This is a genomic window from Pelagimonas varians (genome assembly GCF_003208435.1).
GTDB lineage: Bacteria > Pseudomonadota > Alphaproteobacteria > Rhodobacterales > Rhodobacteraceae > Pelagimonas > Pelagimonas varians.
Genome location: NZ_QKMF01000020.1, coordinates 57,672 through 102,611 on the forward strand (window position 1 = coordinate 57,672; position 44,940 = coordinate 102,611).

Annotated in this window: 40 protein-coding genes and 4 pseudogenes (1 of these 44 cut by a window edge); 18 read left to right on the forward strand and 26 right to left on the reverse strand. The window is 53.8% G+C overall.

The window, feature by feature from the left end; all coding sequences use genetic code 11:
• Positions 1 to 400 carry the 3' portion of a MarR family winged helix-turn-helix transcriptional regulator gene (locus tag C8N36_RS20290; protein WP_097806547.1) on the forward strand. It extends 38 nt beyond the left edge of the window, so 400 of the gene's 438 nt are visible here — the last part of the coding sequence; its start codon lies off the left edge, out of view; it ends in the stop codon at positions 398 to 400.
• 490 nt (positions 401 to 890) lie between these two features.
• Here the strand turns inward: C8N36_RS20290 and C8N36_RS20295 are convergent, their stop codons facing one another.
• The 3 genes from C8N36_RS20295 to C8N36_RS20305 form a co-directional block, all read right to left on the reverse strand.
• Positions 891 to 1,394: an NAD-dependent epimerase/dehydratase family protein gene (locus C8N36_RS20295; protein ID WP_306456927.1), complete on the reverse strand. Its 504-nt coding sequence runs from the start codon at positions 1,392 to 1,394 to the stop codon at positions 891 to 893.
• A 219-nt stretch (positions 1,395 to 1,613) separates the two neighbouring features.
• Positions 1,614 to 1,865 carry a DUF6552 family protein gene (locus tag C8N36_RS20300; RefSeq protein ID WP_097806548.1) on the reverse strand — a complete coding sequence of 84 codons (252 nt, stop codon included), beginning with the start codon at positions 1,863 to 1,865 and terminating at the stop codon, positions 1,614 to 1,616.
• A complete protein-coding gene (locus tag C8N36_RS20305; RefSeq protein ID WP_097806586.1) occupies positions 1,855 to 2,559 on the reverse strand; it encodes an SDR family oxidoreductase in 705 nt (234 codons plus the stop codon). The genes C8N36_RS20300 and C8N36_RS20305 overlap by 11 nt, the downstream gene beginning before the upstream one ends.
• 97 nt (positions 2,560 to 2,656) lie before the next feature.
• Between C8N36_RS20305 and C8N36_RS20310 the strand changes: the two genes are divergently transcribed.
• The gene (locus tag C8N36_RS20310) at positions 2,657 to 3,529 is read left to right on the forward strand and encodes a LysR substrate-binding domain-containing protein (RefSeq protein ID WP_097806549.1); all 873 of its coding nucleotides are present in this window, start codon (positions 2,657 to 2,659) and stop codon (positions 3,527 to 3,529) included.
• 155 nt (positions 3,530 to 3,684) lie between these two features.
• Here C8N36_RS20310 and C8N36_RS20315 read toward each other — a convergent pair whose 3' ends face one another.
• Genes C8N36_RS20315 through C8N36_RS20325 form a run of 3 tightly spaced genes read right to left on the reverse strand, consistent with a single transcriptional unit; the run spans position 3,685 to position 6,010 of the window.
• Complete coding sequence (locus tag C8N36_RS20315; protein WP_097806550.1) at positions 3,685 to 4,983, reverse strand: S41 family peptidase; 1,299 nt, start codon at positions 4,981 to 4,983, stop codon at positions 3,685 to 3,687.
• 37 nt (positions 4,984 to 5,020) lie between these two features.
• Complete coding sequence (locus tag C8N36_RS20320) at positions 5,021 to 5,671, reverse strand: CatB-related O-acetyltransferase (RefSeq protein ID WP_097806551.1); 651 nt, start codon at positions 5,669 to 5,671, stop codon at positions 5,021 to 5,023.
• An 18-nt stretch (positions 5,672 to 5,689) separates the two neighbouring features.
• On the reverse strand, positions 5,690 to 6,010 hold the full coding sequence (locus tag C8N36_RS20325; RefSeq protein ID WP_097806587.1) for a DnaJ family domain-containing protein: 321 nt from the start codon (positions 6,008 to 6,010) through the stop codon (positions 5,690 to 5,692).
• Between the two features lie 118 nt (positions 6,011 to 6,128).
• On the opposite strand from C8N36_RS20325, the gene C8N36_RS20330 reads away from it, so the two are divergent.
• On the forward strand, positions 6,129 to 6,581 hold the full coding sequence (locus C8N36_RS20330; RefSeq protein ID WP_170125941.1) for a MarR family winged helix-turn-helix transcriptional regulator: 453 nt from the start codon (positions 6,129 to 6,131) through the stop codon (positions 6,579 to 6,581).
• An 84-nt stretch (positions 6,582 to 6,665) separates the two neighbouring features.
• Here C8N36_RS20330 and C8N36_RS20335 read toward each other — a convergent pair whose 3' ends face one another.
• The 5 genes and pseudogenes from C8N36_RS20335 to C8N36_RS24710 form a co-directional block, all read right to left on the reverse strand.
• A complete protein-coding gene (locus tag C8N36_RS20335) occupies positions 6,666 to 7,703 on the reverse strand; it encodes an NAD(P)-dependent alcohol dehydrogenase (RefSeq protein WP_097806553.1) in 1,038 nt (345 codons plus the stop codon).
• A gap of 1,421 nt (positions 7,704 to 9,124) precedes the next feature.
• Positions 9,125 to 13,132 (reverse strand): beta strand repeat-containing protein, encoded by a 4,008-nt coding sequence (locus C8N36_RS24705; protein ID WP_097806555.1) that lies wholly within the window; start codon positions 13,130 to 13,132, stop codon positions 9,125 to 9,127.
• Between the two features lie 14 nt (positions 13,133 to 13,146).
• The gene (locus tag C8N36_RS20355; RefSeq protein WP_097806556.1) at positions 13,147 to 13,428 is read right to left on the reverse strand and encodes a hypothetical protein; all 282 of its coding nucleotides are present in this window, start codon (positions 13,426 to 13,428) and stop codon (positions 13,147 to 13,149) included.
• Between the two features lie 603 nt (positions 13,429 to 14,031).
• Positions 14,032 to 14,702: pseudogene (locus tag C8N36_RS20360) on the reverse strand (IS91 family transposase); the annotation flags it as partial.
• 64 nt (positions 14,703 to 14,766) lie between these two features.
• A pseudogene (locus tag C8N36_RS24710) lies at positions 14,767 to 15,650 on the reverse strand (tyrosine-type recombinase/integrase); the annotation flags it as partial.
• Positions 15,651 to 15,811: 161 nt separating this feature from the next.
• On the opposite strand from C8N36_RS24710, the pseudogene C8N36_RS20370 reads away from it, so the two are divergent.
• Positions 15,812 to 16,189, forward strand: a pseudogene (locus C8N36_RS20370) (IS3 family transposase); the annotation flags it as partial.
• Positions 16,190 to 17,028: 839 nt separating this feature from the next.
• Here C8N36_RS20370 and C8N36_RS20375 read toward each other — a convergent pair.
• From C8N36_RS20375 to hemP, 8 genes and pseudogenes are all read right to left on the reverse strand, one after another.
• Positions 17,029 to 18,111, reverse strand: coding sequence for a DUF1513 domain-containing protein (locus C8N36_RS20375; protein ID WP_097806588.1), 1,083 nt, complete (start codon positions 18,109 to 18,111; stop codon positions 17,029 to 17,031).
• 1 nt (position 18,112) lies between these two features.
• Positions 18,113 to 19,129 carry an imelysin family protein gene (locus C8N36_RS20380; RefSeq protein WP_097806557.1) on the reverse strand — a complete coding sequence of 339 codons (1,017 nt, stop codon included), beginning with the start codon at positions 19,127 to 19,129 and terminating at the stop codon, positions 18,113 to 18,115.
• Positions 19,126 to 20,628, reverse strand: a complete 1,503-nt coding sequence (locus C8N36_RS20385) for a di-heme oxidoreductase family protein (RefSeq protein ID WP_245911005.1) — start codon at positions 20,626 to 20,628, stop codon at positions 19,126 to 19,128. Before C8N36_RS20385 ends, C8N36_RS20380 begins: the two co-directional genes overlap by 4 nt.
• 25 nt (positions 20,629 to 20,653) lie before the next feature.
• Positions 20,654 to 21,135 (reverse strand): annotated as a pseudogene (gene bfr / locus C8N36_RS20390) (bacterioferritin); the annotation flags it as partial.
• Positions 21,101 to 21,376, reverse strand: a complete 276-nt coding sequence (locus C8N36_RS20395) for a (2Fe-2S)-binding protein (RefSeq protein WP_097806559.1) — start codon at positions 21,374 to 21,376, stop codon at positions 21,101 to 21,103. The gene C8N36_RS20395 and the pseudogene bfr, both read right to left, overlap by 35 nt.
• 21 nt (positions 21,377 to 21,397) lie before the next feature.
• Positions 21,398 to 22,660 (reverse strand): imelysin family protein, encoded by a 1,263-nt coding sequence (locus tag C8N36_RS20400; RefSeq protein ID WP_097806560.1) that lies wholly within the window; start codon positions 22,658 to 22,660, stop codon positions 21,398 to 21,400.
• Between the two features lie 11 nt (positions 22,661 to 22,671).
• Complete coding sequence (locus C8N36_RS20405) at positions 22,672 to 23,163, reverse strand: hypothetical protein (RefSeq protein ID WP_097806561.1); 492 nt, start codon at positions 23,161 to 23,163, stop codon at positions 22,672 to 22,674.
• Positions 23,160 to 23,327: a hemin uptake protein HemP gene (gene hemP / locus C8N36_RS20410; RefSeq protein WP_097806562.1), complete on the reverse strand. Its 168-nt coding sequence runs from the start codon at positions 23,325 to 23,327 to the stop codon at positions 23,160 to 23,162. Before hemP ends, C8N36_RS20405 begins: the two co-directional genes overlap by 4 nt.
• Before the next feature lie 1,734 nt (positions 23,328 to 25,061).
• Here hemP and C8N36_RS20420 point away from each other — a divergent pair.
• Complete coding sequence (locus C8N36_RS20420; RefSeq protein WP_097806564.1) at positions 25,062 to 25,316, forward strand: hypothetical protein; 255 nt, start codon at positions 25,062 to 25,064, stop codon at positions 25,314 to 25,316.
• A gap of 721 nt (positions 25,317 to 26,037) precedes the next feature.
• On the opposite strand, the gene C8N36_RS20430 is transcribed toward C8N36_RS20420, so the two are convergent.
• The 5 genes from C8N36_RS20430 to C8N36_RS20450 form a co-directional block, all read right to left on the reverse strand.
• A complete protein-coding gene (locus C8N36_RS20430) occupies positions 26,038 to 26,292 on the reverse strand; it encodes a hemerythrin domain-containing protein (RefSeq protein ID WP_255253628.1) in 255 nt (84 codons plus the stop codon).
• A 56-nt stretch (positions 26,293 to 26,348) separates the two neighbouring features.
• Positions 26,349 to 27,878: a glutamate synthase-related protein gene (locus C8N36_RS20435; protein WP_097806567.1), complete on the reverse strand. Its 1,530-nt coding sequence runs from the start codon at positions 27,876 to 27,878 to the stop codon at positions 26,349 to 26,351.
• Between the two features lie 85 nt (positions 27,879 to 27,963).
• Entirely contained in the window at positions 27,964 to 28,683 is a 720-nt protein-coding gene (locus tag C8N36_RS20440; RefSeq protein WP_370739170.1) for a glutathione S-transferase family protein, read from the reverse strand.
• Between the two features lie 341 nt (positions 28,684 to 29,024).
• Positions 29,025 to 29,252, reverse strand: coding sequence for a hypothetical protein (locus C8N36_RS20445; RefSeq protein WP_097806568.1), 228 nt, complete (start codon positions 29,250 to 29,252; stop codon positions 29,025 to 29,027).
• Positions 29,253 to 29,273: 21 nt separating this feature from the next.
• The gene (locus C8N36_RS20450) at positions 29,274 to 29,498 is read right to left on the reverse strand and encodes a hypothetical protein (RefSeq protein ID WP_097806569.1); all 225 of its coding nucleotides are present in this window, start codon (positions 29,496 to 29,498) and stop codon (positions 29,274 to 29,276) included.
• A 450-nt stretch (positions 29,499 to 29,948) separates the two neighbouring features.
• Here C8N36_RS20450 and C8N36_RS20455 point away from each other — a divergent pair, with 450 nt between their 5' ends.
• From C8N36_RS20455 to C8N36_RS20465, 3 genes are all read left to right on the forward strand, one after another.
• On the forward strand, positions 29,949 to 30,149 hold the full coding sequence (locus C8N36_RS20455) for a LysR family transcriptional regulator (protein WP_097806570.1): 201 nt from the start codon (positions 29,949 to 29,951) through the stop codon (positions 30,147 to 30,149).
• A 12-nt stretch (positions 30,150 to 30,161) separates the two neighbouring features.
• A complete protein-coding gene (locus C8N36_RS20460; RefSeq protein ID WP_097806571.1) occupies positions 30,162 to 30,722 on the forward strand; it encodes a substrate binding domain-containing protein in 561 nt (186 codons plus the stop codon).
• Positions 30,723 to 30,989: 267 nt separating this feature from the next.
• Entirely contained in the window at positions 30,990 to 32,009 is a 1,020-nt protein-coding gene (locus tag C8N36_RS20465) for an IS110 family RNA-guided transposase (RefSeq protein WP_097806572.1), read from the forward strand.
• A gap of 545 nt (positions 32,010 to 32,554) precedes the next feature.
• Here C8N36_RS20465 and C8N36_RS20475 read toward each other — a convergent pair.
• A complete protein-coding gene (locus C8N36_RS20475; protein WP_097806573.1) occupies positions 32,555 to 32,974 on the reverse strand; it encodes a DUF4345 domain-containing protein in 420 nt (139 codons plus the stop codon).
• 125 nt (positions 32,975 to 33,099) lie between these two features.
• On the opposite strand from C8N36_RS20475, the gene C8N36_RS20480 reads away from it, so the two are divergent.
• The gene (locus C8N36_RS20480; protein WP_097806574.1) at positions 33,100 to 33,696 is read left to right on the forward strand and encodes a TetR/AcrR family transcriptional regulator; all 597 of its coding nucleotides are present in this window, start codon (positions 33,100 to 33,102) and stop codon (positions 33,694 to 33,696) included.
• Between the two features lie 278 nt (positions 33,697 to 33,974).
• Here C8N36_RS20480 and C8N36_RS20485 read toward each other — a convergent pair whose 3' ends face one another.
• Complete coding sequence (locus C8N36_RS20485; protein ID WP_211318267.1) at positions 33,975 to 34,823, reverse strand: helix-turn-helix domain-containing protein; 849 nt, start codon at positions 34,821 to 34,823, stop codon at positions 33,975 to 33,977.
• Between the two features lie 246 nt (positions 34,824 to 35,069).
• Here C8N36_RS20485 and C8N36_RS20490 point away from each other — a divergent pair, with 246 nt between their 5' ends.
• From C8N36_RS20490 to C8N36_RS20530, 9 genes are all read left to right on the forward strand, one after another.
• Positions 35,070 to 36,539 carry an NAD-dependent succinate-semialdehyde dehydrogenase gene (locus C8N36_RS20490; protein ID WP_097806576.1) on the forward strand — a complete coding sequence of 490 codons (1,470 nt, stop codon included), beginning with the start codon at positions 35,070 to 35,072 and terminating at the stop codon, positions 36,537 to 36,539.
• Positions 36,536 to 36,853, forward strand: coding sequence for an NIPSNAP family protein (locus tag C8N36_RS20495; RefSeq protein ID WP_097806577.1), 318 nt, complete (start codon positions 36,536 to 36,538; stop codon positions 36,851 to 36,853). The genes C8N36_RS20490 and C8N36_RS20495 overlap by 4 nt, the downstream gene beginning before the upstream one ends.
• A 20-nt stretch (positions 36,854 to 36,873) precedes the next feature.
• Positions 36,874 to 37,503, forward strand: coding sequence for a hypothetical protein (locus tag C8N36_RS20500; protein WP_097806578.1), 630 nt, complete (start codon positions 36,874 to 36,876; stop codon positions 37,501 to 37,503).
• On the forward strand, positions 37,500 to 39,194 hold the full coding sequence (locus tag C8N36_RS20505; protein ID WP_245911006.1) for a thiamine pyrophosphate-binding protein: 1,695 nt from the start codon (positions 37,500 to 37,502) through the stop codon (positions 39,192 to 39,194). Before C8N36_RS20500 ends, C8N36_RS20505 begins: the two co-directional genes overlap by 4 nt.
• Before the next feature lie 32 nt (positions 39,195 to 39,226).
• On the forward strand, positions 39,227 to 39,979 hold the full coding sequence (locus C8N36_RS20510; RefSeq protein ID WP_097806579.1) for an SDR family NAD(P)-dependent oxidoreductase: 753 nt from the start codon (positions 39,227 to 39,229) through the stop codon (positions 39,977 to 39,979).
• Between the two features lie 33 nt (positions 39,980 to 40,012).
• A complete protein-coding gene (locus C8N36_RS20515; protein ID WP_097806580.1) occupies positions 40,013 to 40,999 on the forward strand; it encodes a TRAP transporter substrate-binding protein in 987 nt (328 codons plus the stop codon).
• Between the two features lie 63 nt (positions 41,000 to 41,062).
• The gene (locus C8N36_RS20520) at positions 41,063 to 41,614 is read left to right on the forward strand and encodes a TRAP transporter small permease (protein WP_097806581.1); all 552 of its coding nucleotides are present in this window, start codon (positions 41,063 to 41,065) and stop codon (positions 41,612 to 41,614) included.
• Positions 41,611 to 42,867: a TRAP transporter large permease gene (locus C8N36_RS20525; protein WP_097806582.1), complete on the forward strand. Its 1,257-nt coding sequence runs from the start codon at positions 41,611 to 41,613 to the stop codon at positions 42,865 to 42,867. The genes C8N36_RS20520 and C8N36_RS20525 overlap by 4 nt, the downstream gene beginning before the upstream one ends.
• 48 nt (positions 42,868 to 42,915) lie before the next feature.
• The gene (locus C8N36_RS20530) at positions 42,916 to 44,418 is read left to right on the forward strand and encodes an aldehyde dehydrogenase (NADP(+)) (protein ID WP_097806583.1); all 1,503 of its coding nucleotides are present in this window, start codon (positions 42,916 to 42,918) and stop codon (positions 44,416 to 44,418) included.
• The last annotated feature ends 522 nt before the right edge of the window (positions 44,419 to 44,940 follow it).

Consider the following 44,940-nt stretch of genomic DNA (forward strand, 5'->3'; position numbering starts at 1 on the left):
TTTGATACGACGTCTTCAACAGCAGTCAGTGTCTGTCTTCACGGAGCGTACCAAAGCTGCGGGGTTTGACCTCACCTCAGTTCAATTTGCGGCGCTGGACACCTTGGAAAAAGCGCCGGGGATTGATCAGGCTTCTTTGGCAAAACGGATTGCCTATGACCGCGCAACAATTGGCAGCGTGATCAAACGACTAGAGAAAAACGGGCTGGTATCACGGCTGCCCGATGATAAAGACCGCCGGGCCTTTCAAGTCAGCCTGACACCGCAAGGGCACTGCCTTCTCGAAAAAATCAGGCCTATCGTTCTGGAATTGCAGAATGATATCCTGCCTGATTTGACGGAAACCGAACGCACCACCCTGCTGGGCCTTATAGAGAAGGCCCTGAAGCCTGCTGGATAGGCACCCGTTGTCTCTATCTGTGGTTCCATAAGTTGACCCCAAAATCCGTCATGTTCAAAATTCCCAAATCTGTTTCCGGGCGTTCACGTCAAACATTGCCAGGTTGAAACCAACCAATCCCTAGTAGCGAGCCTCAGAAAAGGGCCTCTTGGCACCCACTGCACCAAGGGTTGAGTGGGTGCCAAGCAAGTGTTGACCAGACCAGTCGAGCCAGAACATTACCTGACCGAACAGCACGTTTGAATTTTTTCTTGCGCTCTTAGGTCACGGGTTTTGACACCACCTATTGCCGCCACGAATATTTCGAATGAAAGCCGACCATAATCTGGGCCTTCTTGTTGGAAAAGAACGTTTCATCCGGCTCTATCTCACTGCGAATTTCCACCCCTTGATAGAACTGATTTATCACCTCAGATGAAGTGATCCCGACAGACATATCGTCATTCGGCACATTAAAAACTTCGTATCCAAGACCATCTTTTTTCAAACATCAATCAACCATATGCCCCAAATCAAGGGCATCGATATAGGCGAAAATCTTGCGCCGGCGCAGAGCCGGGTTCTCTAGAAAAGCCGGAAACATCTCAGAGTTTTCGTCGGGCTCGACAACATTGTTGATCCGCAAACCATAGATGTCCGAACCAGTCCGCACCTGAAACGATTTGGCTGTTAGTTCGTTACAGACCTTCGACATTGCGAAACTATCATGGGGCACGGTCGGGTGGGTTTCATCAATAGGCACAAAGTCCGGTTTCGGCTCCCCATCCGCGACACACACTGCATAAATTGTCTCAGAGCTGGCAAGTATTGCCTTCGCGATGCCGAGTTTAGCTGCAGCCTCAATCAAATTGTAGGTGGTCTGGGTAATTTGGCGAAAACACTCTGCATCCGTCCCAATCGGAACGCGCGGGATGGCGGCGAAATGCACAACTGCATCCGAAGTCGGAACACCAGCGCCCTCGTCCAGCTCCGTGAACTCGGTGAACTGCGACATCGCCCCTACCCGCTACACGAATTAACAGTGCAGAGCGTGGTTCTCCAAACCAATTTTGCACACCGACAGTTTTGAGTGAGCTGGCCATTTTGAAAAGGGCAAGGGCGCAATGGATCTCGTCCAAACTATACGCCACAGTTTGTGCAAAAGCAGCGAAGGTTAGGGAAGAGCCATTGCACCCAAGTGCTGTGTTCTGCTCGGATACTCTCTTTGCGAAAACTAAGCGCTCGCCATTCCGGCAAGCATCGCCCCGAGAGCAACAATATGGACCAGCATCAAGGCTTTATCATTCCACATCGCGCCCACAGCAAACCATCCAAGCACGCCAATTAAAAACAGATACAGATTCCACGGCGTCCACCCAAAGCCAGTGGCCGTGTAGCCCATGATCTGAATGATTGACGCGCCCCATTTAACCACGAAAACAATGCGATCAGACTGCGGTTTCTTTAAGTCCGCGTCAGACGGCACGGGTCAGCCCCCCGTCGATACGCAAGTTCTGACCTGTCATGTAGCCGCAACGGTCCGACGCCAGCAGCGAAATCATCGACGACACTTCTTGTGCGCGTCCATAGCGATTCATCGGAACGCGCGCTTTGCGGTCTTCCGTTTCTGGCAGGCTATCGATGAAACCCGGCAAGACATTGTTCATACGAATATTATCAGCGGCATATTTGTCGGAATACAGCTTAGTGAAGGCTGCCAGACCTGCCCGGAACACGCCCGAAGTCGGGAAAAGCGGATCAGGTTCAAAAGCCGCAAAAGTGGAAATATTGATAATCGAGCCACCGCCTTGCGCCTGCATAACCGGTGTTACCAACCGCGTCGGGCGAATTGCATTCATGAGGTACACCTCCATGCCAGTGTGCCAATCATCATTCGAAATTTCCAAAATCGGCCCTTTGGGACCATGGCCCGCAGAATTGATCAGTGTGTCGATGCGGCCCCAACGTTCCATAGCGCCGTGAACCAGCGCAGTCAGATCATCGGAGTTAGTGTTCGAACCGGTTACGCCAAAGCCACCCAATTCATTTGCCAGCGCTTCGCCTTTACCTGACGAAGACAAGATGCCCACCTTGAATCCATCCGAAGCCAACTGGCGTGCGGCGTCCGCGCCCATGCCACTTCCGCCTGCAGTGATGAGTGCGACTTTTGCATCTGACATTTTACTCTCCATCCATGACTTGAGGCTTTGTAGATTAAAAACCCAACTATCTGCCTTGAGAATTGATGTTTCGTGACTGTAGGAATACTACTGCCATATGACTCAGCTCCCTCCTCTCAACGGATTGCGTGCATTTGAAGTGGCTGGCCGCCATTTGAATTTCCGCGCCGCTGCGGATGAACTCCGCGTGACCCAAGGAGCGGTCGCTCAACAAGTACGTCAGCTTGAGGCGCATTTGGGTATGCAGTTGTTTGAGCGATTGCCCAAGGGACTGGCCTTTACGTCGTCAGGCCGGAGCTATCATCTGAATGTAGCTGCTGCCTTTGAAACACTGCGGCGTGCGACCAATGATCTTAAGCCAGAACCTGGAAAAATCCTTGTTAGCGTCACACCAACATTCGCGGCAAAATGGCTGATCCCGAACTTGCCGGATTTTTCAGCCAAACATCCCGAAATCGATCTTCGGATTCTGGCAACAGAAAAGGTCTCGAGTTTTCATGGTGACGGGATTGATCTAGCCATCCGGCAAGGAGAACCGCCATTTGGCGCAGCCTTGGATGCATATCGTCTGTTTCCCCAGGAGGTCATTGCAGTAGCAGCGCCAAGCCTTGTTGAAGAGCAGGCCTTTCCTCTTGACGCTGATGCAATATCGCAGCTGCCCAAACTTCACGATGCTCATGATCTTTGGCCTGATTTCCTCGGATTACTGAATGTCGAGGATAAGGGGGGCCATGGATTGCGCATGAGTCAGACGGCTTTGGCCGTGGACGCGGCACTTTCAGGTCAAGGAGTGGCTTTGGTCAGCCGCTTCCTCGTGGAAGCAGAGATTGCAGCCAATCGATTGTTTCAGGTGACACCAGAAACCATGTCCGGCAAGCAGGATTTCTACCTTCTGGTTGCGCGCAAATCCACGCACATCAACGCGATTGACGCCGCCGTAAAGTGGTTTTTGGCGCAAGCACAAAAGTAACCCCGCATCGTGCAACGCCCCTCCCTGAGGGTCGTGTATCCCATGCTGCGTCTAAGGCCGCCGCTATCAAAGCAAGGCCCGCATAAATTGAGCCTCCAATAACGCATGCGGATACGATCAGACCCACAAAGATTAGTATTGCACCGAAGTCCAAGTCATCTCTCCTTTAGATATTGAATTGCACCATCAAGTGCCTCATCGGTGCCTTCAGAAGCGAACCCGATGTCCGGCGGAATGCCTTTGCCTTCAAAGGCTTTTCCATCCGCAGATGTGTATTTTTGTGCGGACATTCCGATCCGCCATCCGTTAGGGAGCGTGAACTCCAAGACATCGGACAGCCCGCCCGCAGTTGACGTTCCCATCGTCGTGACATTCGGAAACTCCCGCATCGCGAGCGTGAACACTTCGGCGGCACTTCCCGTCAAACTACCGGTCAAAAGTACAACTGGCGGAGTAAGCCTAACCTCATTGTTCGGCTTTATTGATGCCACAAATGGCGATGAGAATGCGCCAGCATCCCAAAGCCACTTTGTGAACAAAGTGCGAGGTTGATCGGCAAAAACCGAAGCAAGCGCGAGCGCAACACTGTCGGACCCGCCCGGATTATACCGAACATCAACAATGATGCCTTTTGCGCTGTTCAAAGCCTCAGCAACAGGAGCAAAGGCGGACAGGGCTGTGTCGCCCGATGTTTTCCCCCACTGCTTTTGAACTTCCATTTCCTTGATGGCGATATAGCCAATGTGGTCTGGACGAAGGCCATATTGAATGGAAATGTCCTGCGTCTTGGACACGGGTATGTTCGCGGAAGAAATTGCTGTGTCCCACAATGCAGCAGAGGTCACGCCCTGCTCTAGCCACGTAGGACGCACCGAAGGCGAGTATGTTCCTTGCTCGGCCATGTGAAGGATGACATGCCCGTCATCCAACCCTGCGATTGTGTGCTTGAGTATTGCCGAGAGTTCCGCATCAGACACATCGTCCGACTTAGGGGCCATGTCTTTTCGCACCATCCAATCAACGTTGTGCACCTCAAAGAACGGATAGCGTTCGTGGAACGCGGTCCAGAAAACATCGAATGTGTGCCGAGGGCCAGCGTCAAAGTGGGTGGGGTTCTGACATCTCTCAGGTAACGCTGAGCGGGTGTAGGAAATCGGTTCCACTGCTCCGTCCACGAATATATTCAAACCCGTCTCGCTCGCTTCCATCGAAACGCCCGCCAGTTCTCGGATTAGGTCAAGCTGTGCAAGGAAACCTCTCTCCCTAAAGCAGCTGATCGAAGTCATGCTATAGGCTTGGATCCGAAACGCAGAGATTGACAGGATCTGTCCGTAGGGGGCGGAAACCCAGACACCTCGCAGATCTCGATCAGGCACTCCAGCGACAAAAACTCCAGTCAGGCCAATCGCTGCCGCGCCCAATGCAACGATTGAAAAGATGCCAAAAGTGTTCATGGGTCAGTGGCTGGGTGTATGGTTTCGGGCTTGTCGCTCATCTCAATATTTCCAACGCATGAAGGTCACCGGCCTTTAGGGCGGGAATGGCTCTTTCAATCTTTTCTTGGTCCCAGTCCCACCATGCAACCGCTTTCAAGCGCTCAATCGTCTCGTCGTCAAAACGCATTCGCTTAACCTGTGCGGGATTTCCCGCGACAATTGCGTAGTCAGGAATAGTCCTTGTGACGACAGCACGGGTCTCGACAATGAAGCCATTTCCCAACACCGCGCCGGGCATGATGATGGCCTCTCGACCGATCCAGCAGTCATTGCCAATTACAACCTCCTTCGGCGCAGGAACCTGCGTTGCATAGTCCCCCCAGCGCCCGTCGAACATCGCAAACGGGTAAGTGGACATGCTCTTCATTGGATGGTTCGCCAGCGTCGTAACCATTTGCAATCCCTGCGCAATCTGACAGATATTTCCAATCATTGCGCGTGTTGACTCCCCCGGCCGAAGGAATGGCGCAAGCGTGCTGCCGTAGTTTTCTGGCATGGATTGATCATTGTAGTAAGACCAATCCCCGATGTCGAAGTTGGGATGATCAATGACGTTCTTCAAATACACCGTGGACTTTTTCAAGTCGCCGGTCGGCGTGACCAGGGGGGTGGAAATGGCGGCGTCAGGCAGGGCGTGCGCGTTCATGCCTTGGATCCCTCCTGATTAGGCGGTTCGATAAAATTTTTGTCTGGCTTCTTGCTCGATGGACAAACGCATTTGCAACTCGGCGAGCTTTCGCATTTCTGTTTTTCGTGCGGCAGGATCAGTGGTTTTTTTCAATACCTTTTGCTGCGCTGCGACGTCTTTCTTCAAGACAATCTCTTTGGGAAGAACGCCGGCGTCGGCCATGATGCCAAGTCCGGCAGAAACGATGTCTCCCCCCTGACGAGAAGGCAACGGTTTGCCCTCTCCTTTCAGACCCTCCAACTGACCTTGGGCTTTTGCTTTGTTGATTTGGTTTTCAACAAGTGTGCGCCATTTCATCGCCGAATCTCCAATTGTCATCTTGAAACACCGGTATGCTTGCCTGCGCACCTTGTCAACTCAGTTGACAATTTAGACATGGCACCGCCATATGGTACAAAGACAAATGGAGGTGAAAATGGTGGACCAGACGAAATTAACGACCGTGCAAAAGCTCTATGTTGGAGTGCAGCTGATAAATCCCCTGCTGCGCAGCATCACCCTACGTGTAGAAGCTGATTTACATGGCACCGGAATAAGTGTGGGACAGCGTGCCATATTGGATGTGTTGTTGACTAAGAAAAAGGCCACAGCACCAGAGATCACTCGCATTTTGCAATTGAAGCGGCAGTTTGTAGGGCGGGAACTGAAGGAATTAATCCAAAATGAAATGGTTCAATCAGAACCCAACCCTGAGCACAAAAGAGCACATTTTCACAGTCTCACAAAAAAATCGGAGGCCGTCATTCGAGAGATCCGAGCACGTGAGATGGAGGAATTTACAGCCTTCGCAAATCGGTTCACGCCAGAAGAGATCGACGCATTTTACCGTATTCAAAAGACCTTAAATGAAGAAATGATGCCGAGCTGAAACCGCCTTTGATTTCCAGACAAGGGTTGCGTATTGCGTTGCCCGTTGTGAATGCCGCTGATAATGCACTGAAATCTGATAATGTCAGGCTCGTGCTGTTTTCCTTGATTGACAGTTTTCGTCATCGAACCGCAGGGATTTGCTGTTTGGATTGACGGATACGACGACGTTCCCTTTTTTGCGTCCGGTATCGACGTGCGCATGCGCAGCAATCATCTGGGAAAAGTCAAAGCTTTGATCGATGACGGGACAAAAGTTACCACTTGCAGCGAGGTCTACGACTTTCCGCAATATATCGACGTCTTCCGAGGAGACGCCTGCGATCAGATACTTGCCGCGAAGCCGTGCTTTTAACCCGCCGAAAATCATATCGGAAGTACTTCCAGAGATCATCAACATGCGGCCGTTCGGAACCAATGCATGCCGCGTCCGGCCCCACGGCGCAGTGCCGACCGTGTCCACGACCATATCGTACAATGCGCCCTCTTTTACAAAGTCGTCGGTCTTGTAATCGATAACCCGGTCAGCTCCGATATTGCGAACCAAATCAGCATTCGACGCACTGCAAACGCCCGTCACTTCGGCCCCGAAGTGTTTGGCGATCTGTACGCAAGCCGAACCAACAGATCCAGACGCCCCATTGACCAGAACCCGTTCACCCGTGCGCAGTTTCCCTTTGTTGATCAGGAAATCATATGCTGCGGTTGCCCCAAATGGGATGGCGGCCGCCTCCTCAAATGTCAGGTTTTCCGGTTTGCGAACGACGTTTCCATCTGCGGGCATCGTGATGAATTCGGCATGCGCACCAAATCCCGCACCGGGAAACCCAATGACGGCATCACCGGGTTCGAATGTCGACACATCAGCGCCTACGCTTTCAATGATCCCCGATAAATCCGTCCCAAGAACGGGTTTACGCGGGTGGTTGAAACCAAAGACAAGTCGCGCAATCAGGCCCATACCTGCAGGAACGATAAGGCTGCGTGCCCGCCAATCCCCTGCACTGACGGTGGTGGCATTCACACGGATCAAAACCTCGTTTGCTTTGGGTGTAGGAGTGGGAATTTCGGCGTATTTCAAAACGTCTGGGCTGCCGTATTCGGTGTAAGTATAGGCATACATATTGCTGGTTCTTTCTGGTGTGAGATGTGCTGGCTCTGGTTTACGGCACCCTTGGGCTCATGCGAATTGACCAAATCTTGTCGATTGATATGCGAATTTGCATGGATTGATGGTCGGACATATTCGACTAGAACAAGGCTCTGGGCGTTCCTGAACAGGGTTGCGAAAGGTTTTTGTCTGCCGCCGCCCTTGGCATGACTATCCCTAGGTCGGTCGCAATCCTTGAAGCCGACGAACTGCATCACCGCGTAGGGACCTAGCAAGGCGGCTACCAGATGCGCACCAAGGATTTCATGAAAGCTGGCAAGCTGCAGTCAGCAGGTCAAATCGCGCCTGCTGCTACACCGACAAAGTCAAAACCAGCATCGTGAAGACCATCACCTGACAGAAGTCGTGGCGGAGCAACCGTTTGGATGGTGCCTTCCCAACTAGCATTGTCTTCCTCTTTTCGAATGCAGTGCACCGCATTTGAAAAGCCGGAAATCATCAAGCCAAGCGATGCTTGGAACCGAACGCCGGACAAGATACCGCGAAAAATCGGAATCGTGAGAGAGCATTAACCGTCGGTTGCACAAATGGCATCACCAGAACGGCGGTGGAGATCGAAGGGGGGAAGCAAGTATCCGACACAAGACAGGGGTTAATTCCGCACAATTCCGCGGAAAGAACGCCAGATCTTTCCGCTCTGACGTTTAAGAACGTCTCTGCAATCGTTGATCACTGCAAAGGGTTCAGGCAGCGAGAAAATTCTTGGTAGTTTAAGTTGCTGACAGTACCGATATCGCCGTGCTTCGGGGCAAACCTAACCGCACGATTTCGGTTCTTCCCGACGTGAGTAAACCGCCTGACCTGCGCCGGCACGGCGAGCATTAAGCTCGACCGGCTACCACAGCACACACGGCCCGGAACGGCCCTTCAATGAGGATCAAGACGCTGCTATGCAGTTAAACAAAAGCGGACATCTATAGGCGGCCAGGGGTTGGCTGTTGCCATCATCTTTCCTTCCGGAACCCTTCGCCGCAATAGGGAGAAGATTCTGTGAAAGATACAAGCTTCGGATTGTTTTGGCGAAAACGCGTGATCGACTAGAATCCCGGCCAACGATGCAAAGATAGCTTTCGTCTTCTCGGCAGAAAAGGTGCCAATCGAGGCACAATTCAAATTTCAGAATTTCGATTTCAACAAAGCATCTACCTTCTCTACGATGAATACGGCCCTTCTTATGTCGGCTGGACAAGGGCTCAGGGATTGGGAAAACGTCTCAAAGACTATTTAGATGATCATTTAGCAGGGAAGTCGGATCGTTTTTCTCGGTTCGGTCTTCTCGGTAGGCCCGCTGGATACAATGTCAAAAAATAGTCACTTATTTGGTTTACCCATTTGGGTAAACTTGCATTATTTGGTCAAGCGCAGCTCTCTGCTCACACATCCCACTCGTACAACGTTTCCAAAAGTGAACCGTCGATCGCGTAGTTTTCTATCTTTTGAAGATAATCTGCATCATCATTCACATCGGTAACTATTTTTTGGGAAATATTCCCATCCAAAAAAGTCAAAACAATTGTATCCGTATCGTCTAACCTTAAATCGGTCTGGGTGATTACTCCTAAGCTATCAAAGGTATCGGTTTTTGTGGCCCATTTAGCCCCGCTAAACACACCCTCACCATCACTGGTCACACGTTGAAACAACATGTCATCCTGATAAATGCGCTCTTGGTGACGTGTCGTTCCGTCGTCCATCACGGTGGCGACCGTCTCAATTTGGCCGTGGCTATTTAGGGTCTCAGTTTTTGTGACCCATTTAACTCCGCTAAACACACCCTCTCCATCACCGGTCACACGTTGGAACAACATGTCACCTTGGTAAATGCGCTCTTGGTGACGTGTCGTCCCGTCGTCCATCACGGTGGCGACCGTTTCAATTTGGCCGTGGCTATTTAAGGTCTCAGTTTTTGTGGCCCATTTAGCCCCGCTAAACACACCCTCACCATCGCTGGTCACACGTTGAAACAACATGTCATCCTGATAAATGCGCTCTTGGTGACGTGTCGTTCCGTCGTCCATCACGGTGGCGACCGTCTCAATTTGGCCGTGGCTATTTAGGGTCTCAGTTTTTGTGGCCCATTTAGCGCTGCTAAACACACCCTCACCATCGCTGGTCACACGTTGAAACAACATGTCATCCTGATAAATGCGCTCTTGGTGACGTGTCGTTCCGTCGTCCATCACGATGTCGACCGTCTCAATTTGGCCAGTCTCAGAGTAGGTGATGGTCCTTTCTTGCCAGTTCGCGAGGTCTGCACTATCCGTGTCTTCACGCAGCAGATTGTCTTCTACATGAAGTAGGATTGTACTGGTTCCAAGAGCCGTAATCGCGCCGCCCGCTTCGTCCTGAAGATCAAATAACTCAACCTGTAAGTTCTCGACACCCTCGCCGTAATTTCCTGCGCTGAGTTCGAATGAGAAGGTGGAATCCGTATCCCCGTCGACGTCAAAGAAAATTGTGCTCTGCGGCAGCACGCCACCGACAAAATCAGCGGCGCTGACAGAGTTGCCACCACTGGCAACGACTCTAACACCAACGCTGACTCCCTCGCTCAGGTCACCAAGCCGGTTGACGTTGATCGTCACTACCGCGGAATCGCGTTCATGCACAGTGCTTGTCGCGGAATGCAGGTACACGATGCTGTCCGCCGCATTGGCCGCGCCGGTTCCGCCCTCGTAGTTTGCAAGTATTCCGTCTGTTTGCCCCGAGGCAGCGTGCAAGTGTGTTAAAGATTTTCCATCTATGGGAATGTGACTATTCCGGCCAGCACCAGGTGCAAATAGTTCCTGGAGAAATTCTAAGCTCCAAAGACCGTGAGGATGAGGAATATAATTGTTTGTGATTGCGACCAAAATATCTGGAGAAAGCCCTACTCCCCCTTCTCCGCCAGCGCCGCCATGGCCACCCGATCCGCCTAAACCTGCGATCGCGGAATGTGATGCCAATTGGCCCACGATGTGAGTGTGAAAGACGGCCTGCCCAAAGTTTGCAATACCTTCTACAGCGCTACCGCCTTGACCGCCGTTCCCCCCTTCGCCGCCAATTCCGCCACTTCCACCAAGAGTGACACCAAGTGACGGAAGCTGCCGCATCCAAGCAGGGGAGCCATCGGCACCACTTCCGCCATCGCCCCCCATGCCACCTGCACCACCGGACGTGGTGTTGTCGGCATACCCAAGATTGCTAACGGCGCCGGTCGCGACACCGGTTAGCCAACTGTTTGATACCTCGATCGTACCATAGTTCAGAATTGTGCCAGCGTGTTGTCCTGTGCCGCCGCTATGCCCGTCGCCCCCGTCTTCACCATCTCGTGTTGTGCCGCCGGCCCATTCGCTGACCGTGTCATCATTGGGGAGTGGTTTGTATCTTGTTGCACGTTCTCCGGTTGCGCCCGTTATACCGACGGTGCCTTGGGCGTCATTGCCGAGTATGGTGACGCGTTCCAATGTTAAGGTGCCGTGGTTTTCTATTGCGCTGCCGACGGCTTTTTGCCCCACAACGCCTTCGCCATAGCCATCCACCAATTGCACCGCTTCGAGCGAGACCGTCGCACCGCTTTGGATGCTAAATATCTTGCCAAAGCCTGCGCCGCTGATCGAAACATCCGCAGTGCCGTTCCCGTCAATGTCGCCGGAAATTGACAAATCGGACGTCAAAAGCAGATCGATGCCAATGATTTCTCGACCATACAGAGCATCTGAAAAGGTGATTGCGCTAAAATCCGGATTGGAATTGGCGTAGGCAATCGCCTCTTCAAGCGATGTTTGTCCGTCTGTGTTGGACATGCCACTTGCATTGGTTGTCACCACCAATGAAGGTTCTTCGATAATTGTAATGGTTTTGGACGCGCCGGCGGCGTTTTGCGTGCCGGTGACCGACTGAACAACGCCTGCAGCGACGTCAATCCCTACGGGTGCAAATCCGCCATATTGAACGGTTGCGCTATAGGTTGTGGCATCAATTTGAACCAGTGGGCCGCTTAGTTCGCCATTGGTGATGACAAGGTCCGACGCGTCAAATCCATTGACCTCACGGTCAAATGAAATCGTGACCGCAATGTCGGATCCAAACACACTTTGATCAGAGTCGGTTGTGATCGTGATTACCGGGGTCGGAAAGTCAAACTCATCCAGTGTCACAGTCGGGATTGAGTAACTTGGAAGCCCCGTGCTGGCCCCGATGACACCCCCAAGCAGATCAATGGTGATTGGGCCCCCCGTTGGCTGCAATGTCACCTCAAAAACCTGAGACCCCGCCGTAGAAAGATCACCGTCCACCGTCGCATTCGTCACTGAAAGACGAGACAGGTCAAAACCGGTGACCTCAACGCCGAAATCAACTGTCAGAACAAATGACTGAAAGGTTTCAGGGGCATCCAAATCTGTCGAGATGACGGGCAAAGGTCGCAGAGGATTTATCTGAAGCTCAACCGCGCCAAGGTCAGGACGCGGCGTTAAATCTTTGGAAGGGGACGGAAAGTCGACGTTTCGGTCATTTCCAAGCGCATCGGTTATTGGCAGACCGGCCAAGCCAGTGCCCCCCGCATCAATGGCAGGGTTTTCCCAATCATTCAGCAAGGCAACGGTCCGCACAGGGCCCCCGTTGTCGCCCGCTTGCGCAACCCCATCCACAATATCTGCAAAGAAAAGGTTCACATCGTCGGTGAAACCAGAAAATCCTACGATATCAGCTAGGTACCCACCGATATGGAAGTTAGCGCTGTCGTCATGTATCAATCCGGAAAAATTATACCCGCCATTTCCGACCAACAACGAGTTCTGAATTGTATCGCCTCCGAATCCAAGGTCTGATGACAATCCTCCTGAATTGGCCGTCATGGTACTTTGAATGAAAGACATCTCAACGCCGGTGTGAACGACGTCCCCAAAAAAGGGAGCCCAGACACTTTGGTTGCCGACAATTGTACTGTTGACGAATGTGGTCGTGCCTTCGGAGCTGACGGCACCATAGGCGAAAGCAGAATTTCCCTCGATCGTCGTGCCTGTGATTAACGCGGTGCCTAAGTTTGCGATGCCGCCGCCCCCGCCGCCATCGTTTGCAGCGATATAAGAGGATGTCGTAGTCACTGTGCCATAGTTGAGAACACCACCGCCAAAGCCATTGGTGACATTACCGGCGATTGTCCCTTTGGTGAAGGTTAAGGATGCGCCGTCAGCGATTTCGACGCCTCCCCCGCCAGATTTCGGAACAGCGGATAGATCGGCCACAACACTGTTGCCGCCAGTGATGATGATCCCGTTGAGCGCAACATTTCCGCCTCCGACAAAGAGTGTTTGTACATTGTCGTCAGTGTTTGTGTTGGTTGTCGCAGTAACGCTATGTCCGGTAGGCAAAGTGATGAGTTGGTCATCCCCGGCCACGTCTCCGCTGATGGTTAAATCTGCGACGCCGGCCCATCGAGATCCCCATTTATCGTGACATCGGACCAGATTTCCAACGTGCTGCTCAAGTGGATGACACCGCCAGAAGCAAATGTGTCCCCCGGTTCGCTTGCAAAGATCAGCGTGTCAGCTTCGGGAGTGGCCTGAGCAAGCAGCAAGGCTTCGCGAAGGGAGAGCCCACCACCATCCAGTGTTTCATCGGCAAGATTCAGGTTGTCAGAGACGGTGTTATCAACGCCGGTATCCAGAGCTGTCGTCACCTGAAAAACTGCCATTGATATATCTCCGAATTCTTGTTGCGTTGTTTTCCAAATTCTCGAATTGGATTAGGGGAATCCTTGGAAACAAAAAGAAACATTTCATGCATGACATTTAACTAGGTTATACGCAAAGAGATTGTCGGTTCAGTTCACCAAAAGCACTAAGCGGTTCAGCAGTTCCCGTCCCAGCTCACCGCATGGAAAACTGTTCGAAATTACTAGGGAAGTCCTGTTTGAGCCTGCGTTGGCAAAACTTGAACACCGCTGCGAAAGTCAGCAGCCCTGAAGGTTTTTCGATGCGGGCCGAGGTGTAACTTTGCCGTTGGTCACTGACGGCGGCCCACGTTGACAAACCTCGGAAGGAGGAAGGCGTGGTTCTGGGATCGAGTTCTGGGGAAAGAGCGCCGGCGGGTGAGACTGAGATTGCCGCAGATTCGGCGTCGACCGTGTTTAATGCGTTTGCGGCAGTAATTTTTCGCCGCCTTGATTGCAGGCCTTTCGTTGATTTGGTGCAAAGAAAGCAATTCAGACTGTTGTGCTGGATGGTGGCCGCAGGCGGTTTTGACCGGTCAATCAAAGGTGACCGGTCTATGTTGTGTAGAATGGGCAGGCATATTGTCATGCTGTCTGTTTCCTTGGTGGTGCAAGCGACATTGGTTTCTGACCTCGCCGGAAGATCTCGATGGTGCGCATGTGGCCGCCGCAGCAGGGGCATGGCTCGCGCAGAATGAGCGGGGGTGCCTCGGCCCCCAGTTCTGGCTCGGTGGTTTCTTCCGTGCGTTGGGCACCAAGCAAGGCCAGGATCTTTGTGATGTTCGTTTTGCGCACTGAACTGACCAGAAGGCCGTGGTGGCGGATGCAGTGGAATCCGTCGGGGAGAATATGCATTAGGAAGCGGCGAATGAACTCGGGCGTGGCCAAACGCATGACCTTTTGGCGGTCGCCAGACTTGATGCGATATTCCGTCCAGCGGAACGCGATGGTATCCGCATCTACGCTGACCAACCGATGGTTCGAGATGTCGACCAGATGTGTGTACCGGCTCAGAAAGGCCAGAACAGCTTCCGGCCCACCGAATGGCGGCTTGGAATAGACGACCCATTCGAATTTACGGAACGGGGCGAGCCACTGCGCGAATGCATCTGTCTGTGCCAAGTGACCGAGAACGCCAAAAAAGGTGAGCTGACCCGCACGATGCAAGTCCGTGTCCTTTCCAGGATCAGGTGCCTGAACAGCCGTGCTTGGGCCGGTACATGCAGAAGGAACCCTGACATGCAGGCCGCAACGCGGGGCCATACTTCCGAAAGATGTCAGCGATTTCCAGCCGGGGCGCGGCAACAGCCCAAGCCACGACTCCAATCCCCGCCTGACGGAGCGAACTTGCGGCTTCTCTAACATCTCGTACGGGCTGTCAGCACCACGAATGGTCTTGGTCGCGACATGGGTGCAACGCACTGTTGTACTGTGCTTGGAATGACCCAGAAGCACCTGGATCACCCGAACCATCCGTTCCGGCCTCGAGGAGATGCGTGGCAAAACTGTGGCGCAACGTGTTCAGCATGGCGGGTTTGTTGACCCCGGCTATATGTTTGGCCGACGTGAACGCCCGGTTCAGCTGGCGTGGGGACGGAGCCATGATCGTGGACTTCCCAGGAAATAGCCAACCCTCGGGGCGTGCTTCCCTCCGGCAATCGCAGAGCAAGTCAAGCAAAGCCGGCGACAACATGGCCAAGCGATCCTTGTCATTTTGCCCTCTTCGACATGGATCATCATCCGGTCGCTTTTTATATCCGAGACCTTGAGACTGCAGACCTCGGATGCCCTCAGCCCGGCACCGTAGCTGATCCCCAAGGCCGCACGATATTTGAGCCCCGGACCGGGAACCGCCGCCAGCAGATCGCCAACCTTCTCGACGCTCAAGACAACGGGCAGCTTCTTCGGCTTGCACCGGAATTGCATGTAACGCTTCATCTTTTCACGCCCGCAGGTCATGCCAAAATAGAAGCGAAGCAACACGATCCTCGCGTTAAACACGCCGGTCGAGACGCCAGTATCGGTCAAATGCTGCAGATACGCACGCAACTTATCCGGCTTGCGGTATCCGGTGGGCACCCAATGAACTCTGGAAATTACCGGACCGCGCTGATATGGCCTTGCTGGATCTTCGGCGACATTCCTCGAATACGCATGTCTTCAATCATCCGCTCGCGCAGCGGTGTCGTTTTCTCCTCTTTCATGAGTTCCTCCTGTCATCAAATTGAGAAACCCCAATCGTCATACAGGTTAGCCAGATCACAAAACGACTGGACTAGCGCTCAACACAGGCCACAAGCGCCATTGCCGCGCAAGCGGCTTCGTCCTTCCGCCCCCGGCAGTCCATTGTAAATGCACGAGAGGGGAAGAACACCAATCCGCATTTCACATTGGCCGGATATGCCATGTCTTGGATGTCAGTTCGCGCAGCTTGAGTGCTTTGCGCACCCGGCCTGCCAGCCGCTGGCAACAATCTGATTGGGTTACGCTGGCGAATATCAAGGAACAGTCACGCCTTAGTTTAGGCAGCTATGGCAGGCCACTGATGACCGAAGAGCTGAAATAGATTGGTTTAATTGCAGGTCATCGTCATGTTCGCCGTTTGATGCGTCAGAACGACATATCTGTCCTACGGCCCCGAAAACACAAGGTCACAACCGACGGCGATCACCAGTTCAACATCGCGCGGAACCTGCTGGATCGTGGTTTCAACGCGGATGAGCCAAGTCAGAAATGGGCTGGAAAAGCCCCGTCGCTTTTGAAAGAAAAGTAGCCTAAACGAGCACTAGGAGCGGCATCAAACCGCGACAGGTCCAAACCCCGTGGGCGGTCATGTAGGTAAGGCCATACTTATCCGCCAAAGCTTGGACGCTATCGATGCCGATACATACGGGGCAGTTGTGTTTAGCTCGATGTGCTCTTCCGCAGTCAGAAACCACCTTCATACGGTATGTCTGGAGCGGAACATGAAGGAGCCAGCGTTCAAGGAAAACTCGTACTCGCACTACTGGCACAGGTATGTTTTCGCGTGCGGAGCCATTTCAGTTGCTTTCCCCCGCATATAGCGCGGCATATTCCGTCATTCAAACGCATCCTGGCCCTGTCGTGGTCAGGGACAGTTGCCATGAGACAGTTTTCCGAAAGGGTCACAGTTGCACGATTTGATGTGGGTTCTCAGTGCCGGATAGCAGCTAAGGCATTACACATGCGTGCTGAAAGTCGACAGGAAACATCATCAACTTTTCGGCCAACACATGCAAGCAGACCGACAAATCGGACCTTCACACGTCACCCAGCGAAGGTCACTTTGGGCCTATAATTCTGAAAATAAACGATTTTCGCGAGAGCGAGTGGAAAATCGACCCATAGAAAGCCTTTCCCAGAATTTGTTGAGGGGGCACGGCCAAGGACTGGCGTCGGCAATACCCGACGCCTTCTGTGGCCCCATCGAGACTTCGGTTTCAATTTGGCACCTGCAACGGAGTTTGACAGTAAACTGCCACTGCCAGATTTTCGAGTTTTTCAAAAATATGAGCCCAAACTGCTAAAAGCTGCAGAGTATGTGGATGTCCGGTCTAGGGATCAGATCCGAACGAGATGATTGTCCCATGCAAATTCAGCAGCTTGAAGTGTGTTCTGCTGGCCTTTTGAGATTGATCTTAGCGCACCCGTGCCTGCGGTCGCCACAAACCAGTCGCCGCAAACCGAAATCCCACAAACATCTTCCAGCGCCAAGGTGCGTACGAGCATGGCCGATAGCACGTCATAAATCTGTACCATCCCTCCCCGAGGGGACGTAACAGCGACGAACCGACCGTCGGCTGAAGACGCGATGCTGCCAATATAGCCCTGCATGTTGCGCATGTCCTGTGGGCTCGCCGCGAAGGCATCAATTTTCTCGCCATAACGATGTGTGCCTACCAGCATGTCCACTGGACCATCCCCTTGCCACTGCATGCCAAAGGCCACAGTGCCATTCTGGCTAACATCAAGGTGCCTGATCGAGCATTTGTGCCACTCGGCTGAAAAAGATGCGGTACCGATAACCTGACCCGCTTCGATATAGGCAAGGTTTGGTTCCATCGTCGCGATGTTTAACTTGGTGCGGCCAGTATCTGGATGCGTATCAATCCCGCCGTTGGCGACCACCAACGTGTCAGTGCCGGGTATCCGTTTGATATCATGAGGGCCGATACCACCGCTGTCCCACTCGTCAATGCGAACATAGCTCTTCTGTGCGTCCCAGACCCCAATGCAGCCGCGCCCTGCCTCGTAGTCATTCTCGGTCGTAAACAGGAGGCGACCGTCGGAAGAAAACGCGCCGTGCCCGTAGAAATGCCGCCCTTCGGGTGAGGTCAGCACCGCCTTTTGTGCCCCTGTCATGCAGTCGATCACCACCGCAAAAGTGCCCGGTCGTCTTGCGAAGGCCACGGCCTCAGGTCTAGTCGGATGGGCTGCAGCTGCATGACCACGGGCAGGCAGAGGGAGTTCAAAGCGGATAGAAAGGTCTTCACCTATGCCGCAAAGAACGAAGTTGCCATCTGGCTTCACTGCTGCTGACAAAAAGGCTGGTGACCCGGCATCGGCCCAAGTCATCTGAGGAACAATACCCGCTGCGAGAAGGCCACCGAGGAACTGGCGGCGTCCGTTATTTGGTAGGCCCATATCAATCCCCATCCAAGGAGTTGAAACCTGCCGCGACACCAAGTGTCGGTCCAAGTTCATCACGGACAAGACTGCGGATGTCTTGGATTGACTGTTGGATGATTTCGATCTTGAGACGTGACTGCGGCTCTGCGATTCTGGCAAAAGTTGGGTCATCCAGTGTTGCAAGCTGTGAGAGCGGGCGATCAAAGCTGGCATTTAGCCTCGTCGATATGTCTCCATTGTTGCCCGCCAATCGCGTGGCGAGGTCTTGAAGAGACTGCAAGCTTAGGTCGACGTGCTTGGCAGACCGGCTGGACCTTCGCGCCTCGGCACGTGTTGGGCGGGGGCGATCAAATGTACCGAGTGGCCGCCCAAGACGGGACTCGGAGGTAAACTGAAGACCCGTCGACAGAGATTTGAACATTTCTTGCAGGACTTCCTCATCACTCCGGTACACCCCATCAAGAAATGGGGCCTGCATCGTGATTTTGTACCTTGTTTCCCAGTCTTCCAGGATGCTTTGGGATGTTGCCGCGATGTCAGCACTGATTGTTTGGACCAGTTGGCAATGATAGTTGGCATCACCCTCTTCCATGAGAGCCTTATCGTAGAGTAAAAACTCCATCGCATAGAACCCTCGCGCCGCAATGGATACCTGGGTGTAGTCCTCGACAGAGGTCGCAATCGGGTCTTGATCTGCCAGAAGGGTGGACAGCGCCCTTGGCGTAGCACCGCGACTGTCGGGCCAGAAAGCCAGTGCAAATGCCCGGTCGTCTACCTCGGTCGGGCCGAACCTCAGATGACTGGCTGATACCCATGCGTCAAAGGCTGTTCCATAGGCTGAACGTAGGGTGTCAGAGGTTGGATCGCAATCTGTCCGTGCCGCGCTAGACAGTGACCGCGTACGCGTGGCGAGTGTTTCAAATCGCGGCAGGATATGGCCATCTACGATGTCCGTGATCACGGCATTATGAGTTTCAGCCAAGCCTGTCACAGGGGCTGCCATGACTGCCAAGGTAAGGGATAAATACTTCATAAACTCTCCAAGAATGCGATCAGGGCTGCGCGGTCCGCAGTTGTCATCTCGACCACAGCATCGCGTTGAAGTTGGGCTTCTCCGCCATGCCACAACACAGCTTCCAACAGCGACCGTGCGCGTCCGTCATGTAGGAAGTAGGAGTGGTTGCTGACTTGTTCAGTGAGCCCGATCCCCCATAATGGTGGCGTACGCCATTCTTGACCCGTTGCACGGGCTTCGGGGCGATTGTCTGCAAGTGCTGTTCCCATGTCATGCAGCAGCATGTCGGTGTAGGGCCAGATCAATTGGAAGCTTTGTGCGGGCTGATCCTCAAGCCGATGCGTGACAAAGCTTGGTGTGTGGCATGACGTGCAGCCTGTTGAATAGAACATCTCTTTGCCTCGTAGAACCTGAGGGTCGGCAACGCCACGTCGTGCTGGAACGGCCAGATTGCGGCTATAGAAGGTCACAAGGTCCATTCCCTCCGCATCAATTTCGGTGCCGCGATCATCATTGTCGCCGTGAATGGCGTCTTGGCACTGCGTCTGAGCCGCCGTGCATTCTCCGGCACTCGCTGGGAACAGCGGGCTGGAAATGCCAATGTCACCCGCAAAAGCAGCCGCAGATTGTTCCATGATAGTCGGACTGCCTGCTTTCAGGCCAAAGCGGCCCAGCATCGGGCGGTCATATTCAACGGACCAGACGATATTTGGGCGGCCTGAAATGCCGTCGCCATCCCGGTCATCAGGATCGGCTCCGGCAAGGATATCGGCTGCAGGGACCGCTTCGAGCAGACCCAGACCGATCATTTGCGGCGCTACACGAGGGGACAGCATCGCAGCGGGATGCAGCGGGCCAAAGCCCAGATCAGCCGCCTCATAGGTTGGGTGGCGCAGGGACACTTCGGTGCCATCAGCCAGCGTTATGATCTCTTCGTCGTAAGTGATGTCGAGGCGGTATTCGGATATGTGGCCCTGCACCGCAAAGTCTTGCATCTGTGTCCCGTAGGTCGGCTCTGGTAGGGTTGCGATGTAGTCCTGTATTTCTGTAATAGCTGCATCTGAAGGCCCGGGGATCGACACCCTAAGGAACATTGAAATCGCGTTGTCATCAACGTTCTCAGGTGGATGGCCGCGCCCGTCTTTGATGTGGCACCGCTGACATGACCGCGCATTGTAGAGCGGCCCCAGACCGTCAGAGGCTAAAGTTGATGATGGCGACGACACCCAGAGCTTGCGAAACAATCCATTCCCGACCCTGAAGTCCAGCTGGTCTTCAAAACTGATGTTGCCCGACGGTTGAGAGAACGCATCGGCGTTTGTCATGGCACGTACTGTTGCGGCTCCGGCCGATTTTTCTTCGAACCGATGTGAGGCCGTGAAATCATTTGTAAGGGCAGTCACTGCCGCGATCCGGCCTGCTTCCTCGGTCGTGCGGGGCACAACGTTCAAATGCGGGTCACCGAGGCCTCCAAATGGGTCCTCGGTGGATGTTTGAGCCAGTGCGACAGACCCCATGGCGAGTACCACGAGCAGGAAGCCACTCGGCTTCATCCATCTTCGATGCGTTGAGTTGCACATATTTTTCTTCACCAAGTTTAGCGATCAGGTCGAGTTGGGTTTCAAAGAAGTCGATATGGCCATCTTCATCCGTCAAGAATTCTTCAAAGATGTTCTTGGTGACGAAATCGCCGACCGCTTCGCAGTGCTTACGGGCATCTAAATTCAAGCCCCGCGGACCGTGTTCTGCGGCCAAGTCGCACTCAAGGTCTCACTTGGTGTCTGACCAATACGGAGAGGGGCGAGCTTGTGCAGGTTCGGGTGACCGCCAAGGAACAAGAAACGCGCATTGTTCTTATCCGCATGCTTCATCTCTTCGATGTTTTCGTCGCGGGATTTCTTGGCCATGTGACCAAAACCCCGGTCCTCCTGCATCCGGCAATGCAGCCAGTATTGACTGACTGCGTTTAGCACACTGCGTAGAGCATCGTTAAGGTAGACGATGACTTTCTTGTTGCCGTTCATGATGGTTTTCCTGTGTTGCTGCGGGCAACGGGCTCCGCAGGTGCATGGGGACTTCCAGATTGTTGTTACTGCGCATGGTCGACAGGAAGAGCGGTATGCAGCCGCCGCAATCCGCTGCCCGCCCCAATGCCCAATAGACTTTTCCTGGGGTAATAATGGTCTTGCCATCCGACGCCCGCACCCAGTCGATGGCTGCGTTGATGTCGTGATCTGTGATGTTCTGACAATGACAGATGATCATGATGACAAGACCTTGGGATTTCTATTGGAAGACTGCTTCAGGGTCGTCGAGGCTGTCTGACCCTTCGAATGCGATCTGATCCAGACCAAGGGTCGTGACCACACGTTCGATGGACCGCGTCTGGTCGATAAAGCCAGCCACACCGCCCATGATCAGGGCTTCGCCCGCTTCGTTGCCACGTTTCAGCATCTGATCATATGCAAAGCCTGCCTCGGCCGCTGTCTTGATGCGTCCTAGTGACAGCATCGTCGTGCTAAGCTTGCCTTGCATCTCCGCATCCAAAGCAGCGTCCGTCTCGGACACCAGATCGGACAGGGATGGACCGGATACCAGAGCACCATCAACGCGGATATACTCACCAAGGTAGATGTTTTGCACACCCAGCCCGTCATAATAATGATCGTTGTGGGTGTTGTCGGCAAAGCAGGAATGCTCTTCCTCTGGATCATTGAGCATGACGCCAAGCCGCATCCGCTCACCCGCGACCTCACCATAAGACAGTGACCCCATCCCGGTCAGGATCGCAGCCAAACCAGCGTCGGCATTTGCGGTCAGTTCGGCACGTGCTGCACCATCATCGGCCCATTGCGATGTCATCCATTCCAGATCGGATATCAGCAGATCGGTTGCCGCAACCAAGTATTCAGCCCGGCGGTCACAATTGTCATTTGTACACGCCTCACCCGCTGCATAATCCGTCCAAGGGCGATTACCTGCACCGGTGCCATGACCGTTCAGATCTTGCCCCCACAGCAGAAATTCAATGGCGTGATAGCCCGTCGCGACATTCGCCTCGATTCCATCCGCCTCTTGCAGGGTTTCTTCCAGCAAAGCGGGGGTGATGGTCGTGGCGTCCACATCAGCACCTGAAAGCGTGAAAGTTGGGTTTGCAATCACATTCAGAGCGGCAAATGCGTTCTCATCTGACGGCCCGCCATAGGATGCATCCACATAGTCGATAAGACCCTCATCCAGTGGCCACGCATTCACTTTGCCTTCCCAGTCATCAACGATGGCGTTGCCGAACCGGTAAACCTCGGTCTGCTGGTACGGAACACGCGCCGCCAACCATGCATCTTTGGCTGCTTGCAGCGCCTCAGCCGATGGATTGGCGACAAGAGCATTTACGGCAATTTGCAGTGCCTGCGCTGTTGTCAGGCTGTCCCCATACTTCGCGGCGGCGATGTTGGCATAGGTGTCCAGCACCTCGGCCTTATCAACAGCGAGAGCGGGAGTGGCCAAGGCGACGAGCAGCGCCGTGGAAGAAAGGAAGGCGTGTTTCATGGAAAATCCTGTTAGTGAAGAATTGCTGGTTGTGTGTGGAAGGTTTGTTCTTTGCCTGCCATGCGTTTGGGAACGCGGAGGTTCATCCGTTTCAGGGCAAGGCCGAATTCGGTTGCAAGAGATGCAAGCAATGGGGCTACATCAGGACGGACCAACAGAGTTGCGATCAGTATGGAATCGTCCCGATCACCCGTAACTGCGGTGCCAATGAAGTTTGCAAAGCATGCCTCGTCTGACCCCAAGCATTTGCAGTTCACAGAGTGTCGCATCAGCGGCCTGCGTCCATGCTTGGAGCACAGACTGCATAGGTTCTCAAATGACTTCAGGGCTTTGCGTGCCTGCGCTGGTCCGAGGCTGGAAGCGAAATCGTTCCAGACGCTTTCCTGACTTTCAGGACCGTCGCACCACAGACGAAGATAAATGACCGAGGCTGCTTCGATCCCATCAAGCTCTGCAATGAAACCGACAGGTGCACCGCCGCGTTTTTCCCGTGCGCTGGTCATTTGGTCAGGATCAATTTGCCAGCCCGCGTAATCCGCAGGATGTAGGTTTGATCTCCAAGCACGATCCGGGCTTGATCTGCCCCCTTGGTCAGGTCTACTGCCGCATGGGTCGGTAAGGCATTCGGAACAGGTTTCGAAGTCTCTGAGACGGAATGATACGACATCAGTTCCGCCGTCCAATTTGGGGACTGCTTTGGTCGTAGCGGTCAAACACCCATTCCATGCTGAACCCCTCAGGCGATCCCGACAGAAGGCATGTTTCAGCGATCTCAGATTGGTCGAGGCGTGGTGTGCAGCGGTCAAGGTTTTGGTCTTTCAAATGGTCCACGGCGTCTCTCATCTTGGAAGTCCTTTCATCTGACGATTGTTGGGCTTCCCCAGTATTGGGAGGGGTGGCTGAATGTTGCGCAGAACCTGAGTAATTCAATCAGATAAGTCAATCCGACTTTTTTAGTCGGATATTAAATTGTTTTGTTGACTCTTTTAGAAGGATACTGAATGCCGCCAGCAGCGATCAGGCTCAGCCCAGAGTTTCACGCAGTTGAAACGTCTTCGGAGATGTGATTCAGACGGGCGAATTGTGGCGACACCCCCGCTTTTTACGTATCGGCATTAGCTGCCCTAACAACGGTGACTGATATCGCTGAACAGCACGTCGTATTACACGATCTAATTTCGCTGGCCGCCCCATGAATGGCTGGCTTTGGTCCCGCATATCCGCCCGCATATACCAAGATCCAGACTGTCCTGAGCAAAGCTGCCATTGGCCCAGGTGCAGCGAAATGGCGCTAAATCCGCACACCGGTCTCTCGACGGCAAGTGGTCAATGTCTGCATTGCCTTAACGTTGAAAATTCAATTGTTTAAACATGATGCAAGTCGGTGCTTTTCCATGTTCGTTTGATCGACTGTCCGCATCTCAAAATGCCACGGGGACACACAACCATTGTCAGCTTTGCTCATCACTGTTGATCCACTGCCATGCGAAAAAGCATCGTCTCACATGTCACGGCGTGCCTCGGCAAACGGGATCTAGGCTGCGTCTCTTGGGCGAGAAACAGGGGAAGTTTTTGGCGATGTAGTCAATGGTGGCAGCGCTGCTTTGGCAGGTCTGACTGGACTGGGGTTGACTGAAGTGGGCCAAATCGCCGTTTGGTGATATCTGCATCAAGACAGCCGACACTACCTGTTCAGAGCCGAAACGTTTCTCGGAAAGACAGTGAAGTGCCCTTGGGTACACGGTTGCACGGCCTGCATACAACAAGACGATGCCCGTCATGACACAATGTACTTGGTACTTGCGCGGTCATGGGGCAATCTCCCACGTGAGCGCTTGCGTCAAACACGGCTTGCGGGTGGTCCAACTTTGGAGGGAGCCCGGTATCTACCCTCGTTATGATTGCGCCAAACACCTCGAAAGCATCAAAGATCGCGTATTGCGGGATGACTTGGAGTCTCACTCCAGAAAGACAACCGATTTTGACAAGTGGGTGGACAACCACCTTGCTTACAGGAGCGGCGAAGTCTGGCTCGATCTGTTCCCATTGCATGCAGCAGCAACGTGCAGTCAATTGCTTGGTCATGCAGTGTTGCGCCGGCTCATGACAGAACCCTCTCGCGTGTGTCATGATGATCTCTGGCTTGTCTATGAGCTTGGATTCAAGGTTGCTTTGCAAGATGGGGTGGCCATTCACCAAGCCCTGCGTGACCTACAAGAATTACCTGCGGTCCGAGTGACGGTCCAAAAAACTCTTTCCATTTCTCTAAGAACATTTTCTAGAAACATAGCCGCTTGGACCAAGAGATGAACTCCTTGGAGAGCCGATCACAAAACGACGCCTACACTCAGAAAAGACTGCGTGCAAACCAACAGGTATTGATGCGCGCCGACTTCGAAAGATGCTCCAAGCTGATGGCCTGTTCAGCGAAGCGATGCAAAAGTGTCCCCACGCTTGGGCCTTGTTTGATGCTGCAGAAGCACAGCATTTTCTTTCAGAAACCAAAACACTTCTTGATGCCAAAGCATATCAAGAAGCAGTGTGTATGACACAATCCCAGTTATATCTGTTTATCGCCGACGAGATCATCGTGCCTGCAGTACTTGGTGCAAACGAAAGGAAATTTTGGATCCTATGGCAGGGCAAACTTGGGTGATCAACTACTCAATCTCGCTCGACCGGTATGCAATATTTGTCGTCATCAACCAGCCAAGACGCCTCAAACGCCTGATAAAGAACAGGCATACAACGGCGACGAGAATGCAGAACCCAAAGACTCAACAGGACTATATACCTACGATGATGCCGCGGACTTTCATGGAAGATATTTTACTCTGGGACGATGTCCCTTCATTTTGGGAAGAGCTGGCAAAAGATTTCACCAGAGATGCGGCGTCGGTCAATCAGCCCATTTTGTCCCGATGAAGAAGACTACAGGGCATTTACTTGCGTTCCGACGTGCCGGTTGACTTGTGATTAAAAGCCACATTTGAAAAGGAACTACGAATTGGGACTAATTTTTCAGCTGTGAAGTCGTCCGTAACCCTTTGTCGAAATTGGTATTTCGGAGCGACAAATAAGTGATAACGTCCCGGCTCCGCAGGAAAGTTCGGGCCGCCAAATCACACCCGAAGGCCACTCACGCCGCTTACTAATTAACACGCGCGCGGCGTTCTGGGACCTTGGGTTAATCTTCTTCCATCACAATTTGTTCTCATGCAAACCCCCACGCCTTCTTAACCGGTGGTGTAAATGATGAGCACCTCCAGTTCATCCTCAGCACCAAGATTGCGTTTCAAAAAGGCTTCGATCACCGCACCGGCCCGATGCACGCCTTCCGCCTCTTTACCCGCTTGCAACTCATCCAGATGGGCCAGTTAGATGACACGGTTGGCCTGACAGGTGAAATCATCCAGCACGCGGTCAAGACCGGCATGGTTCTTCTCTAGTACCTCCTGCCCCGCATCAAAACGCGGGCCAGCACTCGAAAGTTCGGGGAAGTAACTGGAAGCTTCCCAGGCATGATGGCCATGCAGGTTCCCGACCAGATTTCCGCCGCAGTAGGACAAGCGCCCGGCATAATCGTCGAGTGCCATGTCCCTGTTCAAGAGCGCATCTGCGTCCCGCCTCACCCGCTTATAAACCCGCGGAAACTCTGATGGACGCCAAGCCAGTGTCGGGTCTGCACCTACGTCACGCCTGCGAAACGAATTCCGCTAAGCCCTGCGACTTCCCGCTTCCACGAAGTGATGTCGCGTTGGGTGAAGCCCGACAAGCTGTCGTGGCCGCAGGCCCGAGCCAGAACCTGCATTAGTTCCACACTTGCACCAAAATAACGCGACAGCCGTTCAGCGCCGACCTGCACATCCAGCCGTTTGCGCAGTTCCGGCTTTTGTGTGGCCACACCGACAGGGCAGTTGTTGGAGTTGCACATCCGCGCGGCGATACAGCCGACGGCCTGCATGGCAGAGTTGCTGACTGCGACGGCATCCGCACCCAAGGCCATCGCCTTGGCGAAATCTTCCGCAACACGCAGCCCACCAGTGATCACCAACGTCACCTCGCGTCCCGCCCGCGCATCCAGATGCTTGCGCGCCCGTGCCAATGCCGGGATCGTCGGCACCGAGATATGGTCGCGGAAAATGAGCGGGGCCGCCCCTGTGCCGCCGCCGCGTCCATCCAGGATGATGTAGTCTGCGCTGGCCTCGAGCGCGAAGTCGATGTCATCCTCGATATGGTTCGCGGACAGTTTGAACCCGATCGGAATACCGCCCGAGCGTTCACGCACCTGATCCGCGATGCGTTTGAAGTCAGCCGGAGTGTGCAGTTCAGGAAAGGTCGAAGGCGAGATCGCAGACTGCCCCGGCTCCAGCCCGCGTACCTTGGCGATTTTCCCTTGCACCTTATCCCCGGGCAGGTGCCCACCGGTGCCAGTTTTTGCTCCTTGGCCGCCCTTGAAGTGGAAAGCCTGAACCTTTTCGACATGATCCAACGACCAGCCGAAGCCAGCGGAGGCGAGTTCATAGAAGTATCGGCTGTTCTCGGCCTGCTCCTCAGGCAGCATCCCGCCCTCGCCTGAACAAATGCCGGTTCCGGCCATCTGCGCCCCGCGGGACAGTGCAGTTTTGGCCTCTTCGGACAGTGCGCCATAGCTCATGTCCGAGACAAAGAGCGGGATATCCAGCTGCAAGGGTTTGGTTGCACGCGGCCCAATGATGACCGAGGTCGCCACACTAGCTTCATCAAGCAGCGGTTTGCGGGCCATTTGCGCAGGCAAAACCTGAATATCGTCCCAATGGGGCAGGTCCTTGCGCGGCACGCCCATTGCGCCCATTTCGCCATGGTGGCCGAGCTTGGACAGCCCATCTTTGGCCAACGCATGGATACGCGCAACAGTGGGTTCTTCGGGAGTCGGTGTGGCCTGCGGGATGTCTGTCTTGGGCGCAGGGGCCGCACCGCCCACCGCGGCCTCGCCAAGCCGCGTATGCGATCCATCGCAAAACGGCGCATTGGCGCTGGATTTACATAGGCACAAGGCCGCCGCGCCATCCTTGTCGGCCGTGAATTTCAGCGGCTCAATCCCGGTGCCGGCGTGGGATCCGTCACAAAACGGCTGGCTTTTGGAGCGGCCACAGCGGCACCAGAAATATTCTTTGCCTGCCTCCAAATCGGCTTTCGCGGGGGCCTTGGCGGCAATGATGGGAACAGATTGGGTCATACTGAAGCTTCCTTGATCAATGAGGCACGGTCATGAGGGGCAGCATAGGCAACAGTCGACCATTTAGGAACGACGCGGATCGGGTTCACCGTGTTATGGCTGCCGTTGTAGTGGTTTTTGATGTAGGCGATGTCGACAGTCGCCGCGACGCATGGATGCTGATGCAGATCGCGGAGATATCCCGAGAGGTTAGGATAGTCGGCGATGCGACGGAGATTGCATTTGAAGTGTCCGACATAAACCGGATCAAATGCGTCTTCATAGACAGCTTGCGTCGTCGCAAACCCGCCTTGTAGACCCCGTTATTGACCGTGTCGAAAATGCGAGCGTTGAGGGCGTCGATCTCCTCGCGCTCGCCCTCAGGGCAATAGCCCTCGGGGGCCGCGCCGATGTCGTCGAAGGCCGCATTGAACATACCGATAACATCTGCGGACTCGTTTGAGACGATCGCTCCTTGTTGTTTGTCCCACAGGACCGGCACGGTTACCTGCCCCGTGAAATCCGGTTTGGCAGCGGTATTGACCTGATGCAGAAACGTAGCATTGTTGATCGGGCCCGGCGTTGATCCATCGCCGGGTGTAAAAGTCCAGCCATCCGGTCCGATGAACCAATGCGCAAATGATATATCGATCATATCCTCAACGCCCTTCAGCGCACGGAAGACCAAGGTGCGATGCGCCCAAGGACAGGCAAGCGACACGTAAAGATGGAAACGCCTGGCCTCTGCCTTCAACCCGCTCACTCCGGACGGTCCGGCGCTGCCATCTGCTGTGACCCAATTGCGAAAGGCGGACGGATTGCGCACATAGTGCCCATCCGTTGATTTCGTGTCGTACCAATTGTCGACGCATTCGCCGTTCTACAGCAATCCCATGATGTGCCTCCTACTTATCCAATTCGTAGTGTTGAAAATGAGCATGATCGGGCCTTGTTTGGACCCGATGGTGCCCGCAGTCGCATCAAGAGCTGCGCCGATTGTGGAGCCAGAAACTTACTCGAGTTCTGAAATGATGATCAGCTTGTAGCTTCTGGCCTGAGGGGCAAGGTGTCCAGTAGCATGTTGCCAAAACCCATCTCAGCAATCATTACCCCTTTCACTCCTGCACCGTCAGTCAATTCAGACAACGGGATCTTCACGATGGGCGTTCAGGCGTAGATCGCGATCAAGGTCGCAACGCCGTCCAGTTCAACCACCGTCTGGGTGATGATTGGGGCACGGGTCCCGAATTGCGCATGAACAGCATGCCAAATCTCGATGCATGATGTGCTGATCTTTTCATTAAAGGGGAATGGCATGCGCCGCAGCTCGGAACCAAACTCCTCGTTCGACACACCGGCGATCAGCAATTCGCCTTTGTAGTAATCGATTTCCATGATCGAAAGCGTGTTGAGCGGTTACCCGAATTCCAGCGTAGCAGAGGTGGGAACAGGCCCAACCGACATAGAGGAATGATCGTCACTGGCCAGATCAACCAACTCAAGCGCGCCGTTGTTGATCGACACGATCACCGCCTCTGCATCCGGCCCGTGCCCACGATGCACCGACGGGAATATTTGCTTGCTGGGCTTATGGGCCACCATGCCGTTGATCACGATCTGCTCTGGCTCAATGCCTTGCATGGCAGCGAATTCAACATCAAGGTTGGTTAAGATTGTGCGCCCTTCAAAGGCCTGTGCGCGGCCAAGCTGATAGCCGGATTGGCCGCAACCAGCGCCAAGGCGCTCGCGGTCAAAATGGATTTTGTCAGTCTCATGAGTATCTCCGGGTTTGTGACTGGACTGGTCGCAAACAAACAGATGCCGAAAATCTCTCTAGCCAGAAAAAGGTGACCCCAAGGATCGCAAAATGGGAACACTGATATGCTTTCCGTTTAGGCTCGGCCATCGTATCAGAACGGACCTTCAAGCCGAAGCCATACACGCGTTAATCAACGGAGCATTCTAACCATGGGCCAGATCGAAGACCCTGCCCTTTCGTGAAAGTCGTAGACAGCGGCGGGATCGCCTGGGCTGCGGAAGAGATGAGCATCGCCAAATCAGCCGTCAGCCGTCAGGCGCAGGTTGGCCCAAATGGAAGACCGCTACTCTGTCCGCTTGATCGACCGCCAACCCCGCTTGCGAGAGATAACGCGCGCCGGACAAAAGCTTTTTCAACGTGTCAGCCAAATGGTGGCAGAAGTCGATGAACTAGGTTCCGACTTCTTACAAGTTGGTCATACGTTGAAGGGGCCGCGGTCCATCAGCATCGCCCGTGAGTTCGGACTGGCGTAGCTCAAGCCGACGTTGTTCAAGTTCGCCCGAGGTCATCCCAAAATCGACCTGACCATAGACTTCGATGACCGGACTGTTGATCTGGATAGTGAAAACTGCGACCTCGCGTTGCGCGTGACAGTCACCGAATTGCACGGTCTGCATTGCCATCGGCTCGGCACCATGCAGCACGGGCTATCCGCGAGCAAAGGATATGCCGCCACCCATCGGCTGCCGGAAAGCATCGAGGAATTGTCAGACCACCCGCTCTTGCACCACGGATCAGAACGCCGTGCGACTTGGGCTTTTGAACACGATGGGAAACGCCGGACGTTAAAGTTTCGCCCCGCCTTATGGTCCAACTGCGGGACGTTTCTGCTGGATGCAGTTGTAAATGATGACGGGATCATTCGGTTGTCACTTTTCGTCGTCGATAGCGAGGTCCAAAAGGGCAACCTAATCCCAGTGTTCACCCATCTCAAGCACGCGGACTACGGCATTTACGTTGTTCACAGCAGCAAGCGCCGCGTCAACAAGCGCATGAGGACAATGATTGATGCACTCAGCGAAAGCTGCGTGCCGTTGAACAACTGAAAATGACTGGTTCCAAAAGTAAACGAGATATCGGATCGCAGTCGTTCTGATAGCAATGCAGAGATTTATCCATCTCGTAGCATAGATGAGGTTGGGCTCTGAACCACCATCAGATGTAGTGCAACCTCTCCTCGGATACAGGCTTGGCCGTTCGCTACCTTAGACACTTTGGGTGGAAACCTGATGGGGTGGATGGCTCCTGCTCCAACCGGCATCGCAATGCGCCATACTGCAGATGTTTATATCTGCTTATAGGGGAGCCACCCAATGCAAGTTACCACAATCGGCCTTGATCTGGCCAAGAACGGTTTTCAGGTTCACGGGATTACGAAAGATGAAGAGGTTGTCTTCAACAGGCCTTTGAGACGGGTACAATTGTTGCCATTTTTCTCAAAAATTGAACCTTGCCTGATTGGCAAGGAAGCTTGCCGCAGCGCGCATCATTGGGCACGTGAGTTGACGAAGTTTGGTCATGAGGTTCGGTTGATCCCACCGATTTGTGTGAAGCCATACGTGAAGCGCGGCAAGTCTGATGCCATTGATGCAGAAGCCATTTGTGAGGCAGTTACTCGTCCTACAATGCGATTTGTCGCCATTAAAACCGTTGAACCACAAGCCTTGTTGTCGCTCCATCGCGCCCGAAGTTTGCTTGTCAGCCAACGCACACAACTGATCAATGGTTTGCGCGGTATGGTCTCTGAGTTCGGCGTTTATATCGCGAAAGGCCTCGCGCGGGTGGTCGGCTTTGCGGAGGATATTTTGAGCGGCGAAACGCTGGACCTGCCCGATATTGCCAATGAGGTGATCCATAATCTGTGTGAGCATCTCATGGTGCTTCACACTCGAATCCGATGGTATGAAGATCGGCTCAAGTTGGTCGCCAAGGAAGACGCGCGGGTGCGGTTATTGCGGACCATTCCGGGCGTTGGTGCTGTAACAGCGTCCGCGATAATCGCTAGTATTGGTGACGGACATCAGTTCAGTAATGGGCGGGAATTTGCAGCATGGCTGGGTCTAACGCCTGCGAACAAGTCCAGCGGCGGCAAAGAGAAGCTCGGGCGCATCACTAAAATGAGCGACCAATACTTAAGATCATTGTTGGTCGTTGGCATGACATCGCTTGTTCGACAGACCAAGTCGCACCCGGAACGTGCAAGCAAATGGCTGATATCGCTCCTGGAACGAAAACCAGCGCGCTTGGCGACTGTCGCTATGGCCAACAAGACCGCTCGGATCGTCTGGGCAGTACTAACCCGCAACAAACCATACCCCCCCCACACGGCCTAAAGGAGAAAGAACAACGAGTTAGCAAGACCCGCGAGATGATAGTGCATAAGTCTGCCGCCAAAACCAAGACACCCCGTCTAAGGTCCCGGGCGCAATTGCCCGCTAAGCTGTAAGGGACTTGGTTTGCGGAACCCATCAGAGCCAGCGGTCAAAACCCCGCAAACAGGCCGGACACATGACTGCTTCTGACTAATGCACAAATCGGATCAAATATGTCTTGCTATGCAGGAGCCATCCACACAAGACCTTAGCTGCTTCTGCGAAGGCTCCGTGCCGGACGGGCAGAAGCGGCCATTCAACCGCAAATGGTCAGGCCAACTATGCAGTATAGGCCACCAAGGGCAGCTGTGCGCAGAAAGTGAGCTTTGCAAAGTCGGGGCCTCACCCAGCCACTTCAGCATAAACACGCTGCAACGCTGCAAGAAGACCGGTCATTGGCGTCTCTTGCAGCAAAGATCTGGGCTAGATGACGGACATGCGGACAAACCAGCTTTCCAAGTCAATCGAGTAACTGTCCGCTATCAGGGTTTCTCGCCCTTCATAACTTAAACGTCTCGTTTGCCAGATACCATCAGCCACCAAGCAAGCAGTGGAAAACCCACCAACTCAAAAGTCAGTGACGGGGCAATGGCAGAGCTGAATACTACCTCAGTGTCCATGCCGCTCAGTCGAAACAGACCCGCGATTGCGATCATAGCCGATAGAATAATCAAGGTTGAGCGAAACCTGCGCATTGCAAAGCCGCCAATCATGAACACAGCACCGACGCCAAACCAGACGCCACCAATGAACCGTATGTGGCTGTCTTGGGCATGAAAAGTTGCCGCATCCGTGATCGCAACAAAATCGCGCGTCGATTGCCACCCCAGTGTCCTAATCCCACCCAGGCCGATATTTAGGCCTAGAAAGATAATGGCAGCGCCAATGATCACAACAACCGCGTTCAGTAAGTTTGTCTTGTTCATGTCGCTTTTCCTCAATCATGCCCGATGGGCGATTAATATTTGGTACGCGTTCTATATTATTACAATCTTGACAAGGCAAGTATTATTTGGGACGCGTACTAAAATAAATCTGAAAGGGCCCAATCATGGCTAGAACCGCTGGCAGGCCAACCCGCAGCAAGGCAGAAATTCAGGAGTTCCGATCAAAGATCGGGAAGCACGCGCTTGAGATTTACCGCGTGGAAGGCTTCGGAGCGGTTTCAATACGTCGATTGGCCAAGGAGGTCGGCTGCGCCCCGATGACAATCTATGCGCATTTCGAGGGCAAGACGGATATTCTAAGATTCCTTTGGGCAGACGTACTCAGGGACATGTCTCATGATATCGAGAAAAAGCTGAAATCGGTCGTTGACGCACGTGAACGGCTGCGGGCAGCCGCCCAAGCCTTTGTCGATTATTGGATTGATCACCCCGATCATTTTCGACTTGTCTTTATGTCTAACGATGTGACACGGGCGGATGTGAGTGCGTTCATTATGGACGAAGATACCTTGGCACACTTCTTGATGTTTTCGGGTTTTATCCGAGAGGTTCATCCGGAGGAACATGACGTTAAAATGAGCACGGACACACTTATATCTGGTTTGATCGGTATCGCTCTTTGCATGAATACCATGCCTGACTACCCATGGGCCGACGCAGCCTCGATGACCAATCAGCTGCTATCGAGCATCAGTACGTAAACCAACTCGCAGTTTGAGGAAAAGCAGACATTCAGTCATCGCGCAGCATCGGTGAGTGTGGGCTCAGAGCGGTCATATGACAAGTTTGGTGGGTCAAATCGATGAATTCACGGGCCGGAGGTCAGCAGTGCGGGACAAAGCACCAATTCGCCGCGCCTGCGCCGATGTCTGCTTCTGGCGCATCGCGGTTGTAGAAGACAGCGGAAAATTCAACCTTGCACGGAAAACGATCTAGGGAAGTATGCGCTCGCAAGCTAGGGACAGCGTAAAACGTTATCTCATCTAAGAACTCTGCCGACTTCTATATGGCCCATCCGAAAATTATTCGGTGATACGCCAGTTTTGGATTTAAAAAACCGAGTGAAATGACCTTGAGCAGAAAAACCCAGCATTTCAGAGATTTCTGCGATTGAAATCTCTGGGTTACTGAGCAGACCGGCGGCCCGTTCGCAGCACAGCGTGTCGATATATGTTCTAGGGCTAAGTCCCGTACACAATCGAAACCGTGAATAGAATTGCGAGCGAGACAGTCCGACGTTTTTGGCGACTTCGCTTAGATCTATTTCTTTTGAAGGCTCTTCTCGAAAGATCTTTATTGCTTTGCGGACGCGGGGATCGCTCGCGAAATTCCGCTGAGAACTTACATCCGAGATAGCATCTGTTTTCGAACACTGAAGGACTGAAAAGACTAATTCGCGCAACAATGGGTCAAAATGATCTTCTTCGGTGTGAAAGTCGGCCATTTGATCCGCTAGGTACCGAGCTTGACTGTGCAATTCAGGACTGACCTCGGCTGCCACCTGATGAAAGGGCAATTTGTGGAAGCCAGCTACAATTTGATTGCCCTGCTCACCAAACCACAGCGGGTCTATGTAGAGCGCCAACAAGATTGTGGGTTCGATGCCGATCTCTCTGTCATTGGAGTGGACGATCCATGGATTGACCAACACCATTTGACGATCCGTCATTGGGGTGGTTTGCCCATCAACCAGGAAGCTTGTGTCTGCTCCGGAAATTTTGATCAACGCATGAACCTGAGAATGAGCATGATCCTGAACGGATTCCGTTGCGGACAAAAGAGCAACCCGCCCAAATGCGCCAACAGCGATTCCTAGTGCATCGGCCAAGCTGTCTCCCTTCTGCAGCGCGCTCAACAAGATCGGACAAAAAGGTAAATATCACCTGAGGGCGGCGAAAGCTACCCCAAGCCCAGATGTCCGCCCCGACATAGCCCATTCATGATCTCGCCCACCAAAACAATCGGACAAAAAGGTAAATTGCGATTTGGTGAGCCAAAGACCAACCTGATCTGATCCCTTAGTTTCGTTCCAACAGAACAGTGTTGCGACACGCGAAAGCTAGGGGAATCCATCGTGGTGAAACTGCCAGAATTTTTGAAAACAGACTGCTATGTCGGTGGCAAATGGGTGGCTGCATCCTCGGACAAGCGTCTGGACGTAACCGACCCCGCGACGGGCGATGTATTGGCCTCAGTTCCGCGCATGGGCGCGGAAGAAACGGACGCGGCGATTGCAGCGGCGCATGCCGCATTTCCTGACTGGAGCAGCCGAACTGCTGCCGAACGCGCATTGGTGCTTCAAAAATGGGCTTCATTAGTGCGCGCGCATGCGGATGATCTGGCCCGGCTGATGACGCAGGAACAGGGCAAGCCGTTTGCAGAATCCCTTGGGGAAATCGAGTACGCTGCTAGTTTCCTAAGCTGGTTTGCCGAAGAGGGCCGTAGGCTTTATGGCGATATCATCCCGCCCCACCGCAATGACGCCCGCATATTGGTGACCCGCAACCCTCTTGGTGTAGTCGGTGGCATCACGCCTTGGAATTTCCCAGTGGCCATGGTCACGCGAAAAGCGGCACCCGCACTGGCCGCCGGTAATTGTATGGTCTTGAAACCTGCCGAAGCAACACCGCTCTCTGCCCTTGCGGTTGCTGCATTGGGTGAAATGGCAGGGCTGCCAGCAGGTGTCTTTAATGTGGTGACAGGCGCGCGCGAAGATGCTCCCGCAATCGGAAAGGCATTGGTTGATAGTCCGTTGGTGCGCAAGATTGGGTTCACTGGATCTACAGCCGTAGGCAAGCAACTGATGCGTGACTGCGCCGGCGACCTGACAAAAATCAGCCTAGAGCTTGGCGGCAACGCCGCCTTCATCGTCTTTGACGACGCGGACATTGAGGCCGCGTTGGACGGCATTCAAGTCTGCAAATTCCGAAATTCGGGTCAGACCTGCATCGCCGCAAACCGCATTCTTGTGCAGGAGAGCATTCACGACAAATTCGTGGCTGCCCTAAGCGCGCGCGCCAGGCAAATCCAAGTCGGCCATGGGCTTGAGAAAGCAACAGAAATGGGCCCCTTGGTCGACGAAAGGGGCTTGGAAAAAGTTGAACGCCTTGTCGCTGATGCAACTGACAAAGGTGCGAAGATTCACCTGGGCGGCAAGCGACACGAGGCTGGTGGGACCTATTTCCAGCCAACTGTGATGACGGGCGTTTCGACGGAAATGGATCTGGCCCACGAAGAGTTATTTGGCCCTGTCGCGGCAATCTCGACGTTCCGCGATGAACAAGACGCCATATCGATGGCAAACGATACGCCCTATGGCCTTGCCGGTTATTTCTATAGCCGGGATGTTGGTCGGATCTTTCGCGTCGCTGACGCGCTTGAGGTCGGTATCGTCGGCGTAAACACCGGTCTCATTTCAACCGAAGTCGCCCCCTTTGGTGGCGTCAAAGAATCCGGCATCGGCCGTGAGGGATCAAAGTATGGCATCGATGATTGGACCGAGCTTAAATACATCTGCCTCGCAGGTTTGGGGGCAGCAGCATGATCGTCGAAGAACGCATTTACACCCTGCATATCGGCCAGGTTCCTACATATCTCAAGCTCTATGAAACAGAAGGGCTTGCCGTACAGACACGTATTCTGGGCAACCTGCTTGGTTACTATCAGGTCGAATTTGGCCCTCAAAATCAAATCGTGCACATGTGGTCCTACACTGATCTTGCGGACCGAACCACGCGGCGCAAAGCGCTAGCCGGCGATCCCGACTGGCAGGCCTACGTCAAGAAAATCCGCCCGCTCGTGCGCTATCAGGAAAACAAATTGCTGATCCCTGCGCCCTTCATGCAGTCAAAATCTTAGAGTTTTAAGGAGAGTTACAGATGGAACTTCATTTGTTCGAAGACAATATTGCGGCTGGGCAGGAGGTCACGTTTTCAGAAACCGTTGCGCGGGCGATTTATGTGACTGCTGGCAAAATCTCGGCCGATGGACAGGACATTGCCTGTGACGACGGACTTGTTGCTGATGGGCCGGTAACGCTTGTTGCAGGACCAGAAGGCGCATCGTTGTGGCGTTGGGATTTGTCGGGCACAGACCAACAAGCGTCCACGCACAGGGTTGCCCACAAGCTGTCAGGGTCAGTGCCTGACGCTTTGGCGATTTCCGAAAGCTTTCTGCGGCTCGATAGTGTGGCGTTCCCGCCCGCCGGAACAGCCATGCTGCATACGCATCAGGGGCCTGGCATTCGCTGCCTTCGTGAAGGCCACGTCCGGATTGATACCGAAGGGTCGTCAACCGCTTTTGGCCCCGGTGGCGCATGGTTCGAAGGTGGGCCAGAGCCGGTTTTCTTGCAAGCCGTTGAGGACATCCCAAGCCGTTTCATTCGCGCCATGGTGCTGCCAAAAACGCTGCTTGGAAAATCATCTATCCACTATGTGAACGAAGAAGACCGCGCAAAACCCAAGTCGCAATCCTATCGAAACTTTGGTGAGATCGGGCTAGCCCTGTGAACATCTCGCATCAAGATATCGCTCTGACAGGCGCTCAAAGTTTGGTTGAATGTCTGGGCCAGCAGGACGTGAAGCACGCGTTTCTTGTGCCAGGTGAAAGCTATCTGTCGGTGCTTGATGCCCTGACAGATGCACCTGAAATCAAACTGACGGTTTGCCGCCAGGAAGGCGGTGCGGCGATGATGGCTGCGGCCTCCGGTAAGCTAACCGGGCGACCCGGCATTTGCATGGTGACGCGCGGGCCGGGGGCGACAAATGCGTCGGCCGGTTTGCATATCGCCCGTCAGGACGCGATCCCAATGATCCTGTTTGTTGGTCAAGTGGCCCGTGACATGCGCGAGCGCGAAGCGTTTCAGGAAATCGACTATCGCCGGATGTTTGGTCAGGTCGCCAAGTGGGTGGCAGAGGTTGATAGCCCGGGCCGCATGGCAGAAATGGTGTCGCGCGCGTTTCACGTGGCTATGTCAGGGCGTCCCGGACCCGTGGTGCTGGCCTTACCAGAAGATATGCTGACCGAACTCGCAACAACCCCAGTGCCGAATTTAGGGGCCGCGAAGCCACCGCGCGCAACAATCACTGCGCATGATGCTGACCAGTTTTTGAATACGCTCGCGACAGCAACAGCCCCGCTTATCATAGTCGGTGGAGGTGTGTGGTCAGACAAGGCACGCCTCGATTTGGAAGCATTCGCTGAAAAATGGGCCGTACCCGTCGCTGCTTCCTTTCGGTGTCAGGACTACTTTGACAACGAGCACCCCTGTTATGCTGGCGATTCAGGCATCGGCATCAACCCAAATCTGGCCGCTCGGATCAGAAACGCGGATGTCTTGATATTGCTCGGCACACGTTTCAGCGAAATGGAATCCAGTGGATATTCGTTGGTTGGTATTCCGAAGTGCGCTCAGCATCTTATCCATGTATACCCTGAACCAGATGAGATTGGCCGCGTCTACAAACCGCAGCTTGGTATTGCAGCCCCTCCTGATGAGGTCATTGCATCGCTGTTGCGCTGTGCAGGTCCAGACACTGACCTGAGCAACCGACAGGTAGCCGTTGCAGAATGCAATGCGGATTACCTTGCTTGGTCGACCTTGCCCAAGGGGCGCGGTGATTTGGCCATGTCAGAGGTCATGAGCCATATAGAGGGGGCGCTTGCAAAAGATGCGATCGTGACCAACGGTGCCGGAAACTACACCGTTTGGGTGCACCGGTTTCACAGACATCGCCGCTATGTCACGCAGCTTGCACCGATTTCGGGATCTATGGGATATGGGCTACCGGCTGCTGTTGCTGCGGCGCGTGTCATGCCTGATCGGCAAGTGGTCTGTTTTGCCGGTGACGGGTGTTTTCTAATGCACGGTCAGGAACTTGCGACCGCCGTGCAGTACAATGCAAATCTGACGGTGATTGTTGTTAACAACGGGATGTATGGCACAATCCGCATGCATCAGGAACGGCACTATCCGAGCCGCGTAAGTGCTACTGATTTGGTCAATCCTGATTTTGCGACCCTCGCGCAATCCTATGGCTGTCACGGTGAAACCGTGACCAAAACCGATCAGTTTGCGGGTGCGTGGGAACGTGCCTGCGCCCATGAGGGGCCAAGTCTGATCGAGCTGCAGGTGGATCCTGAGCTGATCACGCCCACGCTGACAATAGAAGACATCAGGCGGGCGGCGCAGTCGACATAGTCGCAATGCCAGAAATTTCGGGAGGAAAATCAATGGATCATCAAGAAGTTGTAATCGTGACGGGCGGATCAATGGGTATCGGGCGCGCCATTGCGGATCGATTTGCCAGGGACGGGGCTGCGGTCGTGATTGCGGATGTTGCAGGTGCCGAAACGGCGGCTGCCGAGATAATGGCAACTGGTGCCAAGGCCATTGGCGTGACTTGTGACATCTCAGACCCTGCCTCATGTGAAGCGATGGCTGCAGCTGCGGTGCATGCCTTTGGTCGGATCGACACGCTGGTAAACAATGCGGGGCTTTATTCCACGCTGAAACTCACCGAGTTTTCCAAGATCACGCCTGATGAGTGGCAACAGGTTCTGAATGTGAATGTGATGGGCCAAGCCTTGGTGACTGCTGCCGTTTTACCCACCATGCAGGCGCAAGGTGCAGGCTCGATTGTGAACATGTCATCAGGGACACCCTTCAAAGGCGTGCCCTATCTGCTGCACTATGTTGCCAGCAAAGGCGCCATCAACGCGATGACAAAAGCTTTGGCCAAAGAGATTGGCGCAGATGGCATTCGGGTCAACGGGGTCGCGCCCGGTTTCACAATGTCGGACGGGGTCAAAGCAAACCCACATCAAATCGAGAAGCTGCAGGAAATTTCGCTGAAATCGCGCGTTATCGCCCGCGATCAACTGCCCGAAGATGTTGTCGGCGCAGTGGTTTTCCTCGCTTCAAACGAAGCCGCATTCATGACTGGCCAAACGCTTGTCGTCGATGGCGGTGCTTACTTTCACTAGAACTTTCTATCAACAAAACCGGGAGGATACGACATGGAAAGACGTACATTTTTGAAAACAACAACACTGGCTGCTGCCGCTTTGGCAACACCTGGGTTGGTTCGGGCACAATCGGCGAAAACGCTGCGGATCGGCACGATCACACCGGGCAGCCATTTCTGGACCCAGACAATGGACCGAGTTGGTACATCACTTGCTGAAAAAAGTGGCGGGATGTTCGAAACCCAAGTGTTCCCATCAGGGCAGCTTGGCAACGAAGCGACAATGATCCAGCAGATTCAGGCTGGTGGTCTAGAGATGGGTTTTCTGACGGTCGCCGAATTCTCTAACCGCATCGACGATATGGGTGCGCTGTTTGCGCCCTACCTTGTGCCGGATGTCACCCATGCCTCAAAGCTTCTGACAGGTGCCACCGCGACAGGTATGCTTGATCAGTTCTCAACCTTGGGCATGAAGGGGCTTGGCTTTGGTCTGGGCGGCATGCGCCATCTCATCTCTCGGGATGAGGCGCAAACATCCGCAGACCTTTCGGGCCGTAAATACCGGATTACACCCTTTGCAGCCTTGCGTGACTTTTACGAACTGATGGGTGTCGCTCCAACTCCGGTGCCTTTGCCGGGATTGTTTGACGCTTTGGCAAATGGCCAGGTCGATGGTGCAGATATCGATCTTGAACTGGCTTGGAAATTGAAGCTGTATGATCAGGCTCCGAACCTCAAGACCACAAGCCAGATGATGTTCCCCGTCGTCGCCGTCGTATCGGGTCGGTATTGGGCCGCTCTGAGCGATGAGGAAAAGATGATGTTGTCGGAAACCGTTTCGGAGCAGATCGATTGGCTCTTTAGTCAGTACATTGAGTTTGAACCCAAGTGGCTTGATGATCTTAAGGGCACGGGAATGAACGTCACAACGGCTGAGCCCGCGTTCTTTGGAGATACGCTGAGCGAATGGGCAGGTATCTGGGAGCCGAAAGCACCATCCATCATTGGTCTGCGCGAAGAAGCCGCGGCTTTGATGTAAAGAGCAAGAACCGCCTGTTTTTCCTAAACAGGCGGTTCATCCGGATTACAAGAGGCAGTTATTATGAACTCTATCGTCAAATTGTCGGCCCAGATAACCAGAATTGAGGCCACCGCATTAAAGGTGTTGGTGGCGTCCGTATTGCTTTTGATGGTTGTCAACGTCGCAGCACGTGCACTGAATTCGTCTTTGTATTGGGCGGACGAGCTTGCGATCAACTTGATGGTTATCTTCGCCTTTATCGGGTCCAGCCTGATGTTTGCGCAAAGACGAAACTTTGCTGTCACGCTTGTGTCCGATGCGGTATCCGACAAGATCCGCCGTCGCATGTCGATCTTCGTTCAATGCGTGAATGTGCTGTTTGCTCTGTTTTTGGCCTATGCCACCTGGCTTTGGTTTGACCCGCTGACTCTGGCAAGAAATGGGTTTCAATTGCAGGGGTTTTTTGAAGAAACCTACAACAGCATCTACCAAGAGGTCACCAACACCATCGGAGTGCGCCGAGTGTGGTTCTTCCTTGTGATGCCGCTTTTCGCGTTCACATTATTGGTTCACAGCGCGGCCTGTCTCATTCAGGACATACGTGCAGAAACCACGTTAGGCACACCAAAATGATCACCGCCATTGTCTTTGTCGTATTGCTGTTTGTTGGTGCGCCAATCGGGGTTGTTCTGGCCGTCTCTGCCGCCGCCTATCTGATTGATGCGGGCAACACTGCCTTGATCGGATCCTACGCGCTTCAATTGATGTCAGGCATCGGTAAGTACGGACTGCTGGCAATCCCTCTGTTCATGCTCGTTGGGGAAATGATGAACGGAGGCGGTATCACCATTCGGCTGGTTGGCATGGCCCGCGCGATTGTCGGGACCATGAAGGGTGGCCTAGTTTATGTGAATATCCTTGCAAACATGATGATGGCGTCGATCCTTGGGTCGGCTACAGCGCAAATTGCGATCATGTCAAAGGTTATGGTGCCCGAAATGGAACGCGAAGGGTATTCAAAGACTTTCGCCGTTGCCACGACAACGGCTGCCGGGCTTTTGTCGCCCGTTATTCCCCCTTCCATGATGTTTGTAGTCTATGGGGTGCTCGCTCAAATTTCCATTGGTGATCTTTTCATTGCTGGCATCATTCCGGGGTTAATGATGGCTGGCGGGTTCATGGTTGTGATCTTCATTATGGGGTTGATCAATCCGTTTCCCGAGGCCCCTCGATTGTCACGGGTTGAGCGCATCGCACTGCTTCGCGATGGCTTGATAACGTTGGTCATTCCGGCGTCGATTATTGGCAGCATTACACTGGGATTGGCGACGCCAACCGAATCCGCGGCTATTGCTGCTGTCATGGCCTATCTGATCGGCAAGTTCGTGACACGCGAACTGGTTGAGCGGGACATCCCGCAAATGCTGCTGACAGCAGGGTCCAATGCCGCACTTGTGCTGTTCATGGTGGCCACGGCAAATGTCTTTAGCTGGATATTGATCTATAGTCAGATCCCGCAAAGCTTGGCCGCCTGGATTGTCTTCATTGCTGACAACCCTATCCTCTTCTTGTTGCTGCTGAACATCATCATGCTGCTGGTTGGAATGGTGATTGATGGCATTCCTGCGCTGATTATGGTCGTCCCGATTGTGCTGCCGGTGGCGACATCGGTTTACGGAATCGATCCTTATCATCTGGGGATTGTCCTGTGTCTGAACCTGACCTTGGGCCTTGTCACGCCGCCCGTAGGTGTCGCGCTTTACGTCGCCGCAACGGTGTCAAATGTAAGAGCCGGGGCGATCTTTAAATCGGCGCTGCCTTTTGTGGCTATTGCCGCTGTGGTCGTGGTTCTGATCAGCGTGTTTCCGGCATTGATCATCCGCTGAGCAATCAAAAAATTATGAAAATTAGTCACCAATGGGACATCAAAAGACATGACATTCACACCACATGGCAAACATCTGATCGCCGGAAACTGGGTTGCGGGAGAAAGCAAATTCACCTCAGAACCTGCACAGGGCTCTGCATATGAATTCTCAGTCGGAACGCCTGATCACATAGATCAAGCCGTCACTGCCGCTGAAGAGGCTTTTTGGTCAATTGGGTATTCCAGGCGTAAAGACCGCGCTGCATTTTTGAACGCAATTGCGGATGAGATTGAGGCGCGCGGCGACGCGATCACCGAGATAGGCACACAAGAGACAGGCCTACCAGAGGCGCGCCTGCAAGGGGAACGTGGTCGCACAACAGGCCAACTGCGCCTTTTTGCGGATCACATTCTGGTAGGGGACTACCTGGATCGCCGACATGACGAAGCAATGCCGGAACGTGCGCCATTGCCGCGCTCAGATCTGAAAATGATTGGGCGGCCCATCGGCCCTATCGCAGTGTTTGGCGCGTCCAATTTCCCACTCGCATTTTCGACCGCTGGCGGCGACACGGCTGCTGCTTTGGCGGCGGGGTGTCCGGTGGTTGTCAAAGGCCATTCAGGCCATCCCGGCACCGGCGAGATTGTCGCAGAAGCGATCCACGCAGCAATCGTCAAATGTGACATGCACCCCGGCGTTTTCTCATTAGTGCAGGGTGGCAATCTTGAGGCCGGGCAAGCCTTGGTGCAGCATTCACTGATTAAAGCGGTCGGCTTTACAGGATCATTAGGCGGGGGCCGTGCCTTGTTTGACCTTTGCGCGCGGCGAGCTGAACCCATCCCCTTCTTTGGCGAACTTGGCTCAATCAACCCGATGTTTATTCTTCCCGCTGCGGCTAAGGCACGAGGGGCTGACATTGGTACAGGGTGGGCAGGTTCCCTGACGATGGGGGCGGGCCAGTTTTGTACAAATCCCGGTATTGTTGTGATCCTGAAAGATCAGGCCGACGCGTTTGCCACAGCAGCAGCCAAAGCGCTGGAACAGACGGCTGCGCAAACGATGCTGACGGATGGGATCGCATCAGCATTTCGAAAAGGACAATCGCGCATCGCAGCCAGCAACGGCGTTCAGGCCGTACTGACGACAACTTGTGATGGGCGCGATGCCACACCTTTCCTCTATCAAACGACCGCCGCACAATGGTTGACCAATAAGGACTTGGGTGAAGAAGTTTTCGGCCCGCTTGGTCTGATCGTCCTCGCCGACGATGTAAATCAAATGCGCAGCGTGGCACATGCACTGCAAGGCCAGCTGACATGTACACTACAAATGGATGCCTCCGACAAAGACGTCGCTAAATCTCTGATGCCGATTTTGGAACGTAAGGCCGGACGCATCTTGGCCAATGGCTTCCCTACAGGCGTCGAGGTCAGCGAGGCGATGGTTCATGGTGGACCTTATCCGGCCTCTACCAACTTCGGAGCGACGTCTGTCGGGACCATGTCGATCAGGCGTTTCATCAGGCCAGTTTGTTACCAAGACATTCCTCTTGGGCTTTTGCCTGACTGATTTGATCTCAATTGGGGCGGGCACTCGCTGGGCATTCACAAGTAGCCCAGCATAATCTGCCTCCACAATCCGCGGCATTCGATCTGCTGAACAAGGGCAGATTGGGTGGTGACTATCGCTGCCAAGGTCCGATTTTCATGCCTTTGCGGCCATTGGGTCATTGTGCAGCATCCGTCAAAGAGGGCTCCAAGCCGCCTTTGACCGTCAAAATCAGTCTTGTTGAGTATGAATGCCCGCTCTAGGGAAGTCGAGGCAAACAGTTGGCAGCTGCAGAAATGCCGTTCGCAGCCATCAGACAGTAGTCACTTTGGGTTGACACCGGTCCTTCGGCGGCTCGCGGCTCGCTGCCGACCACCGACCGAACATGTGAAGGGCAGCAATGCGCAGATAACGGAGTTTGCAAAGTCACCCCAAGTGCAGGGATACTTTGGACCTGTCACGTTTTAGTGCCGCTCCTAGTGCTCGTTTAAGCCACCTTGCGTTCGAAAGCGACGGGGCTTTTCCAACCCAGTGCTGAATGGC

What these genes read in the sequence shown, in the direction of transcription:
- C8N36_RS20295 (WP_306456927.1), bottom strand. Translation starts at nt 1,394, where the DNA reads ATGTCGCAGTTCACCGAGTTCACGGAGCTGGACGAGGGCGCTGGTGTT.
- C8N36_RS20305 (WP_097806586.1), bottom strand. Translation starts at nt 2,559, where the DNA reads ATGTCAGATGCAAAAGTCGCACTCATCACTGCAGGCGGAAGTGGCATG.
- C8N36_RS20310 (WP_097806549.1), top strand. Translation starts at nt 2,657, where the DNA reads ATGACTCAGCTCCCTCCTCTCAACGGATTGCGTGCATTTGAAGTGGCT.
- C8N36_RS20315 (WP_097806550.1), bottom strand. Translation starts at nt 4,983, where the DNA reads ATGAACACTTTTGGCATCTTTTCAATCGTTGCATTGGGCGCGGCAGCG.
- C8N36_RS20320 (WP_097806551.1), bottom strand. Translation starts at nt 5,671, where the DNA reads ATGAACGCGCACGCCCTGCCTGACGCCGCCATTTCCACCCCCCTGGTC.
- C8N36_RS20325 (WP_097806587.1), bottom strand. Translation starts at nt 6,010, where the DNA reads ATGAAATGGCGCACACTTGTTGAAAACCAAATCAACAAAGCAAAAGCC.
- C8N36_RS20330 (WP_170125941.1), top strand. Translation starts at nt 6,129, where the DNA reads ATGGTGGACCAGACGAAATTAACGACCGTGCAAAAGCTCTATGTTGGA.
- C8N36_RS20335 (WP_097806553.1), bottom strand. Translation starts at nt 7,703, where the DNA reads ATGTATGCCTATACTTACACCGAATACGGCAGCCCAGACGTTTTGAAA.
- C8N36_RS20355 (WP_097806556.1), bottom strand. Translation starts at nt 13,428, where the DNA reads ATGGCAGTTTTTCAGGTGACGACAGCTCTGGATACCGGCGTTGATAAC.
- C8N36_RS20375 (WP_097806588.1), bottom strand. Translation starts at nt 18,111, where the DNA reads ATGGGCCTACCAAATAACGGACGCCGCCAGTTCCTCGGTGGCCTTCTC.
- C8N36_RS20380 (WP_097806557.1), bottom strand. Translation starts at nt 19,129, where the DNA reads ATGAAGTATTTATCCCTTACCTTGGCAGTCATGGCAGCCCCTGTGACA.
- C8N36_RS20385 (WP_245911005.1), bottom strand. Translation starts at nt 20,628, where the DNA reads ATGGGGTCTGTCGCACTGGCTCAAACATCCACCGAGGACCCATTTGGA.
- C8N36_RS20395 (WP_097806559.1), bottom strand. Translation starts at nt 21,376, where the DNA reads ATGATCATCTGTCATTGTCAGAACATCACAGATCACGACATCAACGCA.
- C8N36_RS20400 (WP_097806560.1), bottom strand. Translation starts at nt 22,660, where the DNA reads ATGAAACACGCCTTCCTTTCTTCCACGGCGCTGCTCGTCGCCTTGGCC.
- C8N36_RS20405 (WP_097806561.1), bottom strand. Translation starts at nt 23,163, where the DNA reads ATGACCAGCGCACGGGAAAAACGCGGCGGTGCACCTGTCGGTTTCATT.
- hemP (WP_097806562.1), bottom strand. Translation starts at nt 23,327, where the DNA reads ATGTCGTATCATTCCGTCTCAGAGACTTCGAAACCTGTTCCGAATGCC.
- C8N36_RS20420 (WP_097806564.1), top strand. Translation starts at nt 25,062, where the DNA reads ATGCTCCAAGCTGATGGCCTGTTCAGCGAAGCGATGCAAAAGTGTCCC.
- C8N36_RS20435 (WP_097806567.1), bottom strand. Translation starts at nt 27,878, where the DNA reads ATGACCCAATCTGTTCCCATCATTGCCGCCAAGGCCCCCGCGAAAGCC.
- C8N36_RS20445 (WP_097806568.1), bottom strand. Translation starts at nt 29,252, where the DNA reads ATGGAAATCGATTACTACAAAGGCGAATTGCTGATCGCCGGTGTGTCG.
- C8N36_RS20450 (WP_097806569.1), bottom strand. Translation starts at nt 29,498, where the DNA reads ATGCAAGGCATTGAGCCAGAGCAGATCGTGATCAACGGCATGGTGGCC.
- C8N36_RS20455 (WP_097806570.1), top strand. Translation starts at nt 29,949, where the DNA reads ATGGAAGACCGCTACTCTGTCCGCTTGATCGACCGCCAACCCCGCTTG.
- C8N36_RS20465 (WP_097806572.1), top strand. Translation starts at nt 30,990, where the DNA reads ATGCAAGTTACCACAATCGGCCTTGATCTGGCCAAGAACGGTTTTCAG.
- C8N36_RS20475 (WP_097806573.1), bottom strand. Translation starts at nt 32,974, where the DNA reads ATGAACAAGACAAACTTACTGAACGCGGTTGTTGTGATCATTGGCGCT.
- C8N36_RS20480 (WP_097806574.1), top strand. Translation starts at nt 33,100, where the DNA reads ATGGCTAGAACCGCTGGCAGGCCAACCCGCAGCAAGGCAGAAATTCAG.
- C8N36_RS20495 (WP_097806577.1), top strand. Translation starts at nt 36,536, where the DNA reads ATGATCGTCGAAGAACGCATTTACACCCTGCATATCGGCCAGGTTCCT.
- C8N36_RS20500 (WP_097806578.1), top strand. Translation starts at nt 36,874, where the DNA reads ATGGAACTTCATTTGTTCGAAGACAATATTGCGGCTGGGCAGGAGGTC.
- C8N36_RS20510 (WP_097806579.1), top strand. Translation starts at nt 39,227, where the DNA reads ATGGATCATCAAGAAGTTGTAATCGTGACGGGCGGATCAATGGGTATC.
- C8N36_RS20515 (WP_097806580.1), top strand. Translation starts at nt 40,013, where the DNA reads ATGGAAAGACGTACATTTTTGAAAACAACAACACTGGCTGCTGCCGCT.
- C8N36_RS20520 (WP_097806581.1), top strand. Translation starts at nt 41,063, where the DNA reads ATGAACTCTATCGTCAAATTGTCGGCCCAGATAACCAGAATTGAGGCC.
- C8N36_RS20525 (WP_097806582.1), top strand. Translation starts at nt 41,611, where the DNA reads ATGATCACCGCCATTGTCTTTGTCGTATTGCTGTTTGTTGGTGCGCCA.
- C8N36_RS20530 (WP_097806583.1), top strand. Translation starts at nt 42,916, where the DNA reads ATGACATTCACACCACATGGCAAACATCTGATCGCCGGAAACTGGGTT.